Raw genomic sequence first — 56,677 nt, forward strand, 5'->3', positions numbered from 1 at the left:
TGCTGAAAAGCTGCGACATTCGCGGTGTCTTCTGGGGCGCGTTCACCGCCCGCGAGCCCGAACGGAACAATGCCAATATCGCCGAACTGTTCGATCTCTGGAAGGCAGGCAAGATCAATCCGCTGATCAGCGAGACCTATCCAATCGAGCGCGCGCATGAGGCTATCGCCAAGCTGGAAAATCGCGGAGCGATCGGAAAGCTTGTCGTGACGATGGATTAATCGCCCCCATGCGCCCTTGCCGCTCGGGAATGCCGAGCCTATTCCTCGGCTCAACTTCTTTCCAAGGGGAATGACATGACCGACTTCAAGGATCGCGAACGCGGTGAAGAAACCAAATACGCCTTCGACCAGGAAACGGATTTCAAGATCGCCGCGCGCCGCAATCGCCTGCTTGGCGAATGGGCGGCAGGACTGATGGGCCTGACCGAAGAAGAAACGGACGCCTACAAGAAAGCGGTCGTCCAGGCCGATTTCGAGGAAGCGGGCGATGAGGATGTGGTCCGCAAGCTGCTGGGCGACCTGACCGCTGCCGAGTGCGACGTTTCCGAAGCCGACATTCGCGCCAAGCTCGACGAATGCTCGATCGAGGCGCGCCGCCAGTTCATGAGCGATCAGAAGTAAATTTCATGCCGATGAAATCCGAAGATATCGTCGCTCTCATCGAAGAGGCGCTTCCGGGCGCAACGGTCGAGATGCGCGATCTCGCAGGCGATAACGACCATTGGGCGGCGAAAGTCACAGCGCCCCAATTCGCCGGCAAGACGCGCGTCGCCCAGCACAAGCTGGTCTATGATGCCCTGGGCACGCGTATGGGGGGCGAGCTCCATGCCTTGCAACTGACCACGCAAGCCCCCAATTGATCTCCTGATAGTTTTAGCAACTCCAAAGGCAGGGCTCTCATGTCCGACGTGAATTCGCGCATTTCCGACATCGTCAAGGGCAACGATGTCGTTCTTTTCATGAAGGGCACCCCGCTCTTCCCTCAGTGCGGCTTTTCCAGCCGCGCGGTGGCCATTCTCGACCATTGCGGCGTCGCCTACGACAGCGTGGATGTGCTGCAGGACATGGAAATCCGCCAGGGTATCAAGGCCTATTCCGACTGGCCAACTATCCCGCAGCTTTATGTGAAAGGCGAATTCCTGGGCGGCAGCGACATCATGATGGAGATGTTCGAGGCCGGCGAACTCCAGCAGCTGATGGACGAAAAGCAGGTCGCCAAGGCCGAAGGCTGAACACTCTCTAGTTCGCAACGAACAAGGCCCGCCCGGGGGACAACCGGGCGGGCCTTTTATGTGATCGGGGAGGCAGACGCAGGAGACTGGGACGGTCTGCCTCTCGAAGACCATTGGGACACAGCCAAATATGCATGGTGCGTGCCAAACCAGGATTTCATCGGACTTCCGCGGAATCCGATGGTTAACACCGATTTTCACTCGGGCCTGTATGTAAGAAATTCCGACGGGGCGCGTTAACTATCGCACCTTGGCAAGACTGGCAGTTGGCGGCAGACAGGTCGCCATGAACGCGAACCATGACAGCCCGCCCGATGGCATACCCGCAGCAACGGTAGTTATATTCCGCAATGCGCGGGATGGCGGTCCGCCCGAAATCCTGATGACCATCCGCTCGCGCGAGATGGTGTTTGCCGGGGGCATGGCCGTCTTCCCCGGTGGCCGGGTCGATCCGGCAGATTTCGAATTGGGCGCGATGATCGGCGGACCGCTCGATCCCGAAGAAGCAGCGCATCAGATCGCCGTCGTCCGCGAAACCCTGGAAGAAACAGGACTTGTCATCGGCCTTGCGGGCGATATCGATGCCGACAAGGCCCGCGCCGCGCGTCGCTATCTCCTGCAAACGGGCGATCTCGCCAGCGTCCTCGATCATTTCGACTGGGAACCCGATCTCGGACAGCTAACGCCATTCGCCCGTTGGTACCCGAAAAACGAACGTATCCCGCGTGTTTACGATACACGCTTCTATATTGCGGACCTGGGTACCGGCGCGGTCGAAATCGAAGCCGACCTCTCCGAAAACACGCACTTGTTCTGGACTACGGCGCAAGGCGCACTCGATGCGGCGGAGCGCGGCGAGATCAAGGTGATCTTTCCCACCCGCCGCAATCTGGAGCGTCTCGCCCTGTTCGAGAATTTCGCGGCGGCGAAAGAACAGGCGGATCGCATTCCGGTAAGAACCATCACTCCGTTCATGAGGGATCGCCACGGTAAAAGCTGGCTCGAGATCGGGGAAGATCTAGGGTACCCTGTGACAGGTGAGCCCTTGGATAAGGTTGCGCGCGGATAAAGGCGCCGTTCCTGCGGGTTCTTATCGTGCGAGCCCTCGATCCCAGCTGAATAACGCGATTTCGCACTTGCAGCATAAGCTGACTGGCGGTAAGTGCCCGCCATCCATCGGACCCGGCCGTGCCGGGTGGCTCGGCCCGGCGCCTATCCCCGGGACAACCTTTCAGACCGGCTTTTAGTGGCCGCACATCGTGGTCGCAATTGCATCGCTTATCGGTGCGAATGCCGGTCGTGTGAGTCGTGTTAGGGTTCACATGTTCGATATTTCCGCGCTGAAGCGCGAATGGCTTTCCAATCCCCGGCGGGATATTCTCGCCGGTATCGTCGTCGCGCTTGCGCTAATCCCGGAAGCGATCGGCTTTTCGATCATCGCCGGTGTCGATCCGCGTGTCGGTCTCTATGCTTCCTTTTCGATCGCCGTGATTATCTCGCTCGTAGGCGGTCGCCCCGGCATGATTTCTGCGGCTACCGCTGCAATTGCGGTGCTCGTCCTGCCCCTCATCCAGCAACATGGTGTCGAATATCTTTTTGCCGCCACCATCCTGATGGGGGTGATCCAGGTCATCGCGGGATTCCTGCGGCTACACCTGTTGATGCAATATGTTTCGCGCTCGGTCATCACCGGCTTCGTAAACGCATTGGCGATCCTGATTTTTATCGCTCAGCTGCCCGAACTGACCGGGGTGCCGATGTTGACCTATGTGTTGGTCGCAGCGGGTCTCGCGGTCATATATTTGTTGCCCCGGCTGACCAAAGCCGTGCCCTCGCCGCTGGTCGCGATCGTTATTCTGACGGCGGTGGTCTATTACATGGGCATGGATGTGCGCACTGTGGGGGATATGGGCGAATTGCCCTCATCCTTACCCACATGGCTCATTCCGGACGTCCCGTTCACGCTTGAGACGCTTCAGATCATCCTGCCCTATTCGGCAACCATGGCGGCAGTGGGCTTGCTCGAGTCCATGCTTACTGCGCAGATCGTCGACGATCTTACGGATACGCCATCCGACAAGCAGCAGGAAATGAAGGGCCAGGGCATCGCCAACTTCTTCACCGGCTTCCTGGGCGGCATGGGTGGCTGCGCCATGATCGGCCAGTCGGTGATCAACGTGAAGTCTGGTGGCGAGACACGGCTGTCAACCTTTACAGCAGGTGCATTTCTGCTGTTCCTCTTGCTGGTCCTAGGCCCGCTGGTAGCAATCATCCCGATGGCCGCACTGGTGGCGGTCATGATCATGGTTTCCATCGGAACGTTCTCATGGCGCTCGATCAAGGATATCCGGCATCATCCATGGCAGTCTTCGGTTGTCATGATCGTTACCGTTGTGGTCGTCGTCTGGACCCATGACCTTGCGCAAGGCGTTTTTGCAGGCGTTATCCTGTCGGGGCTGTTCTTCGCGAGCAAAGTGAAGCGATTGTTCACTGTCGACACCGAGTTGTCGGGAGACGGTACGACCCGGACTTACCGGATCGAAGGCCAGGTCTTCTTCGCCTCTTCCGATCGCTTCGTGGAAGCCTTCGACTACAAGGAAGTGCTTGACCGGGTGGTGATCGACGTGAGCCGCGCGCACTTCTGGGACATCTCGGCGGTGGGAACGCTCGACAAGGCGATCCTCAAATTTCGCCGCGAAGGCACGATAGTCGAAGTCCGCGGCCTGAACGATGCGAGCGCCGCCATGATCGAGCGCTATGCTATACATGACAAGCCCGGCGCCGATGCGCAGCTGGGAGGACACTGATGGGAGAAACAGCAATGGAAAACGTCCTCGCGGCGATCGACGCATCGGCCTACGCAACCAGCGTGTGCGGCTATGCCGGATGGGCCGCCAGGCGGCTGTCATTGCCGGTCGAACTGCTTCATGTCGTTCAAAGACAAGACCCGATCACGGCGCGCAAAGATCTGTCGGGTGCGATCGGTCTGGGCGTGAAAAGCGACCTGATGGAAGAGCTTGTCCGCCTGTCGGAAGAAAGTAGCCGCACCGAGATCGAGAAAGGCCGCGTTCTTCTGGCCGCAGGCGAACAATTGCTGCGCGAAGCGGGCATTGCCGATATCTCTACGCTGCACCGCCATGGCGGAGTGGTCGAGACGATCCTCGAGCGCGAAGACCATGCACGCGTCGTTGTCATGGGCAAGCGCGGCGTCGGGCACGAATATGCCTCCGACCATATCGGCTCCATGATCGAGCGCGTGGTCAGAGCCAGTGCCAAACCGGTGCTGGTCGCTTCACGCGAATATTACGAACCGAAGCATATCGTCTTCGCCTACGATGCCAGCCCGGCTGCCGAACGCGCTCTCGAACGGCTTGCGAACTCTCCACTATTCGACAGGCTGCCGGTGACGATTGTGATGGCCGAAGCGGAAGGTGAGGTGAAACGCGCTCAACTCGAAAATGCTGAGGCAGTTTTCGCTTCCGATCATCCGGTTACCGCAGTTATGGAGCGCGGAAAAGCAGAACAGGTCATACCGGGGGTGGTGGCCTCTACCGACCACGCTTTGCTTCTTATGGGCGCCTATGGACATTCGCCGATCCGCCGCATGATCGTTGGCAGCACGACTGCCGAGATGGTTCGCACCGTCAAGGTGCCGGTGCTGATGGTGCGCTAGCATGCCGGTCGACCTCGCTTCCTTCCGCGACCTTTTGCTGCAGCGCCTGAGCGAGCTAGACGAGCAGGATCGCATCACTGCTTCCGATCGCGATCCGGTCGCACTCGACCAGGAAAGTGTCGGTCGTCTCTCGCGTATCGATGCAATGCAGGTGCAGGCCATGGCGCTGGCGCAGGAGCGGCGTCGCAAGTCCGAACGAACCGCCATCGCCGCTGCACTCCAGCGTATCGAGGAAGGCGAATTCGGTTACTGCATCGGATGCGGCGACGAGATCGCCGAGGCTCGGCTGCGCAACAGTCCCACAGTGGTGAAATGCCTGGAATGTGCCGGTAGCAATAGCTGAGGACAGCGCACCTGAGCTGCCATTTCGGTAGCCCCCTGCGTTCTCCAGCTTAACGGGTTGGTTCGCTGGCACACGGGATAATCCAGCGGCACTCCGACAGATTTAAATGGCTTCTTAACTGCCTCTTTGCACTCGTGCATTAGCAAGTCTTAGCCTATCGATGGACGAACCATGACAGCAGCCTTCGTCCTCAGCATCAACATGTTCATCGCCATGCTGTTCGCGTTTGCGTTTGGGGTGGTTGCGAAGACAAATTCGACAGCTCGCGGGGCGCGCTGGCTAGCGGCAGCTTACGCGTTGGGGGTAGTCAATGTAGGCTTGGAGTTTATCTTGCCCGGGTTGTCGGAACCGTCGCTGACAGTGGTCGCGATTTTCGCGACCTATCTGGTTTCGATGACATTCGGAGTTATCGGCGTTTCCGTGCATTATCGTGTCAAATTGCCGGTTATAGCCGTGGCAATCACATGGGTATCCGCTATCGCCCTTGTTCCGCTCATACTCGGCCTACCGTATGGGTCGACACTGCGCGTTCTGCTGTATCAGCTCCCATATGCTGCGTTGCAAGTACTGATAACAATTATCGTTCTGCGGGCACAAAGAAGGATGGCTCTCGAAAATCTCTTGGCCACCATAAGCGGATTGGCCGCATTCATCTATCTCCTGAAGCCATTGCTGGCCTGGCAATACGGTGGCGTTGCGGATGCACCCCAGGGGTATCTCGCTTCGAACTACGCAGCCATCTCGCAAACCATGGGGGCAATCATAGTGATCGCGCTCGCCCTGACGCTGTTACTGATCATGATGCGGGATATGACGATCGAGATGGTGAACAGGTCGGAGACCGATTTGCTTGCCGGAATCTTCAACCGTCGAGGCTTCGAGTCTCATGGCGACCGGATGCTGCAAGAAGCGAAACGGCGGGGTACCCCGCTCACACTTGTCATGATCGACATCGATCGATTCAAAACGATCAATGACAGCTTCGGCCATTCCGTCGGCGACCTGGTAATTTCGGATCTTGCCGCACTGCTCTCGGGTGCAATCGGAAGCGAGGATCTTGTCGCACGTCTCGGAGGTGAGGAGTTTGCTATCTTGCTTTCCGGCAAGGATGCGAAGGAAGCCTATCGAATTGCGGAGAGCATACGGGAGACTATTTCGCAGCAATTGCCCAAGCGGTTGGATAGCGTCAAAGCCATCACTGCCTCATTTGGCCTGGCGCAACTGCAGCCAACGGACCAACTGTCGGACCTTTGCCGGAGGTCGGATCTCGCGCTCTACGATGCAAAGGCGCGCGGTCGGAACAATGTTTCCGTGAGATTTTCAGAGGTAGCTAAACCGCCCTCTGGTAGAGGGCGTTACCTTTCCTCCGGCTGAGGGATAATCGTAATCCCGGAATCGTTTTCCAAAACCGCATGTTTGACCTGATCCATCGTCTCCAGGCCATGTTGCTTGCGGGCAGCGACCATGATGTCGGCAGTGCTCATCCTCGTCTTGCGTAATGCCTGTTCGTCAACCGAACCGTCATGGACCAGGAAAGTCGGCCGGCCATCGACAACTTTGGCAAGCATCGGAAACCAGCGGGTCAGATAGGAAAATCCGATATCCATGAGGAAAAGCGTAACGATGAGAACGATGGCATTTGTGATGGAGAAATCATCTCCCAGCAGCGCCTGCTGGGTCGTTTCGGCAACGATCAGGAGGAGCACAAAATCGAAGGGCGTCGCTTGAGCCATCGTTCGGCGACCGGAGAGCCGGATGATGACCAGCAGAACAAGATAAATCGCTACACCGCGAATGACGCTTTCCATCAGCTTCTCCTTATCACGGCAACACAGTGACGGTGGAGGCGTCGCTGATCTGTCCGTTGACACCAAAGGGTCCCAAGCGGTGCCGCCAAACCGGACGGGAAGCACGAATGACGAAATCGATGGATGTTTCGCCACGCCCTGGTTTCAACTCGAACACGAATTCGTCACCATCAGGACCGGCGGAAACCGATTGGGGCTGCGGAGTGACCGACTCGATTGAGAACACATCACCGAAGCCCGCTGGTATCCAGACTGTCGTCCGCTCACTCGGCTGGTCGATAACTATCGTCAGTGTGTCGGATGCTGCCCACCGCGAAACCGAAGGGATTTCCACTGTCACTTTACCGGCTTGCAATGCTTGCGCCGAAAAAGTTCCCCCACTGCCAGTAAAACCCAGGATGGCCGCTACCATCACTGCAATCATCGCCGCCCACCCAATCCGAACTGCGATCCAGAAACGTTCCTGAAATACCCGGTCCGTCTCGATATCCACTGATCTCGCTGACATGGGCGTCAGTTCGATGTGCGTAGCTCTGCGGGAGGGAGCCCCCCCTTCTTCTTCGCCAGGGATTGCAATTGTTCTTTCTTCTCGAGCATGCGTTTGCCCAAATCCTCCAGGTCGACCTTGGCAGCCCGAGCCTGTTGAAACATGTTATCGTGCTGCTTTTCCTCTTCCTTCACATGGTGCTCGATCTGCTCCTTGAGCACTGTCACCTTGGCGTCATAGAAATCTTCATCCGGGTTGCCTTGGGCGATCTCGTTTACCAGCAGCTTTGCCCCATCATGCTCGACATATGCTTCTTTGAGCAGACTTTCGTCGATCTTACCTTCAAGTGCGGGATAGAAGATTTCCTCTTCGATAATCGTGTGCATCTTCAGTTCGTCGCATATGCGATTCGCGATATCTGCCTTGCGCTGAGCGCCCGATGAGCTCTCGAACTTAGAAAACAGGCTCTCTACCAGGCGGTGGTCGCTCGCCAGAATATGGGTTGCGTCCAAATCGGTTTGGGTGGGCATCGCAATTCTCCTCTCGGCCCTAGAAGCGATCAGACAAAGACGATGGTTCCAATATGGCAGCCACCTTGGTGCGAATGGTTGTTACGACGAGACAAGCCGAGCGGTGATCGTGCGGAGGTCGGCTTGCAAACTCTCCGCGCCTTGTCTCGCGCTTCAGGTAAAGCGGAACTCGCTACAAAGCAGTGTATCGATAATTCTTGCAATGGCTATTGCGCAGCGAAAGCTCCCGGCTTGCCGCCACGCTAACTCGGACAGCGCCTTATCGCTGCGGCTCGCTTCATCCGGCCGTTCTGTCGCCAACGCCAATCTATTTGGCGCGCCCGGCAGGACTCGAACCTGCTGCCTCAAGATTAGAAGTTAGGTCGAACGGTTACCATAGGGCCGCAGGAGCGCAGTTTTCCGCGCTTTCTGTTTCCCATGCTTCTTTTCGTTTGCATGTTACCTCAGGCTGAGTTACCTAAGCTGTTACCTATTGCCGATCAGGTAACAGGCGAGCCAGGTGGGATGATCAGATCCCGACCCGGCTCTGACCACAACGATCTACATGGAGATCATCATGGCTACCGACACGATACCGACACCAAGCACCACGGCAAAGGGCTTCGAACCCGAGCCTCTCGATTATGTTTGCGAGATGGAGGATCCGCTACAGCGAGTTTACAACCTGCTTACCGGCCTCATGCACATCCAGCATGGCGACTTGGGTTCGGCTATTTCCACCATTGCTGAAGTTGCGCGGGATGAATGCCAGAAGCTGCAGGGCATGCGTGATAAGCTTTTCCACGACCTGCACCCCCTCACTCAGAAGGAGGCCGCACAATGAACGCGGAACTCAAAAAGGCGCTCGACGGATTTCAGATCAATAACTGCAGGGAACTCGCTTCGGTAGGCGTGGATGGAATTCACACTATCTTGCCGATGATCCACGGCATTGCAGTTCTCTTAGATCAGGGATTCCATAAGGACGACAATGGCAAGTCGGCTTTGGACGAAGCTAATCCCGAACTGGTCGCATCTGCCTTCAAGGGGATTGGCTTTCTCGCAGCATTGGCAATGCTTCACGCGGATGAACTCTAACCCATGCTGACCGATACGAAGCTGCAGTCGCTCAAACCTCCCGCCACAGGGCAGCAAGAGCATCCCGATACGAAAATAAAGGGGCTGCGGCTTCGCATTGGCGCTGGCGGTACGAAGGCTTGGATTCTTCGCCGCCGCGTCGGTGACAAGGTGATAAACAGAAAGCTTGGCGTTTATCCGGCGATGAAGCTGGCAGCGGCGCGCAATGCCGCCGAAAGCATGATCGAGGCGCTAGAGCGGGATGGATCGACCGAAGGGCTCGACCGGACCTTCGAAGCGGCTGCAGAGGCTTGGATAAAGGCAAAGAAGCGCCCTGCCCTGATCCAGCGCCAGCTAGAATTGCATGTCTATCCTGACTGGCGCGACCGCAAGCTCGGCGAAATCAAACGGGCCGAAGTGCGCGACCTGATCCAAGGGCTTGAAGGCGAAGTTCTCCCGAACCGCGTTCTCGCCACGATTAAGACAGTTTTTGGCTATGCCATATCGCAGGACTGGATCGAAACCTCTCCGGCCGATCGCATCGAAAAACCGAACGCCGAAGCCGCGCGCGATCGTTTCCTGACAATGGACGAGGTTGCGCGCGTCTGGAACGCCGCAGGGCTGCTAGGCTATCCGGACGGGCCTTGGACGCGCTTGCTGCTCCTGACAGCCCAGAGGCGCAGCGAGGTTGCAGGAATACGGTGGGTGGACCTCGACCTCGACAATGCGACGTGGACGCTCTCAGCGGGCGATACCAAGGCCAAGCGGGCGCACCTAGTCCCCCTTGCCCCTATGGCGGTCGAAATCATCAAGGCCATGCCCGAGATTGGCGACTATGTTTTCTCTACAAGCGCGAACTCCCCGATACGCGGCTTTGCCCGATCGAAGCGGCAACTGGACGAATGGCTGGAAAGCAAAGGGCTCGGCCTGTCCGAACCTTGGCGCTTCCACGACCTACGCCGAACGGCGGCAACGCATATGGTACGGCTCGGCACTCCCGAGCTTGTCGTTTCCCGCGTCCTGAATCACCGCGTCCAAGGCGTCACAGGCCAAGTTTATGCACTGCACTCCTACGCACCCGAAAAGCGGCATGCGCTTGAAGCATGGGCGGCTGAGGTCGATCGCGCGGTGAACGGCGAACGCGGTGGCAATGTCGTGCGGATGGAGCGCGAATAATGCCCGGCGGCGTAGTAAATCCACTCCCGAACAAAACGCGCGAGGCGATAGAGCGGCAACTTCCCGGCCTGCCTATAGAGTATGTCGAATCCGCATTTGTAAATTATCAGCTTCTGCGCGGTCACAAGCCGGAACCCCCGTCAGAGGTTCGCACAACCTTAGATGGTATCGCGAGACAGGCTGCTGATCTCTATATCAGTCTCGGCACTCTATCTGAGGAAGCCAGAAATCACCTTTGGGATGCTTTAGAGCCAGTCGGAGGAGTAGCCTTCTTCGAGCAAGCAAACTTTGTTTCTCAGGCGCTAATGGGTCTAGCTCGAAATGCGGCGAACGGCGTGGAGATCGGAACTGGTCGGCCAGCCACATGGAAACATGGACTCGTAAGATCACTGGCCAATATTTTAGAAGTGCATGGCAGAACTGCTGACTCCAAGCAGACCGGCGACCTATGCTTTCTCTCGCTAGAGATATTGACCGCGCTTGATGAAAAGCCGGGAGATATTCGCTCGCTTGTTCGCGATGCTCTGGCGAAAAGCCCTTCTAAATAAGTTTGTTTCCCCCCGCCCCTCTTGTCGCGCGCTCCTGAAATGCCGCTATTAATCCTGACGCCCTATGAAACGAAAGGCGTCAGACATGGCTCAATTCCTTACTCCCAAGGCTGTCTGCGATAAAATTTCGCTCAGCCGCGCAACGCTCGACCGGATGGTCGCAGCCGGAAAATTCCCGAAGCCGATCCAGCTAACCGAACGCCGCTTGGCCTACAGCCTTGCAGACGTTGAAGCATGGATGACTGATAGGATGGAAGCCGCCTGATGGAACAGAAACGCCGCCCGGGCATGGGCGGCGCTGTTCATTGCGGCGAACGGCGTCACCCTACACCAAATCGCGAAATTCTCAAGGCCAATCCCCGCGCTGCGGCTCGGCTGCGCATGCTGCTTTGGTCTTTCCCTTGGCATATTTCGAAGCGCCGGAGGTTGGCAGCATGAAGACGCTCACGCTGACGCACCCGGAAATTGCAACCCGCGAACCGCGCTACGAGGCGGGCTGGTTCCAGAATATCGAGAACGACGAGCCAGCGGGCTATGTCGCGTTTCTGCGCCCATACAGCGAGGATTGGTATGATCTTTACCGCCGCGCAACGTGGTGGGAAGCGATGGCCGCCGCGCTCGAAATTGCAGACCGCATGCCTGACTGCAAATACGTGGGAGGGCCGGAATGAACGCGCCTGTCACAATCAAGCGCGACGAAATCCGCCTGTTTCTCCCCGGCATATCGGATGAGGAACACGCGAAGCGCGCATTGCTTCGCAGCTACCGCAACGCGGCAAGCGCCCTGATCGCCAGCACCCAGAGCGATGTGGCCCGAGGGCTGGCATGGATGGCCAGCGATTACGTGACCGGCGCGCTCTACGCACCCGGCGCGGCTGATGCGCTCGATGAACTCAACAAGCTTTGCAAGCGGCTGATGCTGACCGCGATTCAGGCAGAGCAGATCGACCTCGAAAGGTTCGCAGAATGACGGTCGCACTATCCGAAGAAGAAAGCCTTGAACGGCTCGCCAATGAAGAGCCGTTCTGGGGCCACGATCGCGACGGAAACCTCCTGCAGTGGCATAGCCTCGAGGATTACGAGCAGAACCACGAAGGCAAAGAAACGGCTCGCTCGCTCCCCCTGATCGATATGGCGGCATGGCAGGGCGATCCGCCGCCCAGGCGTTCGCTCTGGGGCACTTGGCTCCCATTGCATCAAACGACCATGCTCACCGGCCCCGGTGGCGTCGGCAAGAGCCTGTTCGAGCAAATGCTGTTCACTGCCATTGCAGTCGGAAAGCCGCTGCTCGGAATGGAAACCGAACAACGCAACACGCTCTATGTTACCTGCGAAGATGACGCGGACGAACTCTGGCGCCGCCAATACGATATCAACAAGGCTCTTGGGATCACCAAGGCCGACCTGATCGGCAAACTGTTTCTCTGCTCACTTACTGGCGAACCCGATACGGCGCTGGCAGTCGAGACGGACGGCGGAAGGCTGGAGACGACAGACCGCTGGCGCGAAATCGAATACACCTGCCGGGAGCGCGACATAGGCGTTTATGCCTTCGACAATGCGACCGATGCGCTCGCTGCCGATCATAATGCAATTCACCCGGTCGCTGCATTCGTGAACCAGCTCACCGGCTTGGCGATCAAGCGCGACGGTGCGGCCATGATTCTGCACCATCCGAACAAGGCGGGCGATGACTGGCTCGGCTCTGTCGCCTGGCACAACAAGGTTCGCAGCCGCTGGATCATCGAACACGGTGACGAAGACGTGGATCCCGACGCGCGCGCTATCCGCAATCCGAAAGCCAACTATGGGCCAACAGGCGGCAAGATCGGCTTCCGCTGGTACAAGGGCGCATTCCTGCGCGATGACGACCTGCCAGCCGATTATGCCAAGGAACTTGCAGACAGCATCCGCGTGCAAGGCGAGAACAATGCTTTCCTCGAATGCTTGCGCGCAAGGGCAGAGCAAGGCGAAGGCCGCGAGGTAGGACCATCACCGGGCCCGAACTACGCACCCTCTCAGTTCGAAGGAATGGCACAGGCCAAGGGCATGAAGCGCGGCGCATTGAAGCGCGCAATGGACAGGCTTTTCACTACCGGAAAGATCGAGACGCATACCTATCGCAACCGCGCGAAAGGGCGCGACGTAACGGTCATTCGCGAGGCTCCCGAACTTCCCCGAACCCCTACCCCGAACGCTTCCCGAACACTCTCCCCGAACTCCCCCGAACAGTCCGCCCGAACTACCCCTCCCACACACTCTATATCTAAAGATATTACTGGCGCGGCCACTCAGGCCGCCGCGCCCGATGAGGGTGCGGAATGCAACGCCTGTGGCGGCGTTGGCTGCGACTGGTGCGCGTCATGAGCATCCCCCGCCCCGAAAGTCTGAGTGCGCATGCGTTTCCGTACCGCCGCCCATGTCTTTTTTTGCATCTGCAATTCGATCTTCGAACCCCCACAAGGAAGACACCCCATGAACTGTGAAAGCTGCGGCGAGCCTTTCGACCGCCACCCGATGCACGCTTGGCGGTCCCGTTTCAGCAACTGCGCACCGAAACGATTCTGCTCCGAGAAGTGCCGCAAGCGCGAAGAGGCGCGCCGATACCGTGAACGCAAGAAAGGATCGAACAATGCCGAATAAGCCGCCAAGGGTAGGAGCCAGCGATGCCAGCAAGGCGTGGGATCATGGCAGGAGGGAAAGCCGCCATGCGCGCGGATATGGCTACCAATGGGAGAAGCTGCGCGCACAGGTGATGAAGCGCGACAACTTTCTTTGCCAGACGTGCTGGCGCGCCAAGCCTCAGCGCATCACCCTCGCCAAGGAAGTCGATCACAAAAAGCCGAAGGCCAAAGGTGGAACCGACGACCTCGAGAACTTGGAAGCAATTTGCGTCCCCTGTCACCGCGACAAATCTGCGCGCGATCAGGGCAAGGTACTGCGGACACGGCCCCGCCCTGTTGGGCTCGACGGCTGGCCAATCGAGGATTGAGCGATGAACGACCGGACCCATGACGACGTCGGCGCGAAGGTTACGGCTATAGTCGACGACACGCTGGCAGACCTTGTGATGCTTGGCCTCGAAAGCGCCGATCTCGCTGCGGAACTGCTCGCATGCCAAGCTATCGTGCGCGTCAAAGAACCCGAGATAATTGGGAGGATCGCGGACTACGCCGAAAGCTTCATCGAACGATACGGGGGCGATGAAAGTGAGCCCGCGTGACCGCTCCGTACCGCTGCCAACTGCAACGCTATCGCTAACTGGAGAAACGTTGTGCGCGCGCGAGACTGACCCCCTTACGCAATATCGCGGCGATGCGCTTTTCCGTCCGCAGCGGTCCAGCAGCGCCACCCACCCGAACAATGTCACCGCCCCTGCAAATGGAGAACTGCAATGAACGACCCTGACACCGCCACGATCGAACTCACCCGCAATCTGACGCGCAAGCTGATCGGGCAAGTGACTGCCCGAGGAATCGAACCTGCCGACGCCACGGTGGCGCTGGCATATGCGCTCCACGACGCTGCCAGCGAATTGACCGGCTCGCATGCCGATGGGCTCGAATGGATGCGCCAGGCAATCGCCGTGATGGCCAACCAGGTGGAGGGCAAGAGCGATGCGCCTACCTCGCATTAAGTACCTCGACCGGCTTCGCCCGCATATCAAGCGGCATGTGCTGGTGGCGCTCGATGAGGTTGCCCGCCCGATGACTGCCGACGAAATCGACAACATCTTGAAGGGCATCCTATTCCACAGCCAGCGCCGCGCCGTTGCAGAACGGCTGGCATCTTTCGACATTGTAGCAATCGTGCACCGGCAAGATGATCCCCAGAGCGATTAGATGCATGCCGATGGCGATGGCCCGCCCGCGTCGCTCTGCCGGGGAACTGGTGGCGCTTCGCGCGGCTGCGGCTGCTCTACCGGATAAACTCTCAGCGCGCGCCAAGGCGGCACGAATAGCGCGGCTGGTGGTCGAGGCCTACCTGCGCGACGAACGGCGCACTGATCGTATCGAGCGCATGCTCTACGCTGCCGAGCAAAGTCTCGACCCTAACCCGATCGAAGCCATAGCAACGGCAGACGGCGGCAACGTGGCGGCATGCTTCATGGCCGAACGGCTGACACGATACGAGGGCCGATGCTGCCGACAGATTAGCGGCGATGCGTGGGAAGCCGAGACACGCGAGATTGCCGCGATCATCGAAGAACGCCTTGCCCGAAGATTTCGCGATGCAATGTAAGATTTTGGCCAGAAACTATGTTTTCGGCCATTCGACCCTGCGAGCGTCCCTTACGTCCAAACGAAAGGGATCGACCATGAAGATGAATTCTCGCCTTGCCATGTTGGCAGCACTTACCCCGCCCCGCGCCATGATCGGTGCACCACGCGCTGAAACCGACACGGCTGGCTTGCTGCGCGAGCTAAATGGCGCGTTCGCCGATTTCAAAGCACAGCACCAGAACGAGCTGCGCGATATTGAGGCCTCGCTGGTCGAGCGTATCGCTGGCTCTGGCAATATCACCCCGCGCGACGCCATGCCGACCGATCCCGAATACAGCACGGCATTCGCCAGCTACTTCCGCAAGGGTGATAACGAGCAGCCACTGCGCGAAGCAAATGCTACTGGCCAGCGCCTTGCTATTCAGAACGCTATGTCGACCGGCACGAATAGCGATGGTGGCTATCTGGCCCCGGTCGAGTGGGATCGCCGCATTCAGCAGCGACTGCGCGATGCGAGCCCGATGCGCTCAATCTGCCAGGTGCAGACTACGAGCAACGGCGCTTTCACTACGCTCTGGAACTCGGATGAATGGGGCACCGGATGGGTAGGCGAAACGGCAGCGCGTCCGCAGACCACGACTGCCTCGCTTTCGCAGATCACGTTCGAAGCTGGCGAGATCTACGCCATGCCGGCCGCAACGCAGCGGCTGCTCGATGACAGCGCGATCAACTTCGAAACTTGGCTTGCCGATAGCATCGAAACCGAATTCGCCGTGCAGGAAGATATTGCCTTTATCTCTGGTGATGGCTCGAACAAGCCGCGCGGGCTCTTAACGTTCATCACTGGCGGCGCATCGGATGGCGACCATCCCGGCGGAAACCTCGCAACGTTCAACTCGGAATCGGCAACCGATATTCCGGACGCTGACACCCTGCTCGATTTCAAATATCAGCTTGCCGCGCCTTACCGGGCAAACGCTCGCTGGTTGATGAATTCGCAGACCGCCGCGTTCATCGCGAAGATGAAAACCGCACAGGGGGATTATATCTGGCGCGAAGGCCTCATTGCCGACGAACCGGCAACCCTTCTGGGCCGTCCGGTCACGATCGACGAAGCAATGCCCGACATTGGCGGCGATGCGCTCCCGATCGCATTCGGCGATTTCCAGCGCGGCTATCTCATCAATGATCGCCTTGGAACCCGAGTGCTTCGCGATCCCTACACAGCGAAGCCTTTCGTTCTCTACTATACCACGCGCCGCGTCGGTGGTGGCCTGCTCGATCCGAACGCTATCAAGCTGATGAAGATCGCCGTCACGGTCTAAGCCTCCCGCCCGGCAGTTTCTCTTCATTTCCTGCCGGGCACTAAGCGGGAGCGGTCACTGCGACCCGATCGCTCCCGCCACATTTTCAGGAGATAGCGAATGCAATCCGACATGCTCCGACGGCACGAGGCGACAGAAGCCACGATGGCAAAATACCGGGCAAAGCCTTTCGACTGGAAGGCGGGAACGACCTGCATTCATTTGCTCCGCTTCCACCTCCGCCAGCTTGGCCACAAGCCCCAACCACTCCCGCGCATCCGATCGGCGATAGGTGCCCGGCGTGCGCTCGATCAGCGCGGCTGGAAACATGTAGGCGACATGCTCGACACCCTACTTCCGCGCCTTCCCGGCTACGCCATGATGACCCTGGGCGACGTCGCTATGCTTCGCAGCGGCGATGGCTTTGGCGCAATCACGATATGTGCAGGGCCGCACAAGGTGCTTGGCTGGCATGATGACGCGCCTGGAATGGCCGTCCTGGAGCCGCACGAAATCGAAGGAGCTTGGCGAGTATGAGCAAGACACTACGGACAGTCGCGACAATCGCGGGCGCGGTGGCTCTGGTCGCTGGCACGATCGCAACGGCAGGCATCGGCACCCCGGCGCTGGTCGCTGCGGCCGGAAAGATCGCGACGGTCGCAAGCCTCACCGCAACCCCCGCAACCATCCCGGCGAGCATTATGGCTCGACCGCCAAAGGAGACGCGCAATGACACTTATCAATGGATTGATTCACCAAGGCCGCGCCTACCTCTGGACCGATACCGCGCTATGGGATCAAAAGACCGGCGAGCAGATAGGGCACGGCGAGAAAGCGATTTCGGGAACGCTCTGGCCTTGGGCAGCGGTGCACTCCGGCCATTTCGACGCGTCAGACCCCGACAAGATCAGGCGGCGCTTGGCAGAGAGGCCGAACTTGACCGGCGAAGGGCTGCTTAGGGATGCAATCGAGGTTCTAAGGCTTGAAGCTGCCGAGGGCCGCTTAGGTCGCCTCCTGATCGCCTATCCTTGCTCCCAGTACGGCGCGCGCATGTTCATGGTCTCGAATGCCGACTTGCCGTTCGCGAAGGCTTACGAGCCTTACGAGACGGTGGAATATATGTGCAGCGGTAATGGTGAGCCGTGGGCGGCCGAGTTTTCCGGTCGCGATCTCACGCCCGACGATATGCGCCGCTTTATCGACCTTCAGATCGAGCACCCTGCCGATTTTGTCGATGGCTGGTCCGGCAAGGGTATCGGCGGGAATATCCTCGAAATCGAAGTTACCGGCGAAGGCGTGGAAAGCCGCGTGCTGCGGACGGTGGAAGGCAAAGTGGCTCAGTAGTCGACTTCGAGGCGGTAATGACCGACACATTGATCCGGGTGCGGACACTCATCCAAGGGCATAAGCGGTGCCTTATCGGCGCGGTAAGTGTGCTTTTCGATCGCTAAACAACCCTGGCATGGCCCAGCTGCCATGTTGTTAGCTTGGGGACGAAAGCGAGCTCTGCCTTCCATTGCAGCTTCGGCCTGCTTCATCCTTTGCAGACAATGCGCTCTTTTTTCCTCGATCGTCGGATAACGTTTCATTGACCAGCGTTCCCCTCCTGTTCCAACAGGCAGCATGCCCCGCTACCGAATCGAGTGTTGGAATTGTCAGCATAAGGCGGAACTCGATACAGAGGAACTGCCCGACGCCAGGCGAATGAAGTGTTCACAATGCGGGAAGAGTTGGCCGAACGTTCAACCGATCGAACGCGAGGAAGCGCGGTGGCTAGATGCTTTTAAAGGCTCCGACAGCGAAAGCGGCTAATGAGACAACCCCAAATGCCATGGCGGCATAAAGCCACAAGTCTTCCTTCCACGACCGCGCTTTGTCCGTAGTTTTCCAATCTCTGATATTGCCATACGCTTCAGGGCCAGAGAGGTCGAAAATATGGTGATAGACTTGATGGCTTTGCCACCAGGCAGAAACGCTGCACGCCATAGCTGCAACCAGACCTATAACAAACATTGCTTGCGCCATGGAAGGTGCCCCCTCGCCTACCAACGCTAACGCGCCGCTGTTCGCGACAAACAGCTGGGCTATCATCCAAGCGCTAAGCTTGTGAATGTACCCCATTGTTTCGATCCGCTGACTGTCGAGCATTTCGTTTCGGCGGTCGACCATCTTGAAATAGGTTTCGCGGTCATGCCCGCCGTAACGGTCGGCGTCGTCTCCAATATCTTCTGGCAAACTCTCAGCGCTCATAGAAAGCTCCCGATTATGGGGGCCAGAGCCGCGAGCGCTGCGGCGGTTGCCGCTCCTGCTGCCCATCTAGCTGCATTAACGGACTGCTTCTGCAGTTTGTCGTTCTCTGATTGCAGCCTCGTAAGGAACGCTTCTTGCTTCCGGTTCTGTGCCTCGGTGAACCTCTTGAAATACATCAGATTCTGAGAGAGCTGATTACCGTGCTCGACTACTGCGCTGGCCAGCTTGTCTGCCTTATCGTCGGTCAAGTACCCGCCCCCTGTTACCTATGCGTTACCTGATTCGGACTAGGTAACGAGAAAACTCCCAGAATTTGGCGCGCCCGGCAGGACTCGAACCTGCTGCCTCAAGATTAGAAGTCTCGCGCTCTATCCAGATGAGCTACGGGCGCGCACCGGTTCGCCATAACGCGGCTTTGCCAAAGCGCCAATCGGAGATAGGCACCGCGTTATGGAAAAGCACGAGTTCGATGCGGCGCCGCAGCCAATAAGCTTTCGCTATTACGACCTCGTCATGGCGGCGTTTGTCACGATCTTGCTGCTGTCGAATTTGATCGGCGCCTCGAAGCCCAGCTATGTCATCTTGCCGGGCATCGGCGCATGGTCTTTCGGAGCTGGCGTTTTATTCTTTCCGATCAGCTATATCATCGGGGATATACTGACCGAAGTATACGGTTACGCCCGCGCACGGCGCGTGATCTGGACTGGATTTGCGGCGCTGCTCTTTATGGCATTCATGGCGTGGGCCGTCGTCCAGCTACCTCCCGCAGACGGCTGGCCTGGGCAGGAATCCTACGAATTCGTCTTCGGAAACAGCTGGCGGATCGTATTCGCCTCGATGGTCGCATTCTGGGCGGGAGAGTTCGCCAACAGCTTTGTCCTCGCCAAGATGAAGATCTGGACCAAGGGCAAGCATCTCTGGATGCGCACCATCGGTTCGACGATTGTTGGCCAGGGGCTCGATAGCTTTATATTCTATCCACTTGCCTTTTGGGGGTTGGCTGGTTGGCCGATCGAACTTTTGTGGCAAGTCGTACTTTCACAATGGTTGATCAAGACCGCATGGGAAGCACTGCTGACCCCGCTCACCTATTTGGTTGTAGGCAAACTCAAACGTGTCGAGGGCGTCGAGATTTTCGATACCCAGACGGATTTCTCGCCCTTCGCATCCAGTCAGGAAGTAAAAAAGGGGGCGGCCTCATAGCCGCCCCCTGCCCTATCCCTTCAATTGGCGCAGCCTAGAACTTTGCCCCCACCGCGATGCCATAGCGCCGCGGATCAAGCGTGAAGATATTCGTGAAGTTACCCGAAGACGCATCGGTCAGATAAAGTCCGGTGACGGAGTCGGAATCGAACATGTTCTGAACGAAGCCCCGCACATAGAAGCGCTGGTCCGGAGAATTGAGCTGGATCTGTGCGTTAGCTTGCACGAAGGGCTCGATCCGGTTCACGTTACCGTTGAATACGTTCCCGTATTGCTCGCCGGTCATCGCGACATCGACACGCGGTACAAGAGACCAGCCGCTTCCGAATTCAGCCGTGTACTGGACGCCGATGGATGCCTTGAACTCGGGGGCCTGGGGCAATTTGTTGCCCCTGAGATTCACTTCAACGCCAGGACTAAGGACGCTGATCGGGCCGAAACTGTCAATGAAGGGCTGTAACGGTGCCAGATCCGGGTTGACTGCACCGATCGCGCCAGCCGCTGCTGCCGCATAGATATTGCAGATGCCGAAAGCACCCGAGGATGCAATTCCGCTGTCATCGGGAAATTCGGTGGTTCCCTGCAATTGGAGGATGGGGTTCAGGAAGTTGATAAATGCGTCTGCCCCTGCCCCTGTGACCGCGCACAGCGAACCGTTGCCAAGGTCCTTGATGATTACCGCGTCCGGATCGCCACCGCCGGGGTCTCGCGGGTTGGAGAAGAACTGATCTCCCGCGACTTCCGCGTTGAGATAGCTGACGTTCATATTGATCAGCCAGTTGTAACTGGGCGAGAGAATCGTTTCCAATTCGACGCCCCATATATTGGCATCGATCGTGTCGTTTACCGACGTGCGGGCCACAATGCGGCTCAGCTGCAGGTCCTTGTACTTGTAGTAGAACCCGGTGAGGTTCACCTGCGCGGCGCCATCAAGGAAGGTATTCTTCGATCCGATTTCGAAGGCATCGATACTTTCCGAACCGAAGCTCTCCTGTACGTCGAAAATGGGCGAAAGCGGCGGATTGATACCGCCTGACTTATAGCCGCGCGAATAGGAGAAGTAGATCGTGCTGTCTGGCGAGATCTCGTAATCGAGCACCGCGCGGCCGGTAATCTCGTCGAAGCTCACCGAACGGGTCTGAACCAGCTGGTTACCCGGCATCCCCGGATCCGCGTCGTAACTGCCGACAAAGGGCGAATCGAACGGATCGCCATCATTGCTGAACGGGTTCAGGAAGCTGGCAAGCGTGGTCCGTGCCGTGACCGATTTCTTGTCGTTATTGTAGCGCAGACCGCCAGTGAACTTCAGGCGATCGGTAATATCGAAATAGACTTCGCCGAAGAGGCCGTAGCTCTTGAGTTTGAAGTCCTGCGTGTTGTTGCGATACATCGAGGTCGCAAGATAGGACGGCGGCAGTGGAGCCGGATTCTCTTCATCGTCCTCATTGGCCAAAGCGGAGAACGTACCGAGAATGCCGGTCGCATAGTCGAGACCGAAGGCATTGACGTAATAACTGTTCTCGGAAACCTCGCTCTCGGCATAGATGCCGCCGATCAGGAAGTTGAACGGCCCGTCAAAGTCGCTCGACAGGATGGCTTCTGCCGACCAGGCGGTCTGGTCCTGGTTCGACCGGTCGAAGGTCAATGGGACATCGTTACAGATCGAATGCCCTTCGAATGCGCCCTGGCTTTCAGACAAATTGTTCGAGGCACACAGCGCGCCGTTGGGACCGTTGGGGATCAGTGCATCGGCAATCGGCGAGAAATATGCCGATGAGCCGGGGAAGATCAGGTCGTTGTCCGCAAACGCCTGCAATGTGTTGAGCGCTACCGCATAACCCGTCCGGTCCAGAATGCCGAGGTTGTAGTCCTGACGCGAGTCGACCGAGGTTTCCTGGTAGATGCCGGTCAGCGACAGGTTCATCGCGCCCAGGCCCTGGTCCAGATGCGCCTGCAATTGCATTTCATCGGAGAAATACTCCGGCGTGAAAGCGGTAAAGACCTTGCGCACATCGTCGGGCTCGACGTTGTTGGCATAACCGTCGGGGCCATAGACACTGCCCAGCGCGAGCGAGGTCGGAAGCTGCTGGAGTGCGAACAATTCCTGAGACGTCAGCACCGAAGCGAGGGTGGAGTTGGCGTTGGTCTTGTCGAAATCGAGACGGTTGGCGAGACACCCCAATACGCCGGTAGGATCGCGCTGGCACATCTGCTTCTGGATGCGCATGCGGTTGTCGTCCTCGCGGAAGTAATATCCCATGAAGTCGAGCGTGGTGGATGCGGTCGGCTCGAAGCGAAGCGATCCGCGGATCGCATACATGTCGCGATCATCGATCTGGCTGCCGTCGTAGAGGTTGTCGGTATAGCCATCACGGTTGAGATAGAACCCGGCCAGGCGCACGCCGATGGCATCGCCGATCGGAACGTTGACCATGCCCTTTGCCTTGATACTGTCGAAATTGCCGTATTCGAATTCGGCTGCTGCCCCAAAACCCGAAAGATCAGGTTTGGCGGTTACGACGTTGACCACGCCGGAGGTCGCGTTGCGGCCAAACAGCGTTCCCTGCGGCCCGCGCAGCACCTCGACCCGTTCGAGGTCGAAATATTCGGTTTCGAACAAGCGTGTGCCGAACAGCGGCGAGCCATTGACATGGATTGCAGTGGCACTGTCGCAGGTCACACCCACACAGAGGTCGCCGATGCCGCGGATGGTGAAGCTCGAACTGGTAAAGTTCGACTTGGTGAATGAAACGTTTGGCAATGTGAGTTGCAGATCGCTGGCGTTTTCGATCTGTTGCGCTTCGAGCGCCTCGGTATCGAAGGCGCTGACTGCGATCGGAACTTCCTGCAAACTCTGCGCCTGACGCTGAGCGGTCACGATGATGACACGTTCGGACGTGGTTTCCTCCGCGATCCCGGATTCGCTGTCCTCACCGGTAACATCTTGAGCGTATGCTGGAACTGCAAATGCACCGGCGCAAATACCGGCCATCAGGGTGGCCCTGATCCTCATAAACCCTCTCCTCATCCCTCACCTCTCATGACGGAGGCCTGTCACAAGGCTATCATACATTCGTATGCAGGCAAGGTTTTGCGCAGGAATCTTGCGCAAAACCTAGGGTTTGGGATTTTTTGTTGCAGCGCAGCAATTTCTGGAATGCCAAACTGACGCTACGGCATGGGGAGACAGAGACTATTCTGGCCTGCGCATGCCGATAGAGATCAGAGGAGCTCGTCGCTCTGTGCAATATGGGCGATACCGCGTTTACCGCTCGAATCGCGGTTCAATTGCACCACCACATCGATCACGCTTGCCGCATATGCGATAGTATCCGAACGCGTGAGACCGATGCCGGTCTGCATCACCATCAGCGACAGTTGCTCGAGTGCACCGCGCAGGGAATTGGCGTGAATGGTAGAGAAACTGCCCGGATGGCCGGTGTTGATTGCGCGAAGAAAGCTGACGCTTTCCGCACCGCGCAATTCGCCCAGGACGATCCGGTCGGGACGCAGACGCAGGGCGGCCTGAAGGAGTTCGTTGGCGGTGACCTTGGCTTCACCCAACTCGCCCTTTACCGCGACCAGGCCGACCCCGTTTTCGCCGGGCAATTTGAGCTCGGGCGTATCCTCGACCAGTACGACGCGTTCGCGTTTGGGTATCTCGCCGAGCATGGCGTTGAGGAATGTTGTCTTGCCCGTGCTGGTGCCGCCTGAAACCAGGATGGTGCGCCGTTGGCGGATCGCTTCGCGCAAGAATGGCACCGGATGTTCCTGGGGATCCGGCATCGCGCCCCGCTCTGCCGGCACAAGGGGACCTGTGTCGTAGGCATCGAGTGGAAGATCGAGCCTCCTGTGCCGGCGGATCGCCATGGCCCAGTGCTTGCGCGCTGCTGGCGGCCCGCAAAACTGCACACGCGCGCCATCGGGCAATGTAGCGCCGAGCAGCGGGTGCTCGCGATTGATGCCTTGATGACTCACCCGTGCGACTTGCTCTGCGAGGCGCTGGATCAACCGGTCGTCGATATCGGAACGAAGGACTTTCTGCATCCCGCCAACTGCCGCATCTTCGATCCAGATTTCGCCAGGACGGTTGACGAGGATTTCGGTAACAGTATCGCGTTCCAGCCATTCCGCAAAAGGCCGGAGATAGGCCTCGAGATAGACGCTCCGTTCGCCTTGCAGGTCGACATTGGGCGCATCGCCCTCCGGATTTTCGTCCGGCAGGAAAGGATGGATATCGGCAGTCAACGGTTGTGCCGCTTCAACTTACGCGTGAGAAGTCTAGGTCACGCGCGGTGAAGATACGGATCGGTTCACCCTGGCGTACGCGAACGGTGGGGCCGCGCTGACCATCCTGCTGGGCTGCAGTGGCTGCAGCAGACTGGCTCGCACCGCCGAGCACAATGCCGCCTGCTCCACCACTGGCCAAGGTTCCCAGTCCGCCGACGACAGACAGCAGCATGGCCGAACCGAAGCGCTTGAAGAAACCGTTGCCCGATACCTTGCCTTCGAGACCCGTCGTGCCGTCGAAGCCGATAGCCGGCGAGGCAAGATTGACCGATGCGCCGTCGGGCCGGATGAGGCGCGTCCAGATAACGTAGGCACGCTTCTGGCCATTTTGCATACCCGACTGATACTGACCGATCAGCCGGCTGGAACGCGGCACGAGAATCCGCCTGCCGTCGAAGCTGCGCACGTCCTGACTCACGACGGCACGAACGTAGCCGGGCACATTGGTATCGATCGCGGTTTCGAGAATTGCCGGGATGAGCGTGCCCTGCGTGACCGTGGTCGAAGGGTTGGTCATGGCCTTGGCCTGCGCCGGCGCCCCGCCCACACCTCCTACCTTGCTGGCAAAATCACTCGCAGAAGAGCCGGTCGATGCTGGCGCGGCGCCTTCTCCAGCTTCGGTCGGAACTCCTTCGGGCGCTCCTGCCAGTGCGCTGCCGGAATCGAATACGACCGTAGGGTTGTTGTATGGGTTGCCCATGGCCTGGGGCTCGGGCGCCGCAGCCAATACGGGTGCGGGGGCCGGGTCGGCCATCGCTGCCTGCTGCGCTGGCGTCGGTTGGTCGACCGTGGCTGCAGGCGGCGCTGCGGGCGTAGTCGCTGGCGGTGCCGCAACCTGCGGACTGCCAACGCCCTGTGGTTCGGGCACCCGTGCTGCACTCATGCTCCAAAGCGTCACCGCGCCCAGACCGGCTACGATGGCAATGCCCGCCACCATGCCCATTGCATCGCCCTTGCCGCCGGGGCGGGCCACTGCCGGGAAGGCGTTGCGCTGCGCCAGATCGATGATTTCGGCATCGCTTTCGTCGCGTGGGTCGGTGTCGTTCGCCACCGTAGGGGCTTGCGGGATTCGGTTGGCGAGGCGCATTATTTGTCTCCCCTTTGGGCGAATTCGGCATCGGGGCGTTGGGCCGACGCACGTTCGAGGCCTGCATTGACAAGCGTGGCGCTGTCCTCGCCCGAACGCAGGATTATCGAACGCGGCACGCCGTCGATTACGATGGTATCCCCGCGCACCGTGTAATTGACAGGGCCTTCATCGCCCTTGGTATTGGTTACGAGGATTGCAGGAACGTCGCGTCCGACAGGCCAGGTCAGGAAAGTCGCCTCTCCGTCGTCGAAGGCGCGTTCGGGCAGCAAGGTGGCCTCGCCCTCACCGCTCCATGCGAAATTGAGTTCGGCCGGATCCACCGAAGAAAAAGGATATGCCGGAGCCTCGGGTCTTTCGGCGGCCTGCGCCAACTCCGCCTTGCGCGCTTCTTCTTCCGGATCGACCGGGTAATTGAAGCGCAGGACATACAGGGGCTTCGCATTCGGGCTGGCGACGAGATCGAACAGGTAGGTGCGCTTGCTGGTGACAACCGTGAGATTTGTCGCAGCGCGCGGTTCGAGCGGCTTCACGAACAGGATGTTCGCCCGCTTGTTGGGAGTTACCTGCCAGGTCTGGGAGTTGCCGATCGCGACATTCTCGATGGTCTCGTCCTCGCCAAAAATGATGCTCGCCTGCACATTGACGCGGCCCGGAAGCCTGAACACTTCCAGTTCGTCGTACATTACCTCTTGCAGGCGCGGGTCGGCCTGCGCAGGGGTGGCCCCAAGAGGAAAGACGAGCGAGAGTGCGAGCGCGGAAAGAAACGCGCGTTTCATGAACTTTTCTCCGTAGAACCGAGTTTGCGCGGCGGGGCGGCCTTGAAGCGACTGCCAATGCCCGAGGTGCGGCTGGGACCTGTGGCAATCGGTCCCGTCTGCGCGCCGCCAGACGCGGTAGCATATACCTTGGTTGTGCGCGTTGCACCGCCCGCACCGCTATCGTTGGCAGCGGCACCGGTAGCAATTGCGGAAACGTCGATGCGCCGTGCCTGTGCGCTAACCTGCGTGGCGGCCTGGGCTTGTGCTAGCGGCTGGGAATAGGCCGCGGTCGGTGCGGGAGTCGAAATCGATGCGCCGCCGCTTTCCTCTTTCGAAGGGACGAGGCCGAAAACGGTCCAACCTGAAACCATCGCGCCCGCAACTTTCAGGACCATTATCATCAGCGCGACATGGACCGCTCCAATCATGAAAAATGCCATTCCCGCCTGCGCAGGAACTACGCCCGGTTGTGCGGTCAGCGCACCGAGGATCGGCACCGACAGCTCAAGCATGATCGAGCCGCCCAGCACTGCGAAGAGCGGCGCCAGAGCACACATCACCACGCCCTTGAGCCAGCCCGTGAACAATCCGCGTGTCCCGTTGAACAGCGCGAGCACGACGAAGACCGGCCCCAAGGCCACGAGGATGCCGAGCGCGATCTTGGTGGTGACCAGCAGACCAACGGTCCCGAGCATGAACAACATCGCGCCGAGCCACATCATCCCGTGTGGCGAAAAGGCCGAAAAATCCTGATTATTGCCGCTGGCTTCCTGGATCGCGATGAAGACCACGTCGATCTTCTGGGCAAAAACATCGGTAGCCGAACCTTGCGTGCCGGTGAGAATTCCCGCCAGATAATCCGGCGTACCGATTGCAAGGTTCCACACGACACTCTGATAGGCGACCCAACTGGTAGCGAAGGTAAGCACCAGGCCCAGGGTCATCATACGCGGCACCAACGAACGCACACCGATATTGGTACGCCCAGTCAGCAGCAGGAAGCCGAAAATCGCGATGTAGAGTGTGAGAATAATCGTAAGGGTCGTGCCCAGCGCGCCGCCCGGCGCGAACAGCTTCCCGAACGCCTGGGCGCTGGCTTCACCTGCCACGCAGTCCACACCGCGCAGCGCAGCGGCCACTCCGTTACCTACCTGCTCGGCGGCTTGCTGGCAGGCCGCGCTGGTCATTCGGCCGCGAGCCCAAGTTCAATGTCATCGACGCGCGCGTCGTCGGGCCCGCCAGGCCATGCGGTGCCGGTCAAAGTCGGGTACCAGTCAGCCGGGGCATCGCCCATCGCCTGACGCAACAAGTCAAGGCGGCGGACAGAGCTTTCACGTCCCGAGAGAAGCGTGAGAACTTCAGGAGCACCGGAGAGATCGAGCCGGACCACCACGCTGGCATCGGGTTGGCGCACGAGGAAGCAACGACTGTGCGCGGGCAAGGTCCGGATGAGCGCAAGTTCGTGGCTGGTCAGGCCGAACCCATCGCAATAATCCTCAGCGCGGGCGCGCGAATTGGGCATGAACACCATGGTCGCAGTTTGCTCGACCAATGCGGTCGAAATGCGACTTTCCAACGCATCGCGCGCGCTTTGCGTGGCGAAACCGACCAGGGCGTTGCGCTTACGCAGGGTTTTGAGCCAGTCGCGAATACGTGCGGCGAACACTTCGTCGTCGAGCGCTTTCCAGCCCTCGTCGATCAGTATCATGGTCGGATTGCCGTCCAGCCGTTCCTCGATCCGGTGGAAGAGATACATCATGGTCGGCGTGCGCAGTTTAGGGTTTTCGAGCAGCGCAGTCATGTCGAAGCCGAGCACCCGCGCACTCAAATCGAGCCTGTCTTCGGCGTTGTCGAACAGCCAGGCGTTCTCGCCCTCGCCGATCCAGGCGCCGAGACGGTCCGCAAGATCACCTGGTTGCGGGCGACGGCTGCCCGAAAGCAGCTCTTTGAAGTGGCGCATGCGGCGCAGTGAAGCGTCGTTCGCATAGGCTGCATCCACTGCCTGCGCGATTGTCGCATCTTCTTCGGGTCCTTCGGCCTTGAGCAAGACGCTCAGCCAATCCCGCAGGAAGGCCCTGTTGCCCGGCGTATCGGGCAGCGCCATCGGATTGAAGCCGGTCGGTTCGCCTGCGCGGATGCTATCGTAGCGACCGCCAATGCCACGGACAAAAAGTTCGGCACCACGGTCCTTGTCGAACAGGATCGTACGAGGCGAGAATTTCTGCGCCTGCGCAGCCAGGAAGTTCATCACCACGGTCTTACCCGAGCCCGACGGCCCGATGACCGAGAAATTGCCGAGATCGCCGTGGTGGAAATTGAAGAAGAAGGGCGTCGCGCTGGTGGTTTCCAGCAGCGTCACCGCCTCACCCCAATGATTGCCCTGCGCCTGACCAAGCGCGAAACCATGCAGGCTGCCGAAGCTCGCCATGTTTGCACTGGAGATCAGCGCGCGGCGGACGAGATAGCCTTCGTTGCCGGGGAACTGGCCCCAGAATGCAGGTTCGAGATTGGTGTCTTCGCGTACGGCGATCGCGCCTGTATCGGCCAACGCCGCGGCGCAGGCTGCAGTCGCATCGTCCAGTCGGCCCAGGTCGCGTTCCTTGACCATAACGGTCAGATGATGATCGCCAAAACCGACTGCACCATTACCCAGCGCGTCCCGCGCAGCCATCATATCGGCCCGCTCCGCAGCGGCTTCCTCGTCCGCGCTCTTGAGGCGTCTGATCGCGAGGTCCATGCGTTCGCGCGCGGTCTGGCGCTCAGCAGGAGCGTAGCTTTCGGAAACGACCATCTCGAACGGCAGGCGCAGAAGCCCATCGAGCAAGCCCGGGCTGGTCGCTTCGGGATAATCCTTGAGGCCGAGAATGGATGCGAAATCGGGCGAACCCGAACCACGCATTTCGAGCGCGTCGAGGCCGAAGCTGACGCGGCGATAGGGCAGCATCATTCCCAGATCGACATCGTCCGCTGGCTTGCGAACCGGCCGCATCTCGCCGTTGTAGAGTGCAGAAAGCAGCTCCAGCATTTCGGAGTTCACATTGCCTTGCGGACCAACGTAATCGCCGAGGACCGTAGCCCCGTAGGCCTGCAATGATGCAACAAGCCCCTGCGACGCCGCACGTAGCGAGCGCAAATCCTTCGGATCGGCTTCAAGTTCCTGCTGACGGCGCTTCGCTTTTTTCGAAATCCGCTCGACCAGGCCTGCCTTGCCGCGCGCGGGACGGCGGATAAGCGTGATGAACTGGTCGTTCACGAAGAGCTGGCCGGACCCCAGCCGCTCCTTCCAGCGCGCATCGATATGGCGGCTGATCGGATCGGGAAAGTCTGCGTCAAGCTCCACCGAAACGCGGCGGCGGATGACGTGATGATACATGACGAACCGCGCATCGAGGGTGCTGCGAAGCATTACCTCGCGCGTTGCCGCATGTGCGTTTAGCGCCTCGCTGTCCTCGGTCTCGAACAGCAGGCCGGGGACTTGAATTACTGTCATCACGCTGCCGTCACGCATCAGCACCGTATGCTCATCGACCAACCTGGCGTAGGGCAGCCGGTCGCCAGCACGGGCTTCCTTGGCACTCCACGAGGCAGGGCCGATCCACTTGCCGTTACGCGGCATAGCTGTTGCACCCCCAGCGTTTGTAATTCCTGACCCGCGGACACTTCGAAACCTTGGTGATCCAGAGATCGAAGATGCGCGGCTCACGAAGGCAGGCGAAATAACCCACACCATGCATCACAAGTGCTGCGAACAGCGCCCAGAAACTGCCGGTGATAAGGAACACCTCGGTCGTCACCACCCCGTTGATGATGAAATAGTTGAACGTCACGCCCGCAAACATCTGCGGCCGTGTGAGCGCTCTGTGGACGGGGTGGCGAACCAGGGCGGTCATCCTATGCCGCCACGCCCTGGATACCGGCAACGATCGAAGCCGCCCCGAAGAGGATGAACACGCCGATGATGACCGTCGCGCCGAAACGCCAGTTCAGGCGGCCGGTGAGCATCATGAAGCCCACGGCCGCGACGGCCATGACGGCAACCGCAGTAGCGACATTGCCTAAAAGAGTGCCCTGCAGCCAGCCCAGTGCATTGACGATCGGGCCCGAACCGGCAGGATCCTGCTGGACCTGCGCCATGGCGGCGGTGGGACTGAGAAGGGCGGCAAGAACCGCCAACTTGGCGAAAAGCGATTTCAAAATTGTCTACTCCCGTGAGTGATCTGCAAGGCGCCCCATTATGGCGGCCACGTAATTCTGCGTTTCCCGAATGCGCGGGATGCCTTTGGCCCGCTCCACCCTGCCCGGACCGGCGTTGTAAGCGGCAAGCGCCTTTTCCAGATCCCCGTCGAACCTGTCGAGCTGCTCCCGCAGATACCGCGCCCCGCCCTCGAGATTGGCAAAAGGATCGCGGGGATCCACGCCTAGATCGCGCGCCGTACCCGGCATCAACTGGGCCAAACCCTGTGCGCCCACGGGCGAAACCGCCTCATGCCGCCAGCGGCTTTCCTGCCATACCATGGCTTCTATCAAAGAGGCGCTGAGATCGAAACGCGCGGCGAGTTCCGCCACCTTCGCCCGGTATGGCTCTGGAACACCCGCCGCATGTTGCGCCGGGTCGCCGACGATATTTTCGGGAATGAAGATTTCAGCCGGGACTTCTGCAACCGGAGCATCGTAATCGGCGCTCATCATATGCGCAGGAGCAACCGCGGCCTGCCCGCCAGCTACCCAGCGTGCGCCGTCCGCATCAATCTCCATGACATCCGCCTTCGCCGGGAAGGCGGTCAGCGCCGTACAGGCCAATCCTGCAAGCGGCGCCAAGTGTGCGCGAATCATAGTCGGACACCCTCCGTGCGACCCCACTGGCCACCCTACATGACATTGGGGTGACAGAAAGCTGATTATGCCAGAATTTCCTCGGGCTGCATAGAAGAAGGCCCGCCTTTCCCTAACGGTAAAGACGGGCCCATTTGGAGATTCCTCGGTAACTGCTTTGTTTTAGCGCACTGCAAGCGCCTCGTAATCGGCGAACTGGCCGTCATCCAGCATGGCGAGACCGCGGCGTGCCAGGACGCGGGAATCGATCCAGTTGCCGGTCGCGGTTTCCAACTCGAGGCGGTCGGCATTGCGCGCCGCGGCGGCAAAGCTCTGCCTGGCCGCATCGTACTCACCCAGTCGAGCAAGAGCGATCGCATGATTGATCTGTCGCGCCGGATCGTCGGCTGGCAAACTCCTGCAATTCTCGATCGCTTCGAGCGCAGCACGGTCCTGTCCGGCGGCGAGTTCTTCATATCCGATATCGTACTGCGCATCGGGCGCGGACACGATCATCACAGGCCCTTCGGCAGCGAATAGCAACATAGTTGCAGCCAGCACAGACATAGTCGTTCTCCCAAACTTGTAGGGAATTACTACGCCCCGGCAGGCTCGACTGCAACAAAACCGTAACATTGTCACATTTCTGAAATGTACGCATCCGGTCTCGGAATCTGTTGAAACTGCAACATAACGGTCACGAAGCGACATAAACTGTCACACGCAGCCCCTAGCTGGCGAGTCGCGATCAACGAATTCGCATTTCGAAATTCTCGACTCATCCGGTTTTTTGAGGGGACCGCATCCGTGACCAATTTCCACCGCTCGCTCATTCTTGGCACTTCCGCACTGGCCCTTGCCGGTTGCGGCGCCGATGAAATCGTTTCACCCGGCACCGGCGGCGACATCATCATCAATCCCGGCGGCGGCGGTACGCCCACGCCAACTCCGACCCCTACTCCGCCTTCGTCCGAGGTAACGCCGGCAGCTGGCTGCCCGACCATCAGCGATCCCGTAGGTCTGACCGATAGCGGCACCATCTCTGGCCCGACCGGTGAATATCGCGTGTGCACGATGCCCGCGCAATTCACCGCAAGCTCCACCCTGCCTTACATCGAAGGTCTGCTTTACCGCATGAACGGCCGCGTCGATGTCGGCGCCGACGGGGGACCGGCTCCTGACGATAGCGACGGCCTGTCCGATACCAATGTCCAGTTGACGATAGAGCCGGGTGTGATCGTCTACGCTTCCGGTTCGAGCTTCCTGAACGTCAACCGCGGCAATACCATCCAGGCGAACGGCACTGCCGACCGTCCGATCATCTTCACCAGCCGCGACAACGTGCAGGGCCTCAATACCGACAGCTCGTCAGGCCAGTGGGGCGGCGTCGTACTTTCGGGCCGCGCACCGGTTACCGACTGTATCGCTTCCGGTGCAGTTCCCGGTTCGGTCAACTGCGAGCGCCAGGTCGAAGGCGCAGCCCAGCCCGCCATCTTCGGCGGCGCGACGCCGGACGACAGTTCCGGCAGCATGAGCTACGTGCAGATCCGCTATTCCGGCTTCGTCCTTTCGGGTGACAGCGAACTTCAATCGCTGACCACCGGCGGCACCGGCTCGGGCACCGAACTGAGCCACATCATGAGCTTCAACAGCTCGGATGACGGCATCGAGCTCTTTGGTGGCCGCGTAAACCTTTCCAACCTGATAGTGGTCGGCGCGGAAGACGACTCAATCGACACCGACACGGGCGTCAAGGCCGATCTGCAGTATGTCATCGCCGTCCAGCGTCCTGGCGCCGGCGATACGATCATCGAATCGGACTCGGACAACGCCTTCAACGACAGCACGCCGCGCCAGAACACGCGCATCTCGAATGCCACTTTCGTTCACCAGAAAGCCGATGATCAGGCTATCCGCATCCGCGGCTTCGCCGACTATTCGATCGCCAATTCGGTTCTCGTTTCGAACCAGGGCACGGCCTGCCTGCGCGTCGACGGACAGGAAGAACTCTTCCGCGCTGCCAACGCCTCGATCGATGAAGCCGGTCCGGTCGCTTTCAACAGCTTCGTGCTCGACTGCGAAACTCCGTTCCGTGACGGTTCGGGCTCTACCGCAGCCGAAATGGAGAGTGTCTTCGATAACGGCACCAACAACAACTCGGCCTTCACGAACACTCTTTCGATGCTGTTCCTGAACGGCTCCAACGAAGACGCTGTACCGGTCTTCGACGTCACCGCTTGGGGATCCTTCTTCGAACTGCCGGAGCGGATTGGCGCAGTATTCGCCGAAAATGCCGATTGGGTGAACGGCTGGACCTGCACCTCCGCAACGGTGACGTTCGACAGCTCCACCTCGGCCTGCACCAGCCTGCCGGTCTACGACTGATTGCAAGCAAAATGAGCGGGGACGCGCGCCGCGCGTCCCCGCTCACTCACTCGATTGATACGCTTTCGACCTGATCTGAGGGGGTCACTCACATGTCATCCGGCAAGCAGCTAACCGCACTGCTCCTGCTCACCACCGCCCTGACCTTCCCAAGTGCCGCATTTGCGCAGAGCACGGGGGCAGAAGGTCCGCCGCCGACCGAAGACGAAGTTCCCGACGAGGAACTGACCGACAATGTCGAGGCAGCCAATGAGGCCGTTCCCGGCGATATCGTCGAGGAGGAAGCGCAGCCCGACATCTCCGTTCCGGGCGGCACCATCGTGGTCACGGGTCGCCGCACGCGCGACGTGACGCGGGCTTCCCCGCAAGTGGTAACGGTGCTCGACACCGAAACCATCGCACGCACAGGCGAAGGCGACATTGCCGGCGCCCTTGGCCGCGTGACCGGTCTTTCACAGCAGGGCAACGGGCTCGTATATGTCCGCGGACTGGGTGATCGTTATTCGCTGGCACTGCTGAACGGCCTGCCCCTTCCATCGCCGCAGCCGCTGAGCCGCGTCGTCCCCCTGGACATCTTTCCGACCAGCGTGGTCGCATCCAGCCTTGTCCAGAAGACCTATTCGGCAAACTTCCCGGGTGAATTCGGCGGCGGCGTGATCAATCTGACTACCCGTGCGATCCCGACCGAGAGCTTCCTTACCGTCAGCGGCTCTCTCAGCGGCGATACCGAAACCACTTTCGGGCCCGGTTATACCTATTTCGGCGGCGACTGGGACTGGACCGGCTTCGACCAGGGACGCCGAGACATTTCGAACTACGGCGCGCTGCAAGGCTTCTTCGACAGTGGAGCGCGGATCAATGACCAGGGCGTCGATACCTCCGGCATCCTCAAGGATATCAACGATCCCAATCTGTACCTTCTCCAGAAGATCGGCGACCTGCCGACCAATTTCAGTGCAGGTGTGACCGCAGGTACATCATTCGACGTGGGCTCCGACGGGATGCTGGGGATCATCGCCACCGGTTCGATAAGCAACAAATGGCGCAACCGGTTCATCACCAAGCAGACCGCCGTAAACGAAGAGCTCGAACTCGACACAGACTTCCGCGAATTCGTCACCGACAACCGCGTCCTCGTCAACGGCCTCCTTGGTTTCGGGTTCGAAATCGCCGAACACAAGTTCCGTTTCACGAACCTCTATATCCACGATACGCTCAAGCGTGCGGCTCTCGAAGAAGGGACGGATTTGCAGGATGGCGACGACGCGCTCATCCAGGATACCGCATGGTTCGAACGGCAATTGTTCAACAGCCAGTTCGTCGGTGAGATGGAATTCGGCAATCTGTCGATCGATTTTCGCGGAGGCTACGCCCAGACGAAGCGCGAGGCGCCCTTCGAATGGACCTTTGAGTATGTGCGTACGAACAACGAAAACGATCCATACGGCGATCTCTATCTCAATACACTCGATCCCCAGCGCGGTGGCGCAATCGTCAGCTTCTCGGACCTGACCGAAGATTTGTGGTATGGCGGCGCCGACATTAGCTACGCTTTCAACGACTGGTTGAACGCAACAGTCGGCTATGCCTACACCGATACCGACCGCTTCTCGACGCGCCGTGAATTCGATATTCGCGCTTCCTCGGGCTTTCCCGAAGGTTTCGGCGCGTTCCGTCCCGACAACCTGCTCGGCGATGCGCTGATCGATTTCGCCTTCGATCGCGACGCTCAGGAAGCAGGCGGCATCGGCCCATACGAACTCATCATTTTTGAAACCACTCAATCCGACCCGGCCTTCGCCGCCGCACTCGAAATTCACGCGGGCTACGGCAAGGTAAACCTGCGTCCGTTCGATCGGCTCACGCTCGATGTCGGCGTGCGCTACGAGGACGCGGTCCAGTCGGTCGAAGCAGTCGAAGTGTTTGCCGAACCGCTCGGTTCAACGAGCGGCACACTGCTGGAAAACAGCTATTGGCTGCCAGGCGGGACGCTGACCTGGGAGGCGACCGACAGCCTGCAGTTCCGTGTCAGCGCTTCGAAGACCATCGCCCGCCCCCAATTCCGCGAGCTGATCTTCCAGACCTATTTCGATCCGGAAACCAACCGCCAGTTCAACGGCAATCCGCGCCTCATCGACAGCGAGCTGACGAATTACGAGGCACGCCTCGAATATTACATGGGCGGCGGCAGCCGCGCGAGCGTGGCGGGCTTCTACAAGGACATCGAAAATCCGATCGAGATCTTCACCAGTTTCTCTGACAACGAAATCGTCAGCGGCTTCGCCAATGCGCCGAAGGCCGAACTGTATGGTGCGGAAGCCGAGTTCCAGTATAACTACGATCTCGTAGATCTGGGCGGATGGTTCGATAGCCAACAGCTGGTGGCGATCGCCAACTACACCTACACCCAATCGGAGATATCGGTCGGCCCCGATGACATCGCGCGAGTATTCCCTTTCGCGGATCAGCCGGCAACCAACTTCTTCGACGACGGTGTGCCGCTTACCGGGCAGTCGGATCATCTGGTCAACCTGCAACTCGGCCTGGAGGATCTAGACCGGCTGAGCCAGTTCACGCTGCTGCTGAAATACGCCAGCGAACGCGTCACCAGCCGCGGCGCGGGACCGCTTCCCGATATCATCGAGGAACCGGGCTTCACGCTGGACTTCGTGGTGCGCCAGGGCTTCGAGCTTTCCGGCAAGGAAGTCGAACTCAAGTTCGAGGCGCGGAACCTGACCGGCCAGGGCCATGAGGAATTCCAGACCAACGGCACCAACCGAATCGAAATCAACAGCTATAACGTGGGCCGCAGCTTCAGCCTGGGCGCGTCGATAAAGTTCTGAAGACTATCCCTCGGAGAGACTACAAGGGCCGCCCTATGGAGCGGCCCTTTTTTTCGGACGATCGGGAAAATCAGTGGCTATCGTAAACGTAGCCCAGAGATCGCACTGTTCGGATCGGCTCACCCGCCCCCACGTCACGCAGTGCGCGCCGCAGACGGCCGATCCATACATCCACCGTGCGTTCGTCGATCGGCGGCTCCTGCTTGCCCAGCCCGTCGATCAACTCGTTCCGGCTGAGCACCCGGTCGGCGTTCTCGGCAAAAAAACGCAGCAGGCGAAATTCATTGGGGCGCAGCGAGATGGGTTTCGCCTGCCAGCGGGCCTGCAATGCAGGCAGATCGATTTCCAGATCGCCGAGCTGGAACGGACGCATCGAAACGGTGGTCGCGCGTCCGGTGCCCAGCGCCAGGACGCGGTCGAGGATATTCGACCGCTCGACCGGCCCCACCATGTAATCGTCGGCACCAGCAGCAAGGGCGCGGCGCTTGTCTTCCTGGTCGCAGGTTTCGAGGACGATGGTGATGTGCGCGTCGGACGTGCGCGGGTCAGCTCGCAGACGGCGGCACATTTCCAGGCCGGACATCTCGTTCATTACCCAGTCGATGAAGGCGCAGACCGGTCCTTCGAGCAAACGCTGCGGCCCGGCGCCAGTCAGCCGGTCGAACACATAGCGCGTATCGCCATGATCGAAATCGGCGAAGTCTGCAGCCTCTTCGTCGGTCATCAATATCGTAATCACGTTCACGGGCGAGCGTCCCCTGATCCCTGTCTCGGGGATCAGCGATGGCGCAGCGATATGACTGGTGTGTGACCGTCGGATGCGGTTTGTAACAGTCGCCGATCAGCCGTTCGACCCTCAGTCAAATCCCTCAGGCATTCTGGAAACCGGTAAGGCGTTTCGTGATGATCTCCTCGGCCTCGGCCATGATGGAATCTATCAGTTCCTTGCAGGTCGGAATGTCGTTGATGAGGCCTGCCACCATGCCGCAGGACCACGCACCGGCATCCATGTCGCCCTCCATCATAATGCGTGGATATACGCCAGCGACCTGTTCGATAATGTCCTCGAACTTGAGGTCTGCGCCCTTCTCCTTTTCGATACGCAGCAATTCCTCGACCGCATCGTTTGTCATCACCCGCTCCGTATTGCGCAGTGGCCGCATGACAAGGCGCGTGTCGAGTTCGCTTGCCGCAACGATCGCCTTCTTCACATTCTCATGTACCGGGGCCTCCTGCGTCGCGATGAAGCGCGTGCCCATGTTCATTCCGTCCGCACCCATGGCGAGACTGGCGACCAGGCTGCGCCCGTCCGCCATACCCCCGCTGGCGACAAAGGGGATTTCCAACTCGTCCGCCGCGCGCGGAAGCAGGATCATGTTCGGGATATCGTCTTCGCCCGGATGGCCGCCGCATTCGAAGCCGTCGACGCTCACCGCATCGCAGCCGATAGACTGGGCCTTCAGGCTGTGGCGCACGCTGGTGCATTTGTGGATCACCTTGACCCCGGCATCCTTGAAAAAGGGCAGGACCTGGGCGGGGTTGTTGCCCGCGGTCTCCACGATCTTCACGCCCCCTTCGATAATCGTTCGCACGAGGCCCGGATAATCGGGGGCGTTGACAGTAGGCAGGAAAGTCAGGTTCACGCCGAAAGGCTTGTCGGTCATGTCCTTGCAGCGCGCGATCTCGTTGGCGAGTTTTTCGGGCGTGCCTTGCGTGAGGCCGGTGATGATACCGAGGCCACCCGCATTGCTGACCGCCGCTGCCAGTTCCGCAAAACCGACATAATGCATTCCGCCCTGGATAATCGGATGCTCGATGCCGAACATTTCGGTGATGCGGGTCTTCATGGCGGCTCTCCCTCTGGTTGCGTTTCGCAACCGGTATCGACGGGCGAGAGCCGAGTCTAGCGCTTCGCGATCCGCGTCAGCGCCTCGAGTAGTTCGGCACCGCGTTCCGTAAGGGAAAGGCCGCTGCCGCTTTTCTCGGCAAGTCCTTCACGCTCCAGATCGGCGCCCGTCGGTGAACGCATGATCCGCCCGTACCGGCCGCCGTGATAGATCAGCGGCTCGGCCTCGCGCCGGTCGAAATCGACCACTTCGCCGAGGAAAATGGCATGGTCTCCCCCTTCGTATTCAAAGCGGGCACGGCAACCGAAGCGGGCGGCACTGCCTTCGATCAGGGGCGCACCTTCCGGGCCATCGGCGAGCGAGAGACCGTCGAACTTGTCGACACCCGGAGTGGCGAAGCGATCGGACATGGCCTGCTGATCGGCCGCCAGCACGTGCACCGCCCAATTCTCCGCATCGCGGAAAACCGGCAGGCTTCGTGAATGCAAGGAGAGGCTCCACAGCACCATCGGCGGATCGAGGCTGACCGAATTGAAGCTGTTCGCCGTAAGCCCGACGGGACGGCCTTCTCCGTCGCGGGCGGTAACGATAGTCACGCCGGTCGCGAAAGAGCCGAGGGCGCTGCGGAAGGCCGTGGGGTCGAACATGCAGTATGAGCGCTAGAGCCGCCTCCGCCCAAGGGCAAGCGTTACGCGGCTACGGCGGCCCGGCAATATTTCTCCAGATACTGCTGGTGGCTCGGCATGCGCTGGACCAGCCACTGGATCGACTTCTCCATCTCGTCGATCTCTTTGACGGAACTGTCGGCAACGCCGTCAGCCATCGGACTGGTGCCCTCCATCTGTATGCCCTGTCCCATCATCACGGCAGCCCAGCTGGTGGTGGTGAAGAGCTCGTCCTCCTCGCGGAATATCTGCCCGTTCGCCTTGAATATCTCGATCTTCTCGGTGAGCGTGTCCGGCACATCCATCGTGCGGCAGTAATTCCAGAATTCGGAATCGTCGCGCCTTGTGGCCTTGTAGTGAAGGACGAGAAAATCGCGGATCTTCTCGTATTCCTTCGTCGCCAGGCGATTGTAGGTGCTTGCCTGCGCTTCGGTCACACCATCGAGCGAGAGGGTGGCGATCAGCTTGTTCACGCCGGTATTGATGAGGTGGATCGAAGTGCTCTCGAGCGGCTCCATAAAGCCCGATGCCAGGCCCAGCGCGACGACGTTCCTGTTCCAGAATTTCTTCCGGCGCCCCGTCACGAACCGCAAATGGTTGGGTTCGGCGGTAGGTTTCCCCGCGAGGTTCGCAACCAGTATGTCATGCGCCTCATCGGCCTCCATGAACTGGCTGCAATAGACATGGCCATTGCCATTGCGATGCTGGAGAGGCACTTGCCACTGCCATCCCGCCTTATGCGCAATCGCACGTGTAAAGGGCGGCGGCGGCGAACCGTCGTCACGATTGCAAGGCAAGGCCACGGCCCGGTCGCAGAGGAGGTAATGGGTCCAGTCTTCATAGCCCGTTTCAAGCGCCTGTTCGATCAACACACCGCGAAAGCCGGTGCAATCGACAAAGAAATCGCCCTCGATGCGGGTGCCACTATCCAGCGTTAGCGCTGTGACGAAGCCCGTCTCGCCATCGAGGGCCACGTCCTTTACGATGCCCTCTTTCCGTACAACACCGCGCTTCTCCGCATATTTGCGCAAATACTGCGCGTAGGCAGTCGCATTGATGTGGTAGGCATAGTTCATCGGAGGAAGATCCTCGCGTGCGTAATCTTCGCTGCGGGAGAACTTGCCGAAATGGGCCGCCATGGTTTCGAGATTGAACAGTTGCAGCGGCCGCTTGTCGCCGCGCTGGCGCAATTTGTGCCACACCTGGTGGAAACCGATACCGCCGATATCGTAACCGTAATTGCCGAACGGGTGGATGTAGCTTTCGCCGACCTGCCCCCAGTTCACGAACTGGATGCCCAGTTTGAACGTGCCCTGCACTTCGGAAAGAAATTCCCTCTCGTCTATGTCGAGCACCCGGTTGAAACCGACGAAAGGGGGAATCGTCGCCTCGCCCACGCCGACCGTCCCGATCATCTCGGATTCCACGACGGTAATCCTGAGATCCCGCCCGTCGCGAATTCGCGAGAGAGCCGCAGCAGCCATCCATCCGGCCGTTCCGCCGCCGACGATTACGATATGTTCGATTGCCATGCCTCTCCCCATGCCAGCGATGATCACCTGTTACCATAGGGTCACGCTTGTTGAGAACGTTCATATTATATCTTGAGAACGCTCACAACCCGCGATATGTTTCAAACTGATTGCAGGATTCGTTCTGCCAAAATTGCAGGGTGAACCCTGCGGAAAAGCTTGGGATCAGGGAGGATACATGTCTCGCAAAACGACAGGCGTCGTAGCATTTTCGCGCACCGCCGCACTCACCACCGCATCGGGGCTCGCGCTCGTGGCGTCGCAGCCTGCTTTTGCACAGGACACCGACGACACCATCAACGAGGAATCGGCTGGCGGCACGCCGGAAGAGCTCGATGATGAAAACGTCATTATCGTCACCGGCTTCGCCCAGTCGCTGAAAACCGCGCAGAGCATCAAGGAGCGTGCCGACACTGTCGTCGACGTCATCACCGCCGAAGATATCGGCGCCCTGCCCGACCGTTCTGTCGCAGAAACGCTGCAGCGCGTGCCCGGCGTGAATATCGGTCGGTTCGAAAAGACTTCCGACCCGACCCGGTTCTCGGTCGAAGGTACCGGGGTCATCATCCGCGGCCTTCCCTATGTGCGCTCGGAGCTTAACGGACGCGACATTTTTTCGGCCAATGGCGGTATTGCGCTGAGCTTCGAAGATGTGTCGCCCGAGTTGGTGGGTCGTGTTGAAGTCTTCAAGAACACCACTGCCGACATGATCGAGGGCCAGATTTCGGGTCTCGTCAATCTCGTCACCCGCAAGCCGCTCGATAATCCCGGCCTCAACATCGCGGGATCGATCGAAGCCAACTATGGTGACCTTCGCCAAGAATGGTCGCCGACTTTTAACATTTTGGCATCGGATACCTTCGACACCGCTGCCGGCACCTTCGGGCTGCAGCTGAGCTATTCGAATTCGGCGCTCAAGAGCCGTACCGATGCCTCGCAGCTAGTCGATTACTGCTATCGCCCCTCCGACCTAAGCAGCGGCTGCATTCGCGCGCAAGCAGTCGATTCCGGGGGCTTCCAGGGGGACGTCCTGCTCGGTCCCGACGAGTTCCCGCCAGCCGACACGGTTCTGGTTCCCCAGTTCGCCAACGTCCGTTCGACCACCCTGGATCGTGACCGCCAGGCCTATTCGGTCGTCGGCCAGTTCGAAACGCTCGACGGTCGCCTGCTGATGACCGCCGAATATCTGCGCTCGGATACCAGCTTCTTCACCTCAGAGTACGCTCTTCTTGGTCGTATCGACGATGGCATTGCGACCAACCAGCCGCGTCCGGGCACGACCTACGAGTTTGATGCCAATGGCAATTTCGTAAGCGGCGTTCTCACTCAGAACGTGGGCGACCCATACGCGAACCCGTTTGGTATCGGCGGAATCCCGCTCGATGCGCTGCGCTTCCTGCGTGACACCGATAGCACAACCGAGGACTACTCGTTCGACATCGAGGCGGAATTCACCGATCGTTTCCGCGCTAAATTCGAGGCGCAGCACGTCTCCTCCGAACTGACCCGCGACTCAGTGTTCGGCGCAACGAGCACTTGGGCCGACATTGCAATCGACCTGAGCGGCGAAACGCCGGACATCCAGTTCCTTCAGCCGTCGGGACCGCTTCCGGCCGATGTTCCGCAGGATTATTTCGGTAGCGGGTATTACACCTACTACTGGTTCGCTCTGGACAGCCGCGAGCGCAATGATGGCAATCTGTTTAGCCTGTCAGGTGATTTCGAATACGACATCAGCGACGAAGGCTTCCTCAAGAAGGCGCGCTTCGGTGCACGCTGGGCGGCACGCGACCGCGTGAACCGCAACACCAACTTCAGCACCTGGGGTAATCTGTCGGCGCCTTGGACCGGTCGTGCAAACTGTTTGCCTTGGGGCCAAAACCCGTCGACCTTCGAGCCGTGCACTTTCGAGCCGGGCCGCTTCTACACGGGCCTGCCGGGCCAGGAGGGCGCAATTGGCGGCGGTGCCTATGTCGACGAATTCCCGAACTTTGCGCAAGTGCGCTCGCCTTTTGCGGACAATTTCCAGCGCGGCGAAACATCGACTCCGATCGAAGGCGGGTCGGCGTTTTTCTTCGGCGGCGACGATTTCCTCGGAGAATACCTGGCCGGGACGACCGACCAGCAGGTGGCCGCAATCAACGATTTTTCCGGGTCTGGTCCTTTCGGCGTTGCTACCTACGGCGTGAACAATCGCTCCCGTACCCTGCTTGATGGGACGGTGGTTCAGTGTGATCCATTCTGTCCGGGTGAAATCTCCGATGTGACCGAGATCACAAATGCGGCTTACGGCCGCCTCGATTTTGGAACCGATTTCGGGGGCTGGACCATGTCGGGCAATATTGGTGTTCGGTATGTCGAGACCAAAGTCGGCAACGATTCGACAATTGCCTTCCCTGACCCGGCGCAATTCGATGCGGTGGCCAATGGCGGGAATGGCGACGGGATCGTTCAACCGACGGAGATCTCGGTTCCGTGTGCTGCAATTCCCGACGGCGAAGGCAGGCCGGATTATTGTGATCTCACAGGCGACCGTTTGAATCGGTTCGCTGGGCTGTACACTGGCGAGCTGATCTCGGACACGCGCGACATCACCTTCGATCACTGGCTGCCGTCGCTGAACGTGCGGTTCGATAACGGCAATGGCATCGTGATCCGCGGTGCTGTTTCCAAGGGTATCTCGCGTCCCGACCTGAACCTGTTCAACGCCGGCGGCACGCTTGCGTTCAGCGGCAACGTCGAATCAGGACCGCTGCTCCAATTGCAGACCGGCAATCGTAACCTGCGTCCGGTAGAATCCTGGAATTACGATCTCAGCGCGGAATGGTACTTCGACGAGGTCGGCTCGCTTACGCTTGCGCTGTTCATGAAGGATATCGAGGGTATCGTGCAGAACGGCGTCGGACTGGTGAATTACTCCGCTCCCGATGCCGGGTCGCAGGACGTGGTCATCCGTGGTCCGGCGAACGATATTTCCGGCACGCTGAAGGGGTTGGAACTTGCTCATCAGCAGGTGTACGATTTCCTGCCAGGCCTCCTTTCGGGCGTCGGAACGCAGTTCTCCTACACCTATGTCGACGCCTCGGACTTCCCGAACCCGAATATCTCAGGCATCGGTTCGCCCTCGGTCAATTCGAGCGGTGGTCCGGTCAACAACGGTCCGTTCGTCGCCGGCACGCCGCTGCAGGGTGTTTCCGAGCATACCATCAACGCCACGGTTTTCTATGAGCGTGGTCCGTTCTCGGCACGTGCTGCGTACAACTGGCGTAGCGATTTCTTGGTCACAACGCGGGACGATCTCTTCCCGTTCTCGCCGATCTTCCAAGAAGCCGGCGGCCAGCTCGACGGGTCGATCTTCTACACGGTCAACGAGAACATCAAACTCGGCGTCCAGGGCGTCAACCTGCTCGACGAAGTGACCAAGCTGTCGACCAAGGTCGATTACGACGGGACGCGCCCGATCAGCGCGGCCTTCCGCAACGACCGCCGCTACACCTTCATCGCCCGCTTCAACTTCTAAGCGGGTCTGGGAGGCCGGAAAAGTTACGGGCCTCGGTTTAGCGGCCGGGGCCCGTATTCGTATGTAATGCCCGGATTTGTGGACCTTCTCGGTGGCGGGACACCGCTCTCGCGGATAGGCTGGGACAGCCAGAAGACGGGAATTTCTAGAGGGTTTTGGACATGGCACGGCGGCGCCAGTCGGTGACGATCAAGCATGTGGCCGCGGATGCGGGGGTTTCCCTGCAGACGGTTAGCCGCGTCATTAACAACGGCCCGAATGTCCGCGCTGAGATGAAAGAGCGGGTGCAGGCAAGCATCGACAAGCTCGGCTATGTTCCTTCCATTGCCGCGCAGCGGATGAGCGGTTCGAGATCGTACATTATCCTAGCGATCAACGATCGCGACCTGACGATTGCCGATTGGCGCGCTCGCGAGGGCCGCGACTGGGTCGACCAGATGCTGCTGGGAGGAATGCTCACCTGCGCGGAGCATGGTTATCGAATGCTGATCGAGCTTGTCGACACTCATAACGATCATGTCGAACGCGAACTCGGCGCGGCCATCGCGGCCCTCCAGCCGGATGGCGTCATCCTCACCCCCCCGAACTCCGAAAACTCGCTCATAACCGGCCTGCTCGCCGAGCGCGGCATACCGTTTGCGAGGATCGGTTCGAAGCGGGATGGGCCCGGCATCGCCATGACAATGGGCGACACGCACAATGCGCGTCTCGCCACGGAGCACCTGATCGAATTGGGTCACGAGCGCATCGGCCTCATTGCAGGCCCCGAGGGTTTCAGCCTTTCGGAGTGGCGTATCGAAGGTTGGCAGCAGGCAATGGAGAAGCGAGGATTGTCGTACGAGGGCCTTTTCGAAAGAGGGGATTTCGGTTTCGACAGCGGTGCCGAAGCTGCAAGAAAACTCCTCGATCGGGAACGGCCCCCAACTGCAATCATCGCCAGTAGCGATCAGATGGCCCTGGCCACGCTCGAAGTGGCACGCGATCGCGGCCTGGACATACCGGGCGACCTTTCGCTGATCAGCTTCGATAATTCGCCTATCGTGCGCTTTACCCAGCCTGCCCTGACTGCGATCGACCAGCCTATCGCTGCCACGACTTCCCGTGCAGTCGAGCTCCTGATCGGAGCGCGCAAAACGAAGCCTGCAGAGCATCCCATCTCACTCAAGGGCGAACTTGTGGTACGCGGATCCACTGCGCAGGCTCCTGTTCGTGGCGCAAGCTGAGTCCGGTTCTCCCCAGCACCAATCGCTGCGCTTCTTGTGGCTCTATGCACTCGCCGTGGCCGGCGGGGCAGTATCCTATGTTCCGTTTCTGACGCTTCTCCTGCCGGTCCGCGTGACGGATCTGGCCGGAAGTGAAACGATCACTTATCTCGCATATATCGCCTTCGCCGGGGCAATTGCGGCCAGCATCGCGAATATCGGCTTCGGTTGGGCCAGCGATCGCACCGGTACGCGGGTCCCTTGGATCCTGGGGGGACTCCTCCTGTCATGCCTCCTGCTAATATCGGTGAGCGAGGCAAAGACACCGGCGCACCTCATCGGCCTCATCGTGGTGTGGCAGCTTGCGCTGAACATGATGCTCGCCCCGCTTACGGCGTGGGCCGGAGATGTCGTGCCCGACGCACAGAAGGGCCTGCTCGGAGGGCTGCTGGCTTTCGCCCCCGCCCTGGGTGCCGCCGCCGGTGCGCTCGTGACCATTCCGGGTCTGGCCAATCCGGATGGGCGGCTGATCCTCGTCGCGCTGCTGGTCGCGGGCATGGTCCTGCCCGTCGTGCTCTTCGGCAAGCCGGTTCCGATGCCGCACCTTATGTCCTCGGGGGCCGAAATTCCCGGATCGCGGCGAACATTCAGGCGCGGTGCCGTCTCCAGAATGTGGCTGGCGCGATTGCTGGTGCAGATCGCGGAGGCGGCGCTCTTCGCTTACCTCCTAATCTGGTTCGTCAGCATCGACGAAAACTTTACCGACAATGACACGGCGCGGATATTCGCGGTAGTCTTGGGCCTATCCGTGCCGCTGGCGCTTCTCGCAGGGCGATGGTCGGACCGGCGCGACCGGCCGATCCTCCCGCTGGCAATAGGCGCAGGCATAGGGACCGGGGGGCTGCTCATCATGGCTCTGGCACAGGACCTCGCCGGGGCCATCGCCGGATATGTCGTCTTCGGCCTGTCGACCGGCGTCTTCCTTGCACTGCATTCCAGCCAGACCCTGCGCGTGCTGCCGCGCCCGGAAACGCGGGGCCGCGATCTCGGGCTGTTCAATCTCACCAACACCATGCCGAGCCTGATTATGCCGTGGCTGACGATTACGCTGGTCCCGCTCTTCGGCTTTGCCGGACTCTTCGTCGCCCTTGCCGCTCTGGCAGCGATTGCGACCGCATTATTGGTGACGATGCCCCGCTCGAACTAGTCGCTTGATTTTGCGCACGCCTCATGGCAACCCCGGTGATTGATAACGTTCTCAAAAGGACGCAGAGGGATGATGGATATGAAGGCGTTTTGGATGGCGACTGCCGCTGCGGTACTCTTGGGAGGCTGCAGCACGGTTCCCGGCGGGATGGAAACACCCTCGGAGGCGGTCGCTCCATCCAGCGAAGACGCACGCGTGGCCGACCTGCTTTCGCGCATGAGCTTGGAGCGCAAGGTCGCGCAGCTCATCCAGCCGCAGATCAACAGTTTCACGGCAGAGGATATGCGCCGATACCGTTTCGGCAGCTATCTCAACGGCGGCAATGGCGGTCCCTATGGCGATGAATTCGCCGAAGCATCCGAATGGCTTCGGCTGGCAGACGAGATGTATCTCGCCTCGGTCGCACCCATGGAAAATGGCGAACCGGTCATCCCGACCATGTGGGGCACCGATGCCGTCCACGGTCACACCAATGTCGTGCGCGCCACGGTCTTCCCGCACAACATCGGGCTTGGCGCAACGCGCGATCCCGACCTGCTTCGCCGCATCGGTGAAGCAACCGCAGTGGAGATCGAGGTTACGGGCATCGACTGGAATTTCTCGCCCACCGTCGCCGTCGCGCGGGATGATCGCTGGGGCCGCACCTACGAAAGCTATTCCGAAGATCCCGCCATCGTGGCCCCCTTGGGGGCTGCCCTCGTCGAAGGTCTGCAGGGCCCCAAGGGCGATCCCGACCGCCTCGGGGCCGGTCACGTCATTGCCACGGCCAAGCACTTCTTCGGTGATGGCGGAACCGACAAGGGCGTCGACCAGGGCGAGGTCACCGGCGACATCGAAGCGCTGAAGAAAGTGCATGCCGCCCCCTATCCCGCCGCTATCGATGCGGGCGTGGAAGCCGTCATGGCCAGCTTCAACTCGATCAACGGCCGCAAGATGCATGGCAACGAGGCGCTGCTGACCGGCGTCCTGCGCGATGAGCTGGGCTTCGACGGACTGGTCGTCGGCGACTGGAACGGCCACGGACAGGTCGCGGGATGCACCAATACCGATTGCCCGCAGTCACTGCTGGCGGGGCTCGACATCTACATGGTGCCCGACGAATGGAAGGGCCTGCTCGAAACCCTCGTGGCACAGGTGAACGACGGCACCATCCCGATGGCAAAGCTGGACGAGGCCGTGAGCCGCGTGCTGCGCGTGAAAATGCGCGCCGGCCTGCTCGATGAGTTCGTCGAGCCATCGAACCGTCCCAATGCGGGCGATTACGAGCTGCTCGGTTCGCCCGAACACCGTGCGATTGCGCGCGAGGCGGTCGCCAAGTCGCAGGTCCTGCTCAAGAACAACGGCGTCCTTCCACTGAAGGGCGGAGCGAACATTCTCGTCGCCGGCACTGCCGCAGACGATATCGCGCAAGCATCGGGCGGCTGGACGCTGACCTGGCAGGGCGGCGGCGAACTCGACAACAGATACTTCCCCGGCGCCACCTCGATCTGGAGCGGCCTCGAAGCCGCAGTCGAAGAAAGCGGCGGGCAGGCCACGCTGTCGGTCGACGGCAGTTATTCGGCCAAGCCCGATGTCGCCGTCGTGGTGTTTGGCGAGGAACCCTATGCGGAATTCGCAGGCGACCGGAAGCATCTCGGTTTCTCGGATGAGGAAGGCCTTGGCCTTCTCCGCAAGTTCAAGGCCGAAGGCGTGCCCACGGTTGCCGTGTTCCTTTCCGGCCGCCCGATGTGGGTCAATCGCGAGCTCAACGCCGCCGATGCATTCGTGGCGTCCTGGCTTCCAGGCAGCGAAGGTGCAGGCGTTGCCGATGTCCTGACCGGCGCGCATCCGGCCACCGGCAAGCTCGGCTTCAGCTGGCCCGCGACCTGCGACTCCGGTCCGCTCAACGGGCCGGACGGCGCTCTCTTCCCGGTCGGATACGGGCGTTCGCTGGAGGATACCGCCGCCATCCCCATGCTGGACGAGACCTGCGACGCCCTGCTCGCGGGGGCGAGTTCGGAATGGTTCGTGAATGGCCGGTTCGAGACTGGCATCTCCGCCAGCGCCGGCGGCACCGATCTCCCGAACCTTCGCGGATCCGCTGCGGGAGTCAGCGTGCGCGGCATCGACAGGAATGCCCAGGAAGATTCGCGCGAAATCACCTTCTCGCCCGGATCCTCCCTCACCATCGCGCAGGAAGGCGAAGGCGCGGGAGCGTACCGCATCCTCTACCGTGTGAAGCAGCGGCCGGTCCAGCCGGTCACGCTCGCAACGGGCACCGCGACCATCGACCTGACCCAGCCGCTTTCGGTCGCCGCGGAGAAAGACTGGCGCGAAATGATCATTACGCAGGAATGCGCGGCCGGACTGGGCGACAGCCTGACCTTCACCAGCGCGGGCACATTCAGCTTCGACATCGCCACGATCACGCGTGAGGAACTGGCCGAAGGAACGGATTGTTCGTTCTGATCGGCATTCGTATTCGTTTTGTATGAAAGCGAAAGGCTGGCACACACAGCGGCGCAACAATACCCGGGCAATACAGGATCGCGCCGGGACTTGGGAGGACAATCGAAATGGCACTTGCACCCGACGTCGCGTCGAGCACGGATCCGCATCCGGTGGATGTCCATGATGACAGCCCGCCGGTGAACGCACCGGGCCTCCAGTATTTCGTCTTCGGCCTGTTCTTCATTTTCGGCGGCATAACTTCGCTGAACGACGTGTTGATTCCGAAGTTGAAAGAGCTGTTTACGCTCAGCTGGACCGAGGCGATGCTCGTGCAGTTCTGCTTCTTCGCCGCCTATCTGCTGATTGGCATTCCGGGCGCGAAGCTCGTGAAGAAAATCGGCTATATGCGCGGTGCGGTCGCGGGCCTTGCGACGATGATCTTGGGCTGCCTCCTCTTCATCCCGGCAAGCCAGACGGCCACCTATGTCCTTTTCCTCGGGGCCCTGTTCATTCTGGCCAGCGGCGTAGTCATCGTGCAGGTGGTGGCCAACCCGCTCATCAGTCTGCTCGGGCCGCCCAGCACGACGCATAGCCGCCTGACTTTCGCTCAGGCGTTCAACTCGCTGGGCACGACCGTATTTCCCATCGTCGGCGCCGCCGTTATCCTCGGTAGCCTTGCCGGAGTGACGGCAGACCAACTTTCAGGCGCCGAACTGCAGGCGTATCGCCAGCAGGGTAGCGAGGCGATCTGGCAGGGGTACCTGGGTGTGGCAGCGCTCATCGCATTGGTCGCATTTGCCGTCTGGATGTTCCGCAATCGTCTGCCGCACGATCCCAAGATCATGGGCGAAGGATCGCTGGTGTCATGGCAGCGCTATTTTACCGGCATCGCACTCGTCGCGGCAGGCGCCTTTTTCGCTATTCAGATTAGCGGTTGGTTAGGCGTTCTGTTCATTCTTATGGCCCCGGCGGTCTGGCTATATGACAATAGCCTGCTCAAGCGCACACGCTTCAGCTTCGGCGCCTTGTGCATCTTTCTCTATGTCGGCGCAGAGGTCTCGATCGGCTCGGTAGTAATCAACTATCTTCTGCTTGAGCGCGTCATGGCCGATGGTGGACCTATAACCGAGTTCCTGAACGCATTGTTTGGTGCCGAGCCAAATGCTGTCGAGTGGATGATTGGCCTTTACTGGGGCGGCGCGATGGTGGGCCGTTTCATCGGGTCCGCAGCCTTGCGCATTTTCAGCCCGGGCAAGATTCTTGCCTTCAATGCGACAGGTTCGATCCTCCTCATCCTTATCTCGACAATCAGCTCAGGTGAGCTTGCCGGTTTCACTTTGCTTTCAGTCGGCCTGATGAACTCAATCATGTTCCCGACCATCTTCTCTCTCGCTTGTGAGAAATTGGGCCCCCGGGCGGCAGACGGGTCGGGTATCATCAATGTCGCCATCTTCGGCGGTGCAGTCGTGCCGCTGCTCTTTGGCGTGGTGGCCGATGCCACAGGGGGCAGCCTAGCCACAGCGATGATTATTCCGATCATTTGCTATGCGATCATCGCAGGCTTCGGCATCTTCGCAAGAAGACCTGCAGTCGCATAAGAATTCGCATTCGCGAAGACACTTCGGGGGTTCGCAAGGTAGCTTCGCTCTGCCATGCGGCCCCCGAATTCTCTTGAGCCACAGGGACGCCCATGACCGACGCCGAACTCGCCGCCCATCTTGCCGAAGTGGCGGGCAAGATCCTCATCCAGGTGCGCGAGAGCGGCATGTTCGAAGGCAAGAGCCTCGGCAAGGCCGGCGACCAGACGGCCAACCAGTTCCTGTGCCACGCGATCGCGCAGCAACGTCCGGATGACGGCCTGCTCTCCGAAGAAAGCCGGGACACCGACGAACGCCTGATCAAGGAGCGGGTCTGGATCGTCGATCCGGTCGACGGGACGCGCGAATATGGCGAGGCTCGCAGCGACTGGGCCGTCCATGTCGCTCTGTGCCTCGGCGGCAAGCCGGAAATCGGCGCAGTCGCCCTGCCCGGCCTCGACATGGTGCTGCGCACCGACAGGCCCATCGAAGTGCCTCCTGCTGCGGCTACACCGCGCATGGTCGTGAGCCGCACGCGGCCCGCCAGGGAGGCCCTTGCGGTCGCCGAGGCGATCGGCGCCGAACTGGTGGGCATGGGCTCGGCAGGTGCCAAGGCCATGGCCGTCGTGCGCGGCGAAGCCGAAATCTACCTGCACACCGGCGGGCAATACGAATGGGACAGCGCCGCCCCCGCCGCGGTTGCTTTGGCCCACGGCCTGCACGCCAGCCGCATCGACGGCAGCCCGCTCACCTACAATCAGGCCGACACATATATGCCCGACTTGGTCATCTGCCGACCCGAATGGGCCGAGCGGGTGCTTGCCGAGGTCGCGAAAATCCCCGGCTAGGCTTCGGCCAGACTACCGAGAACCTTTCGCAAGGGTTCGAGGTGATGAGAATAGGGACGCCAGACTTCCATTCCGTCGCGATTGAGCGGGCGGCGAACCTGTTCGCTGCTTGGCGTGCGTACAGTTCGCTTGAGCCGATGGAACTCGAGCAGGTCATTCTCCCACTCGAGACCCAGATATTCGAGTGTTGGGCCCAATTGTCCCTGAGGGCCCTCGACCAGCGCTGCGTAATCGATTGGGTGAACAAGCCCGGGGCACCTGTCGGCAAAATGGTCCATCAGGCGGACATTTTCGATATAGCTGCGTCCGACATGCTCCAACGCAAATGAGGATGCATGTACACTGGTGAAAGATTGCGTGAAGTTCGAGAAACAACAGTCCATCGCGTTTCGCCGAATGCTGATAAACCGCGCCTGTGGCAGTATCTTGCGAATAAAAAGGACGTTGCTCCAGTTTTGCGGCATCTTGTCGATGAAAAGCGGGGTGCCTTTTTCAAGATGCAGGGCGGCGCGGGCCATGTAATCCCTTCCAAGCGCCTCGGCCAGGTCAGGGCTCATCCCGTGAATAGCCTGTGTGACAGTAACCTTGTTCTGGCGCGTGGCCATCTCCATGAAACTGCGTAGAATTGCGGGAATATAGGGCAACTCGCCTACTGGCTCTATCTGCGAGTGCGATCCCAGCATTTGCTCAAGCAATGTCGAGCCCGAACGCGGCATTGAGACGATGAATACAGGCACGGCTTCGCCGACCGGTTTTTGAGGTAGTCGGGATATATAACCGGCGTCGACGCTGGCGGTGATCTCGTCCACTTCGAGCGTAAGTTCTTCCGGATCGTAATTAAGCGATTCCGCGCGGATCTGATTGCCTTCTCGATAATGTGCGAACGCTTCCTCGAAGTTTTTCCTGTCGTGGTATGCTCGGGCCAGAGCAAAATGAAGCGGAGCCGAATTCCGCTCGTCCACTGCGATCGCCAATGCCGCTTGCATCGTTTGCAGATCTTCGTCGGTGAGAATGGGGGCCTTGATGCTTGCCAGCCCCCACCATGCGTCTCCAAAACCATCATCGATCAGAATAGCTCGTCGATAGGCAACGACTGCATCGTCGACTTGCCCGTTCGCTCGCAGGCTGTGGCCGTAAGCAATCCAGGCCTGCACATGGTCTGGATGCGCATCCGATATCGCGCGATACATCTCTCTGGCCTTATCGCCGTTACCGGTCTTTTCGTAGATCGACGCAAGGATAAGTTCCGTATTGGGGTCGGGCTTTTCCCGGTTCAGAACCTCGAATAATTCCCGGGCTGCTGCAGTCTTTGCTTGCTGATTGAATACCGCCGCAAGCTGGCGCCGCGTTTCGTAATCTCGGACACCGGAATTGATCGCCTTGCGCAGAAAATGCTCTGCCTGACCGAGCGCGCCCAGTTTGGCCGCAGCTTCACCGAGCATGGCGAAAGCTTGCGGATGGCCGGGGTTATGGCGGAGAAACCCGATCAATTGCTGCGCAGCCGGCTCGAACTTGTTGTCCTCCATCAATTCCCTGATGGGAAACAGGCCGGGATGAACGGATGGGACCACTTTCACCTGCATCAGCTATAGCCCAAGAGCTTGCGCAGGCCCGGCGCCTGATAATCTACCAACTCGCGATGCCTCTCGGGTAATGTGTCGGGAAGATCGATGGTCACGCCTGTGAGGTTCTCGCGCGCCGTCGCGCTTTCATCGCGTGTGGAGCCGGCCTTCACGCGCTCGGCCCAGTCATCCGGCATGGCGATTCCGCAGGCGCTCAGCAGTTCGTCGAAAAACTCCTCTGCCGCGCTACTACCGGTGTCCTGAACGTGGGAGACAAGCTCTTCATACTTAACGATATGACAGCGCGCACCCAACCATGCGGCCGCGTTGAGTTCGTAGATATCGTTTAACGACGGTAACTTTTGGGGGAGCCCGAAGATCATCATCGTCAACAACTCATCGCTGGACAAAACGCCGGTACGCAAGTGATCGACATTCCCACGAAATTGCTCGGACAGAATGAAACGGGCCCGCGCGATGACCCAGTCGTATGGATCGCGATAAAGCAGGATCCGGCGAAGATTGGCGGTTTCGATGAGCGAAGCATCGGCGAAAAAGAGATGGCCCCAGCTTAGCTGAGGCCGAGCCGGATCGAAGGCATCACGATGTGTCTGAAGATTGCCCCATTGGATGAAATCGGCCGCATAGGTCTGTTCGACGGGCACGAACATGCGCAGGATATTGCGGAGGAGATGGCTCCCGCTTTTCGGAATGGAGTTGAGGAAAACGCCCTGCTGGAGCGGCTTCCGGTCGAAACGCTCGCCGACTTCGTCGAGATTATCGCGCTGAATGATGATTTCCGGCATTTCCGCTCCTTCCCGATCGCCTAACAGAAGGGGCGGCATGTTGCCATGCCGCCCCATCGTATTCGAACGGTCGCCCGTCCGTGTCTGTCGTGCTCAGAACTTGAGCGAGACGTTGACGAAGGCGCGGCGTCCCACAAACGGATACTGCGACGCTGCTACAACCGGACCAAGCATCGATATCTGACCACCGTTGCGCACCGAAACACGCGGCGGACGGGTATCGAAGATGTTGCTGACACCCGCGGTAAGCTCCGCACGACCGTCGGCGATTTCCTGGCTCAACGAGAAGTTGTGATAGAAAGTCGCGTCCGCGGTGAGGTCAGGACAATAGGTGCCATAGACTGGCAGGTCGTCGCTTGGATCGTCCGTACCCTGGTTATTGAAGGAATTCAGGCACGGGCCGCCGTAACGATCTTCGAAATCCTGCTGGTCCGACGTCGCCCCGATCAGGTTCACGCCATAGAACACGGTCAGACCCGACGGATGAGCCCAGGTGGCACGGAAGTCGGCAACCCACTTGGGCGATCCGGCTTCTCCGTTGCTCGACTCCACCGGCGAGGTCGGAAGGAGCTGGAAATCCCTGTCGAGCTGGCGTGTTGCTTCGGCGCGCAACGTGAAGAGACCTGCATCGCCCAGATCGTGAGACAGATTGGCGGAGAAATCGATCCCCGAATTCTTCTGGCTCGCGATGTTGATGAACTGGTCGTAGATTTCATCGATCTGATAGACCGCAGTCGCATTCTGGCCGCGCGTGAACTGATTACAGAGCGGTTCGTTGGCGAAATCTTCCGAATCGTAGCACCCGAAAAGGATGTTCTGGGCACCCAGCTGCGAAATCTCGCCATTCACCTCGATGTCGAAATAGTCGACTGCGAAGCTGAATTCCGTATCCGGCAGGAATCCGAAATTAGGCGTCAGAACCATGCCGAAAGTCTTGGCCTTCGAGGTTTCGGCCTCGAGAATTCCAAGGCCGCCCGATGCGAACGAGGTCGCGGTGATACCTCCCCCCTGGTAGTCATCGGGGATTCCGTCTGCTGCGCAGTTGTCGGCCACCCGCTGCGAGGTGGTGCCGTTCTGCACCCCAGCACCATAGTTGATGCACGGATCGATACGCTGGTTGATGAAGCTCGTTTCGTCGGCAAGGAACTGCTCGAACAGCGCCGGTGCGCGGAACGAGGTGCCATAGCTACCACGGAAGCGTAGCCAATCCGTCAACGCCCAGTTGAGGCCGATCTTGTATGTAAAGTTGCCGTTATCCTCGTCCTGCACGCCGTCCGACCGGCGCGTTGCCGTCACGTTGGTAAGACGACCGGCGAGATAAAAGGTGAGGTTTTCGAAGAAAGGGCGATCGGCAAGCAGAGGGATGCTGAGTTCGCCAAACGCTTCGGTGGTCACGCTCTTACCGGCGGTAACACCGCCAGAGCTGGCGCCCCAGGCGTTGCCGGCGAGGGTAATGTCACCCGGTGTGTCCTCGATCTTGTCGCGGCGTGCCGTAATACCGGCGGCGAGACCAAGCGGTCCGCCGGGAAGGTCGAAGAGCTCGCCGGAGACGACTGCTTCGCCCGTCAGCTGGGTATAGATCGTGCGACCTTCTTCCCAGTCGAACAGGAAGCCGATCTGTTCCTGCGTCAGATTGCCGCGCAGGAATTCGGGATCCGCCCACGGAATGTCGATGCAGTTACGGCCCGAGATAGGCGTGACCGTCCCTACACAGGAGCTGTATTGGAAATAGCCCGTGTCATAGGCATCCTGCAGGATTTGCTGCGACCGGTAGCGTCCATCGCTCCGGCTATACTGGACATAGGCGTCATAATTCCAGTTTCCGACCGATGAAATATTGCCGCGAAGGCCGCCGACACCGCGATAGTAATCGACTTTCTGACTGTTGTCGGCCTGATTGGTGATCGCCGTAGGACTGATGAAGTTTACACCTTCGAAGCCATCGCCCCAGTAGTTATAGGAGTCTCCAGGACCAGTCCCATAGAGCTCTCCAGTCCATCCGAAGTTCCAGAACTGGCGCCAGCCATTCTGGTAAGTTTCGCGCCGGTTGAAAAGAAACTCGCCAAACAATTCGACTGCATCCGAAAGCTCGTAAGCCCCTTCGGCATAAGCAGTATAGAGGTCGGTTTCCGGAATTAGCGTCTGCTCTCCGGCATAGGGGTGGTAGGCATTCTGCACCGCCATGCTTTCCGAATTGTACCCGGTCGGGAAGAACCCTTCGGGTGCACCGAAGTCACCGGCGTAGGCTGGATCACCATAGGCAGGAATGCCGAGATTTCCGGCCGCCACACCATTTTGGTACTGGTACTGAAGCAGGACAGTGCTTCCATTGGGCGAAGTCTGGATACCCGTGTTCGGTCCGCCCGGCCCGTCAAGCCGCATGTTGTCGATCAGGTTGTAGGTCCAGATATGGCCCCAGCGCAGATCGTCACACATCGGTTGACCGGTGCGCGGATCGATCAGGTCGGCGCGGCCACCACTTTCGTCGAAAATGTACGACTCGGGGCAAGCCAGATATGCACGATCGTTGCGAGCCAGTTCGTTCGTATGCGAATAATCGCCGGCGATGGTGAAATGGCCGCGATCGAAGGTCTTGGTATAGGCCAGGCTGCCGCGATATTCCTCACCGCCGCTGTCGAAGGGCGCCGAAACATTGAAGTCCAGCGACAGGCCATCCTCGCGGTTGCCGGTGAAGATGTTTACGACACCTGCGATGGCGTCCGAACCGTAGATCGACGAAGCCCCGGTCTTCAGGATCTGGATGTCGTTGACGATCGAGAGCGGAAGGACGTTGAGGTCGAAGGACGACACTGCGCCGCGCGTACCGGCAGGGCCGGCCCGGCGTCCGTTGAGCAGAACCAGCGTCCGGTTCGGTCCGAGGCCGCGAAGGTCGATCGTTTGCGCGCCCGGGCCTCCGTTGGTTACGAAGTTGGACGATAGGGCTGCAGTGATCTGCGTCGAACCGGCAGCGACCGGCGAACTTTGCAGCGCGCTCGCAAGATCGAGCTTGCCTTCCTGCCTTGCGACTTCGGGGCTGACGATCGAGATCGGGTCGGGGCTATTGAACGGAGTTACCGACGTGATACGCGAACCCGTAACGACAATCGCGTCCGGTACAGCCGCCTCCTCGGTAGTGACGGTTACGGGAGCTTCTTCTTCACTCTCCGTTTCCTGCGCGTATGCGCCGCTGGAGAGCGCAATCGCTGCAAGACCGGCACCGGCCCTCAAAACCGAACGGCGCTTCGAATTCAAACTGCTTTGATGCATTAATGCCCCCAAATTATCTATTCTGCAGCGTCCATTGGTAAAGATGACATCGAAAGTTACAAGGACACCCCCTCTTTCCGCACTCCTCGAAGCTGCGGACTGCGACTTCTGCGCAACACCGACCTAAATCCTACCGTGCTCTCACCCCAATCGATCAGGTCTCGACCTGCGCCAGCAATTGTCTCGCACGGCTGAGATGAG

General features: G+C 59.7%; 58 protein-coding genes, 1 tRNA gene and 1 other annotated feature (2 of these 60 cut by a window edge). Of the genes, 34 read left to right on the forward strand and 25 right to left on the reverse strand.

Features of this window, described 5'->3' with window-relative positions; translation table 11 throughout:
* The 9 genes from K3180_RS07265 to K3180_RS07305 all read left to right on the forward strand — a co-directional run.
* Positions 1–221: the final stretch of an NADPH:quinone oxidoreductase family protein gene (locus tag K3180_RS07265; protein ID WP_221539473.1), read on the forward strand. Its footprint begins 778 nt before the window's first position; the window shows 221 of its 999 coding nt (coding positions 779–999); its start codon lies beyond the left edge, outside the window; the stop codon is at positions 219–221.
* A gap of 75 nt (positions 222–296) precedes the next feature.
* A complete protein-coding gene (locus K3180_RS07270) occupies positions 297–623 on the forward strand; it encodes a DUF1476 domain-containing protein (RefSeq protein WP_221539474.1) in 327 nt (108 codons plus the stop codon).
* A gap of 5 nt (positions 624–628) precedes the next feature.
* Positions 629–862 (forward strand): BolA/IbaG family iron-sulfur metabolism protein, encoded by a 234-nt coding sequence (locus tag K3180_RS07275; RefSeq protein WP_221539475.1) that lies wholly within the window; start codon positions 629–631, stop codon positions 860–862.
* 39 nt (positions 863–901) lie between these two features.
* Positions 902–1,234 carry a Grx4 family monothiol glutaredoxin gene (grxD, locus tag K3180_RS07280; RefSeq protein WP_221539476.1) on the forward strand — a complete coding sequence of 111 codons (333 nt, stop codon included), beginning with the start codon at positions 902–904 and terminating at the stop codon, positions 1,232–1,234.
* A 286-nt stretch (positions 1,235–1,520) separates the two neighbouring features.
* Entirely contained in the window at positions 1,521–2,303 is a 783-nt protein-coding gene (locus tag K3180_RS07285) for an NUDIX hydrolase (protein WP_221539477.1), read from the forward strand.
* 106 nt (positions 2,304–2,409) lie between these two features.
* Positions 2,410–2,463: a sequence feature (sul1 is cis-regulatory element that is thought to sense ions involved in sulfur or methionine metabolism; They are found in Alphaproteobacteria), on the forward strand.
* A gap of 93 nt (positions 2,464–2,556) precedes the next feature.
* Positions 2,557–4,041: a SulP family inorganic anion transporter gene (locus K3180_RS07290; RefSeq protein ID WP_221539478.1), complete on the forward strand. Its 1,485-nt coding sequence runs from the start codon at positions 2,557–2,559 to the stop codon at positions 4,039–4,041.
* Entirely contained in the window at positions 4,041–4,907 is an 867-nt protein-coding gene (locus K3180_RS07295; RefSeq protein WP_247710390.1) for a universal stress protein, read from the forward strand. Before K3180_RS07290 ends, K3180_RS07295 begins: the two co-directional genes overlap by 1 nt.
* 1 nt (position 4,908) lies before the next feature.
* Positions 4,909–5,250 carry a TraR/DksA family transcriptional regulator gene (locus tag K3180_RS07300; RefSeq protein ID WP_221539479.1) on the forward strand — a complete coding sequence of 114 codons (342 nt, stop codon included), beginning with the start codon at positions 4,909–4,911 and terminating at the stop codon, positions 5,248–5,250.
* A 171-nt stretch (positions 5,251–5,421) separates the two neighbouring features.
* Complete coding sequence (locus tag K3180_RS07305; RefSeq protein WP_221539481.1) at positions 5,422–6,624, forward strand: GGDEF domain-containing protein; 1,203 nt, start codon at positions 5,422–5,424, stop codon at positions 6,622–6,624.
* On the opposite strand, the gene K3180_RS07310 is transcribed toward K3180_RS07305, so the two are convergent.
* From K3180_RS07310 to K3180_RS07320, 3 genes are read right to left on the reverse strand one after another with little or no spacing between them, the layout of a single operon-like run.
* Positions 6,606–7,058 carry a DUF421 domain-containing protein gene (locus tag K3180_RS07310; protein ID WP_221539483.1) on the reverse strand — a complete coding sequence of 151 codons (453 nt, stop codon included), beginning with the start codon at positions 7,056–7,058 and terminating at the stop codon, positions 6,606–6,608. The two genes, K3180_RS07305 and K3180_RS07310, sit on opposite strands and share 19 nt — an antisense overlap.
* A 13-nt stretch (positions 7,059–7,071) precedes the next feature.
* Positions 7,072–7,551 carry a hypothetical protein gene (locus tag K3180_RS07315; protein WP_221539486.1) on the reverse strand — a complete coding sequence of 160 codons (480 nt, stop codon included), beginning with the start codon at positions 7,549–7,551 and terminating at the stop codon, positions 7,072–7,074.
* A 20-nt stretch (positions 7,552–7,571) separates the two neighbouring features.
* On the reverse strand, positions 7,572–8,075 hold the full coding sequence (locus tag K3180_RS07320; RefSeq protein WP_221539488.1) for a hemerythrin domain-containing protein: 504 nt from the start codon (positions 8,073–8,075) through the stop codon (positions 7,572–7,574).
* 556 nt (positions 8,076–8,631) lie between these two features.
* On the opposite strand from K3180_RS07320, the gene K3180_RS07325 reads away from it, so the two are divergent.
* The 16 genes from K3180_RS07325 (at position 8,632) to K3180_RS07400 (ending at position 17,726) form a co-directional block, all read left to right on the forward strand.
* Entirely contained in the window at positions 8,632–8,898 is a 267-nt protein-coding gene (locus tag K3180_RS07325; RefSeq protein ID WP_221539490.1) for a hypothetical protein, read from the forward strand.
* On the forward strand, positions 8,895–9,152 hold the full coding sequence (locus tag K3180_RS07330) for a hypothetical protein (protein ID WP_221539493.1): 258 nt from the start codon (positions 8,895–8,897) through the stop codon (positions 9,150–9,152). Before K3180_RS07325 ends, K3180_RS07330 begins: the two co-directional genes overlap by 4 nt.
* 3 nt (positions 9,153–9,155) lie before the next feature.
* A complete protein-coding gene (locus K3180_RS07335; RefSeq protein WP_221539495.1) occupies positions 9,156–10,307 on the forward strand; it encodes a tyrosine-type recombinase/integrase in 1,152 nt (383 codons plus the stop codon).
* Positions 10,307–10,855: a hypothetical protein gene (locus tag K3180_RS07340; protein WP_221539497.1), complete on the forward strand. Its 549-nt coding sequence runs from the start codon at positions 10,307–10,309 to the stop codon at positions 10,853–10,855. The genes K3180_RS07335 and K3180_RS07340 overlap by 1 nt, the downstream gene beginning before the upstream one ends.
* A gap of 85 nt (positions 10,856–10,940) precedes the next feature.
* Complete coding sequence (locus tag K3180_RS07345) at positions 10,941–11,120, forward strand: helix-turn-helix transcriptional regulator (RefSeq protein ID WP_247710391.1); 180 nt, start codon at positions 10,941–10,943, stop codon at positions 11,118–11,120.
* A 169-nt stretch (positions 11,121–11,289) separates the two neighbouring features.
* Positions 11,290–11,526 (forward strand): hypothetical protein, encoded by a 237-nt coding sequence (locus K3180_RS07350; RefSeq protein ID WP_221539502.1) that lies wholly within the window; start codon positions 11,290–11,292, stop codon positions 11,524–11,526.
* Complete coding sequence (locus K3180_RS07355; RefSeq protein WP_221539504.1) at positions 11,523–11,825, forward strand: hypothetical protein; 303 nt, start codon at positions 11,523–11,525, stop codon at positions 11,823–11,825. The genes K3180_RS07350 and K3180_RS07355 overlap by 4 nt, the downstream gene beginning before the upstream one ends.
* Positions 11,822–13,222 carry an AAA family ATPase gene (locus tag K3180_RS07360; protein ID WP_221539506.1) on the forward strand — a complete coding sequence of 467 codons (1,401 nt, stop codon included), beginning with the start codon at positions 11,822–11,824 and terminating at the stop codon, positions 13,220–13,222. The genes K3180_RS07355 and K3180_RS07360 overlap by 4 nt, the downstream gene beginning before the upstream one ends.
* 265 nt (positions 13,223–13,487) lie before the next feature.
* Positions 13,488–13,847 (forward strand): HNH endonuclease, encoded by a 360-nt coding sequence (locus K3180_RS07365; RefSeq protein ID WP_221539508.1) that lies wholly within the window; start codon positions 13,488–13,490, stop codon positions 13,845–13,847.
* Between the two features lie 3 nt (positions 13,848–13,850).
* Positions 13,851–14,078, forward strand: coding sequence for a hypothetical protein (locus K3180_RS07370; protein ID WP_221539510.1), 228 nt, complete (start codon positions 13,851–13,853; stop codon positions 14,076–14,078).
* Between the two features lie 171 nt (positions 14,079–14,249).
* On the forward strand, positions 14,250–14,492 hold the full coding sequence (locus tag K3180_RS07375) for a hypothetical protein (RefSeq protein ID WP_221539512.1): 243 nt from the start codon (positions 14,250–14,252) through the stop codon (positions 14,490–14,492).
* Positions 14,473–14,697: a hypothetical protein gene (locus tag K3180_RS07380; RefSeq protein WP_221539514.1), complete on the forward strand. Its 225-nt coding sequence runs from the start codon at positions 14,473–14,475 to the stop codon at positions 14,695–14,697. Before K3180_RS07375 ends, K3180_RS07380 begins: the two co-directional genes overlap by 20 nt.
* A gap of 16 nt (positions 14,698–14,713) precedes the next feature.
* Entirely contained in the window at positions 14,714–15,097 is a 384-nt protein-coding gene (locus K3180_RS07385) for a hypothetical protein (protein ID WP_221539516.1), read from the forward strand.
* 76 nt (positions 15,098–15,173) lie between these two features.
* Positions 15,174–16,403: a phage major capsid protein gene (locus K3180_RS07390; RefSeq protein ID WP_221539518.1), complete on the forward strand. Its 1,230-nt coding sequence runs from the start codon at positions 15,174–15,176 to the stop codon at positions 16,401–16,403.
* Between the two features lie 99 nt (positions 16,404–16,502).
* Entirely contained in the window at positions 16,503–16,919 is a 417-nt protein-coding gene (locus K3180_RS07395; RefSeq protein ID WP_221539520.1) for a DUF6950 family protein, read from the forward strand.
* Between the two features lie 192 nt (positions 16,920–17,111).
* Positions 17,112–17,726, forward strand: a complete 615-nt coding sequence (locus K3180_RS07400; RefSeq protein WP_221539522.1) for a hypothetical protein — start codon at positions 17,112–17,114, stop codon at positions 17,724–17,726.
* Here the strand turns inward: K3180_RS07400 and K3180_RS07405 are convergent.
* From K3180_RS07405 to K3180_RS07420, 4 genes are all read right to left on the reverse strand, one after another.
* Complete coding sequence (locus tag K3180_RS07405; RefSeq protein WP_221539524.1) at positions 17,720–17,971, reverse strand: hypothetical protein; 252 nt, start codon at positions 17,969–17,971, stop codon at positions 17,720–17,722. The genes K3180_RS07400 and K3180_RS07405 overlap by 7 nt on opposite strands.
* Positions 17,972–18,155: 184 nt before the next feature.
* A complete protein-coding gene (locus K3180_RS07410) occupies positions 18,156–18,632 on the reverse strand; it encodes a hypothetical protein (protein WP_221539526.1) in 477 nt (158 codons plus the stop codon).
* Entirely contained in the window at positions 18,629–18,880 is a 252-nt protein-coding gene (locus K3180_RS07415) for a hypothetical protein (protein WP_221539528.1), read from the reverse strand. Before K3180_RS07415 ends, K3180_RS07410 begins: the two co-directional genes overlap by 4 nt.
* A 66-nt stretch (positions 18,881–18,946) precedes the next feature.
* A tRNA-Arg gene (locus K3180_RS07420) sits at positions 18,947–19,023 on the reverse strand.
* Between the two features lie 59 nt (positions 19,024–19,082).
* Between K3180_RS07420 and K3180_RS07425 the strand changes: the two genes are divergently transcribed.
* Positions 19,083–19,835 carry a queuosine precursor transporter gene (locus tag K3180_RS07425; RefSeq protein ID WP_221539530.1) on the forward strand — a complete coding sequence of 251 codons (753 nt, stop codon included), beginning with the start codon at positions 19,083–19,085 and terminating at the stop codon, positions 19,833–19,835.
* Between the two features lie 34 nt (positions 19,836–19,869).
* Here the strand turns inward: K3180_RS07425 and K3180_RS07430 are convergent, their stop codons facing one another.
* The 10 genes from K3180_RS07430 to K3180_RS07475 form a co-directional block, all read right to left on the reverse strand.
* Positions 19,870–22,848 carry a TonB-dependent receptor gene (locus K3180_RS07430; RefSeq protein WP_221539532.1) on the reverse strand — a complete coding sequence of 993 codons (2,979 nt, stop codon included), beginning with the start codon at positions 22,846–22,848 and terminating at the stop codon, positions 19,870–19,872.
* A gap of 209 nt (positions 22,849–23,057) precedes the next feature.
* On the reverse strand, positions 23,058–24,083 hold the full coding sequence (gene virB11 / locus K3180_RS07435) for a P-type DNA transfer ATPase VirB11 (RefSeq protein WP_221539534.1): 1,026 nt from the start codon (positions 24,081–24,083) through the stop codon (positions 23,058–23,060).
* A 13-nt stretch (positions 24,084–24,096) separates the two neighbouring features.
* Entirely contained in the window at positions 24,097–25,212 is a 1,116-nt protein-coding gene (locus K3180_RS07440) for a TrbI/VirB10 family protein (RefSeq protein ID WP_221539536.1), read from the reverse strand.
* Positions 25,212–25,991 (reverse strand): TrbG/VirB9 family P-type conjugative transfer protein, encoded by a 780-nt coding sequence (locus tag K3180_RS07445; protein WP_221539538.1) that lies wholly within the window; start codon positions 25,989–25,991, stop codon positions 25,212–25,214. The genes K3180_RS07440 and K3180_RS07445 overlap by 1 nt, the downstream gene beginning before the upstream one ends.
* Positions 25,988–27,160, reverse strand: a complete 1,173-nt coding sequence (locus tag K3180_RS07450; RefSeq protein ID WP_221539539.1) for a TrbL/VirB6 family protein — start codon at positions 27,158–27,160, stop codon at positions 25,988–25,990. The genes K3180_RS07445 and K3180_RS07450 overlap by 4 nt, the downstream gene beginning before the upstream one ends.
* Entirely contained in the window at positions 27,157–29,589 is a 2,433-nt protein-coding gene (locus tag K3180_RS07455; protein ID WP_221539541.1) for a VirB4 family type IV secretion/conjugal transfer ATPase, read from the reverse strand. Before K3180_RS07455 ends, K3180_RS07450 begins: the two co-directional genes overlap by 4 nt.
* The gene (locus K3180_RS07460; RefSeq protein ID WP_221539543.1) at positions 29,579–29,863 is read right to left on the reverse strand and encodes a VirB3 family type IV secretion system protein; all 285 of its coding nucleotides are present in this window, start codon (positions 29,861–29,863) and stop codon (positions 29,579–29,581) included. Before K3180_RS07460 ends, K3180_RS07455 begins: the two co-directional genes overlap by 11 nt.
* A gap of 1 nt (position 29,864) precedes the next feature.
* Complete coding sequence (locus K3180_RS07465; protein WP_221539545.1) at positions 29,865–30,167, reverse strand: TrbC/VirB2 family protein; 303 nt, start codon at positions 30,165–30,167, stop codon at positions 29,865–29,867.
* 6 nt (positions 30,168–30,173) lie between these two features.
* The gene (locus K3180_RS07470) at positions 30,174–30,806 is read right to left on the reverse strand and encodes a lytic transglycosylase domain-containing protein (RefSeq protein ID WP_247710392.1); all 633 of its coding nucleotides are present in this window, start codon (positions 30,804–30,806) and stop codon (positions 30,174–30,176) included.
* Between the two features lie 162 nt (positions 30,807–30,968).
* Positions 30,969–31,331, reverse strand: coding sequence for a hypothetical protein (locus tag K3180_RS07475; RefSeq protein WP_221539546.1), 363 nt, complete (start codon positions 31,329–31,331; stop codon positions 30,969–30,971).
* 261 nt (positions 31,332–31,592) lie between these two features.
* On the opposite strand from K3180_RS07475, the gene K3180_RS07480 reads away from it, so the two are divergent.
* Both K3180_RS07480 and K3180_RS07485 read left to right on the forward strand, forming a co-directional pair.
* Entirely contained in the window at positions 31,593–33,170 is a 1,578-nt protein-coding gene (locus tag K3180_RS07480; protein ID WP_221539547.1) for a hypothetical protein, read from the forward strand.
* Positions 33,171–33,262: 92 nt separating this feature from the next.
* Positions 33,263–36,013 carry a TonB-dependent receptor domain-containing protein gene (locus tag K3180_RS07485; RefSeq protein WP_221539548.1) on the forward strand — a complete coding sequence of 917 codons (2,751 nt, stop codon included), beginning with the start codon at positions 33,263–33,265 and terminating at the stop codon, positions 36,011–36,013.
* A 70-nt stretch (positions 36,014–36,083) separates the two neighbouring features.
* Here the strand turns inward: K3180_RS07485 and K3180_RS07490 are convergent, their stop codons facing one another.
* The 4 genes from K3180_RS07490 to K3180_RS07505 form a co-directional block, all read right to left on the reverse strand.
* Complete coding sequence (locus K3180_RS07490) at positions 36,084–36,758, reverse strand: response regulator transcription factor (RefSeq protein WP_345719445.1); 675 nt, start codon at positions 36,756–36,758, stop codon at positions 36,084–36,086.
* Positions 36,759–36,882: 124 nt separating this feature from the next.
* Positions 36,883–37,860: an NAD(P)H-dependent flavin oxidoreductase gene (locus K3180_RS07495; RefSeq protein ID WP_221539550.1), complete on the reverse strand. Its 978-nt coding sequence runs from the start codon at positions 37,858–37,860 to the stop codon at positions 36,883–36,885.
* A 56-nt stretch (positions 37,861–37,916) separates the two neighbouring features.
* Positions 37,917–38,507 (reverse strand): flavin reductase family protein, encoded by a 591-nt coding sequence (locus K3180_RS07500; protein WP_221539551.1) that lies wholly within the window; start codon positions 38,505–38,507, stop codon positions 37,917–37,919.
* A gap of 41 nt (positions 38,508–38,548) precedes the next feature.
* A complete protein-coding gene (locus K3180_RS07505; protein WP_221539553.1) occupies positions 38,549–40,057 on the reverse strand; it encodes a tryptophan halogenase family protein in 1,509 nt (502 codons plus the stop codon).
* Positions 40,058–40,235: 178 nt separating this feature from the next.
* Here K3180_RS07505 and K3180_RS07510 point away from each other — a divergent pair, with 178 nt between their 5' ends.
* From K3180_RS07510 to K3180_RS07535, 6 genes are all read left to right on the forward strand, one after another.
* Positions 40,236–43,577: a TonB-dependent receptor gene (locus K3180_RS07510; protein ID WP_221539555.1), complete on the forward strand. Its 3,342-nt coding sequence runs from the start codon at positions 40,236–40,238 to the stop codon at positions 43,575–43,577.
* Between the two features lie 161 nt (positions 43,578–43,738).
* Complete coding sequence (locus tag K3180_RS07515; protein ID WP_221539557.1) at positions 43,739–44,800, forward strand: LacI family DNA-binding transcriptional regulator; 1,062 nt, start codon at positions 43,739–43,741, stop codon at positions 44,798–44,800.
* Positions 44,787–45,986: an MFS transporter gene (locus K3180_RS07520; protein ID WP_221539559.1), complete on the forward strand. Its 1,200-nt coding sequence runs from the start codon at positions 44,787–44,789 to the stop codon at positions 45,984–45,986. The genes K3180_RS07515 and K3180_RS07520 overlap by 14 nt, the downstream gene beginning before the upstream one ends.
* Before the next feature lie 78 nt (positions 45,987–46,064).
* Positions 46,065–48,434 (forward strand): glycoside hydrolase family 3 protein, encoded by a 2,370-nt coding sequence (locus K3180_RS07525; RefSeq protein ID WP_221539561.1) that lies wholly within the window; start codon positions 46,065–46,067, stop codon positions 48,432–48,434.
* Between the two features lie 107 nt (positions 48,435–48,541).
* Positions 48,542–50,014: a sugar MFS transporter gene (locus K3180_RS07530; protein ID WP_221539563.1), complete on the forward strand. Its 1,473-nt coding sequence runs from the start codon at positions 48,542–48,544 to the stop codon at positions 50,012–50,014.
* Between the two features lie 92 nt (positions 50,015–50,106).
* Positions 50,107–50,841 (forward strand): 3'(2'),5'-bisphosphate nucleotidase CysQ, encoded by a 735-nt coding sequence (locus K3180_RS07535; RefSeq protein ID WP_221539564.1) that lies wholly within the window; start codon positions 50,107–50,109, stop codon positions 50,839–50,841.
* Here the strand turns inward: K3180_RS07535 and K3180_RS07540 are convergent.
* The 4 genes from K3180_RS07540 to K3180_RS07555 all read right to left on the reverse strand — a co-directional run.
* Positions 50,838–52,424, reverse strand: a complete 1,587-nt coding sequence (locus K3180_RS07540; RefSeq protein WP_221539566.1) for a tetratricopeptide repeat-containing sulfotransferase family protein — start codon at positions 52,422–52,424, stop codon at positions 50,838–50,840. The genes K3180_RS07535 and K3180_RS07540 overlap by 4 nt on opposite strands.
* Positions 52,424–53,209, reverse strand: a complete 786-nt coding sequence (locus tag K3180_RS07545) for a hypothetical protein (protein ID WP_221539568.1) — start codon at positions 53,207–53,209, stop codon at positions 52,424–52,426. The genes K3180_RS07540 and K3180_RS07545 overlap by 1 nt, the downstream gene beginning before the upstream one ends.
* 93 nt (positions 53,210–53,302) lie before the next feature.
* Positions 53,303–56,437, reverse strand: a complete 3,135-nt coding sequence (locus tag K3180_RS07550) for a TonB-dependent receptor domain-containing protein (protein ID WP_221539570.1) — start codon at positions 56,435–56,437, stop codon at positions 53,303–53,305.
* Between the two features lie 193 nt (positions 56,438–56,630).
* Positions 56,631–56,677, reverse strand: the 3' portion of a protein-coding gene (locus K3180_RS07555) for an HpcH/HpaI aldolase/citrate lyase family protein (protein WP_221539634.1). It continues 775 nt past the right edge of the window; the window shows 47 of its 822 coding nt (coding positions 776–822); its start codon lies off the right edge, out of view; the stop codon is at positions 56,631–56,633.

The organism is Qipengyuania huizhouensis (assembly GCF_019711635.1).
Classification (GTDB): Bacteria; Pseudomonadota; Alphaproteobacteria; order Sphingomonadales; family Sphingomonadaceae; genus Qipengyuania; species Qipengyuania huizhouensis.

Coding starts and splice junctions, on each gene's coding strand:
- K3180_RS07510 (WP_221539555.1), top strand. CDS start 40,236: ATGTCTCGCAAAACGACAGGCGTCGTAGCATTTTCGCGCACCGCCGCA.
- K3180_RS07500 (WP_221539551.1), bottom strand. CDS start 38,507: ATGTTCGACCCCACGGCCTTCCGCAGCGCCCTCGGCTCTTTCGCGACC.
- K3180_RS07470 (WP_247710392.1), bottom strand. CDS start 30,806: ATGATTCGCGCACACTTGGCGCCGCTTGCAGGATTGGCCTGTACGGCG.
- K3180_RS07535 (WP_221539564.1), top strand. CDS start 50,107: ATGACCGACGCCGAACTCGCCGCCCATCTTGCCGAAGTGGCGGGCAAG.
- K3180_RS07530 (WP_221539563.1), top strand. CDS start 48,542: ATGGCACTTGCACCCGACGTCGCGTCGAGCACGGATCCGCATCCGGTG.
- K3180_RS07355 (WP_221539504.1), top strand. CDS start 11,523: ATGAACGCGCCTGTCACAATCAAGCGCGACGAAATCCGCCTGTTTCTC.
- K3180_RS07430 (WP_221539532.1), bottom strand. CDS start 22,848: ATGAGGATCAGGGCCACCCTGATGGCCGGTATTTGCGCCGGTGCATTT.
- K3180_RS07410 (WP_221539526.1), bottom strand. CDS start 18,632: ATGAGCGCTGAGAGTTTGCCAGAAGATATTGGAGACGACGCCGACCGT.
- K3180_RS07320 (WP_221539488.1), bottom strand. CDS start 8,075: ATGCCCACCCAAACCGATTTGGACGCAACCCATATTCTGGCGAGCGAC.
- K3180_RS07285 (WP_221539477.1), top strand. CDS start 1,521: ATGAACGCGAACCATGACAGCCCGCCCGATGGCATACCCGCAGCAACG.
- K3180_RS07540 (WP_221539566.1), bottom strand. CDS start 52,424: ATGCAGGTGAAAGTGGTCCCATCCGTTCATCCCGGCCTGTTTCCCATC.
- K3180_RS07400 (WP_221539522.1), top strand. CDS start 17,112: ATGACACTTATCAATGGATTGATTCACCAAGGCCGCGCCTACCTCTGG.
- K3180_RS07485 (WP_221539548.1), top strand. CDS start 33,263: ATGTCATCCGGCAAGCAGCTAACCGCACTGCTCCTGCTCACCACCGCC.
- K3180_RS07380 (WP_221539514.1), top strand. CDS start 14,473: ATGCGCCTACCTCGCATTAAGTACCTCGACCGGCTTCGCCCGCATATC.
- K3180_RS07335 (WP_221539495.1), top strand. CDS start 9,156: ATGCTGACCGATACGAAGCTGCAGTCGCTCAAACCTCCCGCCACAGGG.
- K3180_RS07495 (WP_221539550.1), bottom strand. CDS start 37,860: ATGAAGACCCGCATCACCGAAATGTTCGGCATCGAGCATCCGATTATC.
- K3180_RS07385 (WP_221539516.1), top strand. CDS start 14,714: ATGGCCCGCCCGCGTCGCTCTGCCGGGGAACTGGTGGCGCTTCGCGCG.
- K3180_RS07475 (WP_221539546.1), bottom strand. CDS start 31,331: ATGTTGCTATTCGCTGCCGAAGGGCCTGTGATGATCGTGTCCGCGCCC.
- K3180_RS07545 (WP_221539568.1), bottom strand. CDS start 53,209: ATGCCGGAAATCATCATTCAGCGCGATAATCTCGACGAAGTCGGCGAG.
- K3180_RS07365 (WP_221539508.1), top strand. CDS start 13,488: ATGCCGAATAAGCCGCCAAGGGTAGGAGCCAGCGATGCCAGCAAGGCG.
- K3180_RS07505 (WP_221539553.1), bottom strand. CDS start 40,057: ATGGCAATCGAACATATCGTAATCGTCGGCGGCGGAACGGCCGGATGG.
- K3180_RS07325 (WP_221539490.1), top strand. CDS start 8,632: ATGGCTACCGACACGATACCGACACCAAGCACCACGGCAAAGGGCTTC.
- K3180_RS07290 (WP_221539478.1), top strand. CDS start 2,557: ATGTTCGATATTTCCGCGCTGAAGCGCGAATGGCTTTCCAATCCCCGG.
- K3180_RS07300 (WP_221539479.1), top strand. CDS start 4,909: ATGCCGGTCGACCTCGCTTCCTTCCGCGACCTTTTGCTGCAGCGCCTG.
- K3180_RS07270 (WP_221539474.1), top strand. CDS start 297: ATGACCGACTTCAAGGATCGCGAACGCGGTGAAGAAACCAAATACGCC.
- K3180_RS07345 (WP_247710391.1), top strand. CDS start 10,941: ATGGCTCAATTCCTTACTCCCAAGGCTGTCTGCGATAAAATTTCGCTC.
- K3180_RS07450 (WP_221539539.1), bottom strand. CDS start 27,160: ATGACCAGCGCGGCCTGCCAGCAAGCCGCCGAGCAGGTAGGTAACGGA.
- K3180_RS07295 (WP_247710390.1), top strand. CDS start 4,041: ATGGGAGAAACAGCAATGGAAAACGTCCTCGCGGCGATCGACGCATCG.
- K3180_RS07440 (WP_221539536.1), bottom strand. CDS start 25,212: ATGCGCCTCGCCAACCGAATCCCGCAAGCCCCTACGGTGGCGAACGAC.
- K3180_RS07310 (WP_221539483.1), bottom strand. CDS start 7,058: ATGGAAAGCGTCATTCGCGGTGTAGCGATTTATCTTGTTCTGCTGGTC.
- K3180_RS07275 (WP_221539475.1), top strand. CDS start 629: ATGCCGATGAAATCCGAAGATATCGTCGCTCTCATCGAAGAGGCGCTT.
- K3180_RS07460 (WP_221539543.1), bottom strand. CDS start 29,863: ATGACCGCCCTGGTTCGCCACCCCGTCCACAGAGCGCTCACACGGCCG.
- K3180_RS07395 (WP_221539520.1), top strand. CDS start 16,503: ATGCAATCCGACATGCTCCGACGGCACGAGGCGACAGAAGCCACGATG.
- grxD (WP_221539476.1), top strand. CDS start 902: ATGTCCGACGTGAATTCGCGCATTTCCGACATCGTCAAGGGCAACGAT.
- K3180_RS07375 (WP_221539512.1), top strand. CDS start 14,250: ATGAACGACCCTGACACCGCCACGATCGAACTCACCCGCAATCTGACG.
- K3180_RS07340 (WP_221539497.1), top strand. CDS start 10,307: ATGCCCGGCGGCGTAGTAAATCCACTCCCGAACAAAACGCGCGAGGCG.
- K3180_RS07350 (WP_221539502.1), top strand. CDS start 11,290: ATGAAGACGCTCACGCTGACGCACCCGGAAATTGCAACCCGCGAACCG.
- K3180_RS07330 (WP_221539493.1), top strand. CDS start 8,895: ATGAACGCGGAACTCAAAAAGGCGCTCGACGGATTTCAGATCAATAAC.
- K3180_RS07515 (WP_221539557.1), top strand. CDS start 43,739: ATGGCACGGCGGCGCCAGTCGGTGACGATCAAGCATGTGGCCGCGGAT.
- K3180_RS07360 (WP_221539506.1), top strand. CDS start 11,822: ATGACGGTCGCACTATCCGAAGAAGAAAGCCTTGAACGGCTCGCCAAT.
- K3180_RS07370 (WP_221539510.1), top strand. CDS start 13,851: ATGAACGACCGGACCCATGACGACGTCGGCGCGAAGGTTACGGCTATA.
- K3180_RS07305 (WP_221539481.1), top strand. CDS start 5,422: ATGACAGCAGCCTTCGTCCTCAGCATCAACATGTTCATCGCCATGCTG.
- K3180_RS07525 (WP_221539561.1), top strand. CDS start 46,065: ATGAAGGCGTTTTGGATGGCGACTGCCGCTGCGGTACTCTTGGGAGGC.
- K3180_RS07405 (WP_221539524.1), bottom strand. CDS start 17,971: ATGAAACGTTATCCGACGATCGAGGAAAAAAGAGCGCATTGTCTGCAA.
- K3180_RS07445 (WP_221539538.1), bottom strand. CDS start 25,991: ATGAAACGCGCGTTTCTTTCCGCGCTCGCACTCTCGCTCGTCTTTCCT.
- K3180_RS07455 (WP_221539541.1), bottom strand. CDS start 29,589: ATGCCGCGTAACGGCAAGTGGATCGGCCCTGCCTCGTGGAGTGCCAAG.
- K3180_RS07425 (WP_221539530.1), top strand. CDS start 19,083: ATGGAAAAGCACGAGTTCGATGCGGCGCCGCAGCCAATAAGCTTTCGC.
- K3180_RS07390 (WP_221539518.1), top strand. CDS start 15,174: ATGAAGATGAATTCTCGCCTTGCCATGTTGGCAGCACTTACCCCGCCC.